The organism is Bacillus sp. NH11B, assembly GCF_001884205.1.
Lineage (GTDB): Bacteria > Bacillota > Bacilli > Bacillales > Bacillaceae_G > Bacillus_A > Bacillus_A proteolyticus.
Genome location: NZ_MAOG01000118.1, coordinates 1 through 57422, shown reverse-complemented (window position 1 = coordinate 57422; position 57422 = coordinate 1). Strand labels below are relative to the sequence as shown.

63 protein-coding genes, 4 pseudogenes and 1 riboswitch (1 of these 68 running past the window's edge) are annotated in these 57422 nt (G+C 34.9%); of the genes and pseudogenes, 48 read left to right on the top strand and 19 right to left on the bottom strand.

The annotated features are described in order from the left end of the window. Both BAU27_RS21895 and BAU27_RS21890 read left to right on the top strand, forming a co-directional pair. On the top strand, nt 1-1165 hold the 3' end of the coding sequence (locus BAU27_RS21895; protein ID WP_071771913.1) for a trifunctional glycoside hydrolase family 18/polysaccharide deacetylase/glycosyltransferase family 2 protein. 2186 nt of this gene lie to the left of the window's left edge; only the last 1165 of its 3351 coding nucleotides appear in the window; the start codon falls outside the window, past its left edge; the stop codon is at nt 1163-1165. A gap of 253 nt (nt 1166-1418) precedes the next feature. Then, nucleotides 1419-1694 (top strand): ArsR/SmtB family transcription factor, encoded by a 276-nt coding sequence (locus BAU27_RS21890; RefSeq protein WP_071747511.1) that lies wholly within the window; start codon nt 1419-1421, stop codon nt 1692-1694. Between the two features lie 260 nt (nt 1695-1954). Here the strand turns inward: BAU27_RS21890 and BAU27_RS21885 are convergent, their stop codons facing one another. Next, entirely contained in the window at nt 1955-2278 is a 324-nt protein-coding gene (locus BAU27_RS21885) for a winged helix-turn-helix transcriptional regulator (RefSeq protein ID WP_071747510.1), read from the bottom strand. Nucleotides 2279-2402: 124 nt separating this feature from the next. Here BAU27_RS21885 and BAU27_RS21880 point away from each other — a divergent pair, with 124 nt between their 5' ends. The 5 genes from BAU27_RS21880 (at nt 2403) to BAU27_RS21860 (ending at nt 6959) form a co-directional block, all read left to right on the top strand. After that, a complete protein-coding gene (locus tag BAU27_RS21880; protein WP_071747509.1) occupies nt 2403-2936 on the top strand; it encodes an NAD(P)H-dependent oxidoreductase in 534 nt (177 codons plus the stop codon). 134 nt (nt 2937-3070) lie between these two features. Next, the gene (locus tag BAU27_RS21875) at nt 3071-4573 is read left to right on the top strand and encodes a class I adenylate-forming enzyme family protein (protein ID WP_071771912.1); all 1503 of its coding nucleotides are present in this window, start codon (nt 3071-3073) and stop codon (nt 4571-4573) included. Between the two features lie 146 nt (nt 4574-4719). Next, nucleotides 4720-5283: a GNAT family N-acetyltransferase gene (locus BAU27_RS21870; RefSeq protein WP_071771911.1), complete on the top strand. Its 564-nt coding sequence runs from the start codon at nt 4720-4722 to the stop codon at nt 5281-5283. After that, on the top strand, nt 5280-5984 hold the full coding sequence (locus BAU27_RS21865; RefSeq protein WP_071771910.1) for an SDR family NAD(P)-dependent oxidoreductase: 705 nt from the start codon (nt 5280-5282) through the stop codon (nt 5982-5984). Before BAU27_RS21870 ends, BAU27_RS21865 begins: the two co-directional genes overlap by 4 nt. A 75-nt stretch (nt 5985-6059) precedes the next feature. Then, entirely contained in the window at nt 6060-6959 is a 900-nt protein-coding gene (locus BAU27_RS21860; protein ID WP_071771909.1) for a PhzF family phenazine biosynthesis isomerase, read from the top strand. A gap of 35 nt (nt 6960-6994) precedes the next feature. Here the strand turns inward: BAU27_RS21860 and BAU27_RS21855 are convergent, their stop codons facing one another. Further along, complete coding sequence (locus tag BAU27_RS21855; RefSeq protein WP_002121018.1) at nt 6995-7204, bottom strand: hypothetical protein; 210 nt, start codon at nt 7202-7204, stop codon at nt 6995-6997. An 84-nt stretch (nt 7205-7288) separates the two neighbouring features. Between BAU27_RS21855 and BAU27_RS21850 the strand changes: the two genes are divergently transcribed. The 6 genes and pseudogenes from BAU27_RS21850 (at nt 7289) to BAU27_RS21825 (ending at nt 11515) form a co-directional block, all read left to right on the top strand. After that, nucleotides 7289-8038 carry a Nif3-like dinuclear metal center hexameric protein gene (locus BAU27_RS21850; RefSeq protein WP_071771908.1) on the top strand — a complete coding sequence of 250 codons (750 nt, stop codon included), beginning with the start codon at nt 7289-7291 and terminating at the stop codon, nt 8036-8038. Nucleotides 8039-8043: 5 nt separating this feature from the next. Further along, nucleotides 8044-8535, top strand: coding sequence for an NUDIX hydrolase (locus tag BAU27_RS21845; protein WP_071747514.1), 492 nt, complete (start codon nt 8044-8046; stop codon nt 8533-8535). 109 nt (nt 8536-8644) lie between these two features. Further along, nucleotides 8645-9494: pseudogene (locus BAU27_RS21840) on the top strand (phosphotransferase). A gap of 27 nt (nt 9495-9521) precedes the next feature. After that, the gene (locus tag BAU27_RS21835; RefSeq protein WP_071771907.1) at nt 9522-10079 is read left to right on the top strand and encodes a DUF7010 family protein; all 558 of its coding nucleotides are present in this window, start codon (nt 9522-9524) and stop codon (nt 10077-10079) included. A gap of 28 nt (nt 10080-10107) precedes the next feature. Continuing rightward, on the top strand, nt 10108-10932 hold the full coding sequence (locus BAU27_RS21830; RefSeq protein ID WP_071747501.1) for an MBL fold metallo-hydrolase: 825 nt from the start codon (nt 10108-10110) through the stop codon (nt 10930-10932). A 16-nt stretch (nt 10933-10948) separates the two neighbouring features. Continuing rightward, on the top strand, nt 10949-11515 hold the full coding sequence (locus BAU27_RS21825) for an SGNH/GDSL hydrolase family protein (RefSeq protein ID WP_071747500.1): 567 nt from the start codon (nt 10949-10951) through the stop codon (nt 11513-11515). Nucleotides 11516-11564: 49 nt separating this feature from the next. Here the strand turns inward: BAU27_RS21825 and BAU27_RS21820 are convergent. Further along, nucleotides 11565-11968 (bottom strand): annotated as a pseudogene (locus BAU27_RS21820) (SRPBCC family protein). Nucleotides 11969-12046: 78 nt separating this feature from the next. Then, on the bottom strand, nt 12047-13057 hold the full coding sequence (locus BAU27_RS21815; protein ID WP_071747498.1) for an aldo/keto reductase: 1011 nt from the start codon (nt 13055-13057) through the stop codon (nt 12047-12049). A gap of 412 nt (nt 13058-13469) precedes the next feature. On the opposite strand from BAU27_RS21815, the gene BAU27_RS21810 reads away from it, so the two are divergent. The 4 genes from BAU27_RS21810 (at nt 13470) to BAU27_RS21795 (ending at nt 16411) form a co-directional block, all read left to right on the top strand. Next, on the top strand, nt 13470-13814 hold the full coding sequence (locus tag BAU27_RS21810) for a winged helix-turn-helix transcriptional regulator (RefSeq protein ID WP_071771906.1): 345 nt from the start codon (nt 13470-13472) through the stop codon (nt 13812-13814). 202 nt (nt 13815-14016) lie between these two features. Then, nucleotides 14017-14343 (top strand): winged helix-turn-helix transcriptional regulator, encoded by a 327-nt coding sequence (locus BAU27_RS21805; RefSeq protein ID WP_000816333.1) that lies wholly within the window; start codon nt 14017-14019, stop codon nt 14341-14343. Between the two features lie 237 nt (nt 14344-14580). After that, complete coding sequence (locus tag BAU27_RS21800; protein WP_071771905.1) at nt 14581-15642, top strand: oxidoreductase; 1062 nt, start codon at nt 14581-14583, stop codon at nt 15640-15642. Between the two features lie 31 nt (nt 15643-15673). Further along, entirely contained in the window at nt 15674-16411 is a 738-nt protein-coding gene (locus BAU27_RS21795; protein WP_071747494.1) for a GntR family transcriptional regulator, read from the top strand. 65 nt (nt 16412-16476) lie between these two features. Here the strand turns inward: BAU27_RS21795 and BAU27_RS21790 are convergent, their stop codons facing one another. Then, nucleotides 16477-16821, bottom strand: a complete 345-nt coding sequence (locus BAU27_RS21790) for a winged helix-turn-helix transcriptional regulator (protein WP_061131035.1) — start codon at nt 16819-16821, stop codon at nt 16477-16479. A 607-nt stretch (nt 16822-17428) separates the two neighbouring features. On the opposite strand from BAU27_RS21790, the gene spxA reads away from it, so the two are divergent. From spxA to BAU27_RS21765, 5 genes are all read left to right on the top strand, one after another. Beyond that, nucleotides 17429-17824 (top strand): transcriptional regulator SpxA, encoded by a 396-nt coding sequence (spxA, locus tag BAU27_RS21785; RefSeq protein ID WP_000261180.1) that lies wholly within the window; start codon nt 17429-17431, stop codon nt 17822-17824. 47 nt (nt 17825-17871) lie between these two features. After that, the gene (locus BAU27_RS21780; RefSeq protein ID WP_000573519.1) at nt 17872-18006 is read left to right on the top strand and encodes a BA3454 family stress response protein; all 135 of its coding nucleotides are present in this window, start codon (nt 17872-17874) and stop codon (nt 18004-18006) included. A gap of 102 nt (nt 18007-18108) precedes the next feature. Continuing rightward, nucleotides 18109-18243 (top strand): BA3454 family stress response protein, encoded by a 135-nt coding sequence (locus BAU27_RS21775; protein WP_071747492.1) that lies wholly within the window; start codon nt 18109-18111, stop codon nt 18241-18243. 193 nt (nt 18244-18436) lie between these two features. Continuing rightward, nucleotides 18437-18850 carry an Rrf2-family transcriptional regulator SaiR gene (gene saiR / locus BAU27_RS21770; RefSeq protein ID WP_071747491.1) on the top strand — a complete coding sequence of 138 codons (414 nt, stop codon included), beginning with the start codon at nt 18437-18439 and terminating at the stop codon, nt 18848-18850. A 125-nt stretch (nt 18851-18975) separates the two neighbouring features. After that, entirely contained in the window at nt 18976-19311 is a 336-nt protein-coding gene (locus BAU27_RS21765; RefSeq protein WP_071747490.1) for an IDEAL domain-containing protein, read from the top strand. A gap of 182 nt (nt 19312-19493) precedes the next feature. On the opposite strand, the gene BAU27_RS21760 is transcribed toward BAU27_RS21765, so the two are convergent. Continuing rightward, nucleotides 19494-19976 carry a VOC family protein gene (locus tag BAU27_RS21760; protein WP_071747489.1) on the bottom strand — a complete coding sequence of 161 codons (483 nt, stop codon included), beginning with the start codon at nt 19974-19976 and terminating at the stop codon, nt 19494-19496. A gap of 512 nt (nt 19977-20488) precedes the next feature. On the opposite strand from BAU27_RS21760, the gene BAU27_RS21755 reads away from it, so the two are divergent. The 5 genes and pseudogenes from BAU27_RS21755 (at nt 20489) to BAU27_RS21735 (ending at nt 25105) form a co-directional block, all read left to right on the top strand. Continuing rightward, on the top strand, nt 20489-21004 hold the full coding sequence (locus BAU27_RS21755; RefSeq protein ID WP_139254674.1) for a heme-degrading domain-containing protein: 516 nt from the start codon (nt 20489-20491) through the stop codon (nt 21002-21004). Nucleotides 21005-21046: 42 nt separating this feature from the next. Beyond that, entirely contained in the window at nt 21047-21520 is a 474-nt protein-coding gene (locus BAU27_RS21750) for a tautomerase family protein (protein WP_071771902.1), read from the top strand. Between the two features lie 450 nt (nt 21521-21970). Then, a pseudogene (locus BAU27_RS21745) lies at nt 21971-22645 on the top strand (aldo/keto reductase); the annotation flags it as partial. Between the two features lie 400 nt (nt 22646-23045). After that, nucleotides 23046-24119, top strand: a complete 1074-nt coding sequence (locus BAU27_RS21740; RefSeq protein ID WP_071771901.1) for a WD40/YVTN/BNR-like repeat-containing protein — start codon at nt 23046-23048, stop codon at nt 24117-24119. 386 nt (nt 24120-24505) lie between these two features. Further along, complete coding sequence (locus BAU27_RS21735; RefSeq protein ID WP_071771900.1) at nt 24506-25105, top strand: nitroreductase family protein; 600 nt, start codon at nt 24506-24508, stop codon at nt 25103-25105. A gap of 220 nt (nt 25106-25325) precedes the next feature. Here the strand turns inward: BAU27_RS21735 and BAU27_RS21730 are convergent. After that, a pseudogene (locus tag BAU27_RS21730) lies at nt 25326-26321 on the bottom strand (zinc-dependent alcohol dehydrogenase family protein). Nucleotides 26322-26918: 597 nt separating this feature from the next. On the opposite strand from BAU27_RS21730, the gene BAU27_RS21725 reads away from it, so the two are divergent. The 8 genes from BAU27_RS21725 to BAU27_RS21690 all read left to right on the top strand — a co-directional run bounded on the left by BAU27_RS21725 (nt 26919) and on the right by BAU27_RS21690 (nt 37225). Then, nucleotides 26919-27872 carry an LLM class oxidoreductase gene (locus BAU27_RS21725; RefSeq protein ID WP_071771899.1) on the top strand — a complete coding sequence of 318 codons (954 nt, stop codon included), beginning with the start codon at nt 26919-26921 and terminating at the stop codon, nt 27870-27872. An 81-nt stretch (nt 27873-27953) separates the two neighbouring features. Continuing rightward, nucleotides 27954-28502, top strand: coding sequence for a glucose-6-phosphate dehydrogenase (locus BAU27_RS21720; RefSeq protein WP_071747480.1), 549 nt, complete (start codon nt 27954-27956; stop codon nt 28500-28502). 364 nt (nt 28503-28866) lie between these two features. Continuing rightward, on the top strand, nt 28867-30351 hold the full coding sequence (zwf, locus tag BAU27_RS21715) for a glucose-6-phosphate dehydrogenase (RefSeq protein WP_071771898.1): 1485 nt from the start codon (nt 28867-28869) through the stop codon (nt 30349-30351). Between the two features lie 39 nt (nt 30352-30390). Further along, entirely contained in the window at nt 30391-32385 is a 1995-nt protein-coding gene (gene tkt / locus BAU27_RS21710) for a transketolase (protein WP_071747478.1), read from the top strand. Nucleotides 32386-32512: 127 nt separating this feature from the next. Next, nucleotides 32513-33406 carry a phosphogluconate dehydrogenase (NAD(+)-dependent, decarboxylating) gene (gnd, locus tag BAU27_RS21705; RefSeq protein WP_071771897.1) on the top strand — a complete coding sequence of 298 codons (894 nt, stop codon included), beginning with the start codon at nt 32513-32515 and terminating at the stop codon, nt 33404-33406. A 108-nt stretch (nt 33407-33514) separates the two neighbouring features. After that, entirely contained in the window at nt 33515-34183 is a 669-nt protein-coding gene (gene fsa / locus BAU27_RS21700) for a fructose-6-phosphate aldolase (RefSeq protein WP_000667692.1), read from the top strand. Between the two features lie 311 nt (nt 34184-34494). Next, a complete protein-coding gene (gene gntK, locus BAU27_RS21695; RefSeq protein WP_071771896.1) occupies nt 34495-36036 on the top strand; it encodes a gluconokinase in 1542 nt (513 codons plus the stop codon). 121 nt (nt 36037-36157) lie between these two features. Then, nucleotides 36158-37225, top strand: coding sequence for a lactonase family protein (locus BAU27_RS21690; protein WP_083596114.1), 1068 nt, complete (start codon nt 36158-36160; stop codon nt 37223-37225). A 73-nt stretch (nt 37226-37298) separates the two neighbouring features. Here the strand turns inward: BAU27_RS21690 and BAU27_RS21685 are convergent, their stop codons facing one another. Next, nucleotides 37299-37475 (bottom strand): DUF1272 domain-containing protein, encoded by a 177-nt coding sequence (locus BAU27_RS21685; RefSeq protein WP_071771895.1) that lies wholly within the window; start codon nt 37473-37475, stop codon nt 37299-37301. Between the two features lie 195 nt (nt 37476-37670). On the opposite strand from BAU27_RS21685, the gene BAU27_RS21680 reads away from it, so the two are divergent. Together BAU27_RS21680 and BAU27_RS21675 are read left to right on the top strand one after the other, a co-directional pair. Then, nucleotides 37671-38492 carry a pentapeptide repeat-containing protein gene (locus BAU27_RS21680; protein ID WP_071747474.1) on the top strand — a complete coding sequence of 274 codons (822 nt, stop codon included), beginning with the start codon at nt 37671-37673 and terminating at the stop codon, nt 38490-38492. A 19-nt stretch (nt 38493-38511) separates the two neighbouring features. Next, nucleotides 38512-39048, top strand: coding sequence for a hypothetical protein (locus BAU27_RS21675; protein ID WP_071771894.1), 537 nt, complete (start codon nt 38512-38514; stop codon nt 39046-39048). A 20-nt stretch (nt 39049-39068) separates the two neighbouring features. Here BAU27_RS21675 and BAU27_RS21670 read toward each other — a convergent pair whose 3' ends face one another. After that, the gene (locus tag BAU27_RS21670) at nt 39069-39956 is read right to left on the bottom strand and encodes a DMT family transporter (protein ID WP_071771893.1); all 888 of its coding nucleotides are present in this window, start codon (nt 39954-39956) and stop codon (nt 39069-39071) included. 344 nt (nt 39957-40300) lie between these two features. Between BAU27_RS21670 and BAU27_RS21665 the strand changes: the two genes are divergently transcribed. Next, nucleotides 40301-41086, top strand: coding sequence for a glycosyltransferase family 2 protein (locus BAU27_RS21665; protein WP_071771892.1), 786 nt, complete (start codon nt 40301-40303; stop codon nt 41084-41086). On the opposite strand, the gene BAU27_RS21660 is transcribed toward BAU27_RS21665, so the two are convergent. The 5 genes from BAU27_RS21660 to BAU27_RS21640 all read right to left on the bottom strand — a co-directional run bounded on the left by BAU27_RS21660 (nt 41055) and on the right by BAU27_RS21640 (nt 45865). After that, nucleotides 41055-41978 carry an NAD-dependent epimerase/dehydratase family protein gene (locus tag BAU27_RS21660; protein WP_071771891.1) on the bottom strand — a complete coding sequence of 308 codons (924 nt, stop codon included), beginning with the start codon at nt 41976-41978 and terminating at the stop codon, nt 41055-41057. The two genes, BAU27_RS21665 and BAU27_RS21660, sit on opposite strands and share 32 nt — an antisense overlap. Continuing rightward, complete coding sequence (locus BAU27_RS21655; protein ID WP_071771890.1) at nt 41975-43198, bottom strand: class I SAM-dependent methyltransferase; 1224 nt, start codon at nt 43196-43198, stop codon at nt 41975-41977. Before BAU27_RS21655 ends, BAU27_RS21660 begins: the two co-directional genes overlap by 4 nt. Nucleotides 43199-43210: 12 nt before the next feature. Beyond that, on the bottom strand, nt 43211-44266 hold the full coding sequence (gene rfbG / locus BAU27_RS21650) for a CDP-glucose 4,6-dehydratase (RefSeq protein WP_071771889.1): 1056 nt from the start codon (nt 44264-44266) through the stop codon (nt 43211-43213). Nucleotide 44267: 1 nt separating this feature from the next. After that, a complete protein-coding gene (gene rfbF, locus BAU27_RS21645; protein ID WP_071771888.1) occupies nt 44268-45035 on the bottom strand; it encodes a glucose-1-phosphate cytidylyltransferase in 768 nt (255 codons plus the stop codon). A 116-nt stretch (nt 45036-45151) separates the two neighbouring features. Further along, nucleotides 45152-45865, bottom strand: a complete 714-nt coding sequence (locus tag BAU27_RS21640) for a glycosyltransferase family 2 protein (protein ID WP_254797982.1) — start codon at nt 45863-45865, stop codon at nt 45152-45154. 350 nt (nt 45866-46215) lie between these two features. On the opposite strand from BAU27_RS21640, the gene BAU27_RS21635 reads away from it, so the two are divergent. The 4 genes from BAU27_RS21635 (at nt 46216) to BAU27_RS21620 (ending at nt 49315) form a co-directional block, all read left to right on the top strand. Next, the gene (locus BAU27_RS21635; protein ID WP_071747471.1) at nt 46216-46623 is read left to right on the top strand and encodes a MerR family transcriptional regulator; all 408 of its coding nucleotides are present in this window, start codon (nt 46216-46218) and stop codon (nt 46621-46623) included. Between the two features lie 120 nt (nt 46624-46743). Next, the gene (locus BAU27_RS21630) at nt 46744-48066 is read left to right on the top strand and encodes a hemolysin family protein (protein WP_071747470.1); all 1323 of its coding nucleotides are present in this window, start codon (nt 46744-46746) and stop codon (nt 48064-48066) included. Between the two features lie 53 nt (nt 48067-48119). After that, complete coding sequence (locus BAU27_RS21625; RefSeq protein ID WP_071771886.1) at nt 48120-48533, top strand: ATP synthase subunit I; 414 nt, start codon at nt 48120-48122, stop codon at nt 48531-48533. A gap of 233 nt (nt 48534-48766) precedes the next feature. Then, nucleotides 48767-49315, top strand: coding sequence for a DUF2179 domain-containing protein (locus tag BAU27_RS21620; protein WP_000938435.1), 549 nt, complete (start codon nt 48767-48769; stop codon nt 49313-49315). A gap of 96 nt (nt 49316-49411) precedes the next feature. On the opposite strand, the gene BAU27_RS21615 is transcribed toward BAU27_RS21620, so the two are convergent. After that, a complete protein-coding gene (locus BAU27_RS21615) occupies nt 49412-49639 on the bottom strand; it encodes a DUF3923 family protein (RefSeq protein WP_071771885.1) in 228 nt (75 codons plus the stop codon). Between the two features lie 76 nt (nt 49640-49715). Beyond that, nucleotides 49716-50111: a hypothetical protein gene (locus tag BAU27_RS21610; protein ID WP_083596113.1), complete on the bottom strand. Its 396-nt coding sequence runs from the start codon at nt 50109-50111 to the stop codon at nt 49716-49718. Between the two features lie 279 nt (nt 50112-50390). Between BAU27_RS21610 and BAU27_RS21605 the strand changes: the two genes are divergently transcribed. Continuing rightward, nucleotides 50391-51305, top strand: coding sequence for a tetratricopeptide repeat protein (locus tag BAU27_RS21605; RefSeq protein ID WP_071771883.1), 915 nt, complete (start codon nt 50391-50393; stop codon nt 51303-51305). 82 nt (nt 51306-51387) lie between these two features. Here BAU27_RS21605 and BAU27_RS21600 read toward each other — a convergent pair whose 3' ends face one another. Continuing rightward, nucleotides 51388-52584, bottom strand: coding sequence for an MDR family MFS transporter (locus tag BAU27_RS21600; protein WP_071771882.1), 1197 nt, complete (start codon nt 52582-52584; stop codon nt 51388-51390). A gap of 112 nt (nt 52585-52696) precedes the next feature. Here BAU27_RS21600 and BAU27_RS21595 point away from each other — a divergent pair, with 112 nt between their 5' ends. Genes BAU27_RS21595 through tsaA form a run of 3 tightly spaced genes read left to right on the top strand, consistent with a single transcriptional unit; the run spans nt 52697 to nt 54522 of the window. Further along, nucleotides 52697-53239 (top strand): CGNR zinc finger domain-containing protein, encoded by a 543-nt coding sequence (locus BAU27_RS21595; RefSeq protein ID WP_071771881.1) that lies wholly within the window; start codon nt 52697-52699, stop codon nt 53237-53239. Between the two features lie 41 nt (nt 53240-53280). Beyond that, entirely contained in the window at nt 53281-54036 is a 756-nt protein-coding gene (locus BAU27_RS21590) for a class I SAM-dependent methyltransferase (RefSeq protein WP_071771880.1), read from the top strand. Nucleotides 54037-54063: 27 nt separating this feature from the next. Next, on the top strand, nt 54064-54522 hold the full coding sequence (gene tsaA / locus BAU27_RS21585) for a tRNA (N6-threonylcarbamoyladenosine(37)-N6)-methyltransferase TrmO (RefSeq protein WP_071771923.1): 459 nt from the start codon (nt 54064-54066) through the stop codon (nt 54520-54522). Nucleotides 54523-54593: 71 nt separating this feature from the next. On the opposite strand, the gene BAU27_RS32410 is transcribed toward tsaA, so the two are convergent. Together BAU27_RS32410 and BAU27_RS21575 are read right to left on the bottom strand one after the other, a co-directional pair. Further along, entirely contained in the window at nt 54594-54737 is a 144-nt protein-coding gene (locus tag BAU27_RS32410) for a hypothetical protein (protein ID WP_071771879.1), read from the bottom strand. Nucleotides 54738-54834: 97 nt separating this feature from the next. Further along, nucleotides 54835-54977: riboswitch (cyclic di-AMP (ydaO/yuaA leader) on the bottom strand. A 43-nt stretch (nt 54978-55020) separates the two neighbouring features. Next, nucleotides 55021-55521, bottom strand: coding sequence for a GNAT family N-acetyltransferase (locus tag BAU27_RS21575; RefSeq protein WP_412676976.1), 501 nt, complete (start codon nt 55519-55521; stop codon nt 55021-55023). Nucleotides 55522-55685: 164 nt separating this feature from the next. On the opposite strand from BAU27_RS21575, the gene BAU27_RS21570 reads away from it, so the two are divergent. Beyond that, nucleotides 55686-55934, top strand: a complete 249-nt coding sequence (locus tag BAU27_RS21570) for a GlsB/YeaQ/YmgE family stress response membrane protein (RefSeq protein WP_071771877.1) — start codon at nt 55686-55688, stop codon at nt 55932-55934. 66 nt (nt 55935-56000) lie between these two features. After that, on the top strand, nt 56001-57122 hold the full coding sequence (locus BAU27_RS21565; protein ID WP_071771876.1) for an AI-2E family transporter: 1122 nt from the start codon (nt 56001-56003) through the stop codon (nt 57120-57122). Nucleotides 57123-57422: the final 300 nt, after the last annotated feature.

Sequence of the window (57422 nt, the reverse complement as noted above, 5' to 3'; positions counted from 1 at the left end):
CCTATTTTTAATATATTTTGCATTCAAGCAGAAAAGAAAAACAAAATCTCGTTTATTTGCTAATTCGTCTTATCAACCTTTTGTTAGTGTTGTGATAGCGGCATATAATGAAGAGAAGGTTATAGCTAAGACTATTCACTCAATTTTGGATAGTAATTATAGAGAGTTTGAAGTTATTGTTGTTGATGACGGATCGAAAGATGGTACGTCAAAAGTAATTCAGGAAACATTCTATAAGCATCCTAAAGTGCGTTTAATTCAGAAAGAAAACGGCGGGAAATCATCGGCAATGAACTTAGGGTTTCAACAATCACGAGGAGAAATCATTGTCACTTTAGATGCGGATACTATTATTGCGCAAGATGCTATTTCTCTAATGATTAGACACTTTGAAGATCATAATGTAGCGGCAGTTTCAGGGAATGTTAAAGTCGGAAATAGACGGAATTTATTGACTACTTGGCAACATGTTGAGTATATTACAGGATTTAATTTAGAGCGCAGAGCTTTTGATGAGTTAAATTGTATTACAGTAGTTCCTGGAGCTATTGGAGCATGGCGTAAAAAGAATGTAGTTGAATCTGGGTATTTAAGCGAAGATACATTAGCAGAAGATACGGATCTTACTATAACGTTTTTACGTCAAGGGCATAGAATTGTATATGAAGAAAAAGCATATGCTTTTACGGAGTCACCTGAAGATGTGAAAAGTCTCATTAAACAGCGATATCGTTGGTCATATGGTACACTCCAATGTCTTTGGAAACATCGAAAAGCGTTGTTTAATCCAAAACATAAAACTTTAGGGTTTATTGCATTGCCCAATATGTGGTTATTCCAATATGTTTTGCAATTCATTGCTCCTTTAGCAGATATATTAATGATTATGGGGTTATTTGGTAGCAATCCACTAAAAGTTTTGGGATTCTATCTTGTATTCTTTTTAATGGATCTTCTCGCTTCTCTGTTTGCATTTAAATTAGAGAGGGAGAACCCTAAACCATTAGTATGGTTAATTTTACAACGCTTTATTTATCGTCAATTTATGACTTATGTAGTAATTAAATCTATATTCTCGTCAATTCGAGGAGTAGCAGTAGGGTGGAATAAACTAAAGAGAATGGGAAGTGTTGAGCATTCCCCTGAACATAAGGAGGCGTCATAAGAGAGCAGAGAATCTGCTCTCTTTTTTATTGATTTTAGTTGGTTGAAGCTAGAGTAGATGTAACATAAAACCTTCTGCGTCCATAACGAAATTTCTATTCATTACTGATAGTGAGACGTTATGTTAAGACACTCCTTTGTTTTCGGAATAAAGTTTTTTTTTATTTTTTTAAAATGACGGACACAAAAACGTATATGCTTTCGAATTATATATATGGATATCATTAATATTTATATAAAAGGGGAGAAAAAATATGAAAAAAACAAAAGAAATGTATGAAGAAATCGCTGAAGTATTAAAGGTATTGGCGCATCCTGTCCGTTTATCTTTAGTAAAAATAATGCTTGCAAAAGGCGCTACGAATGTAACAACAATGTATGGGGATTTACAAATGCCCCAAAGTACAATTAGTCAACATTTATCCAAACTAAAGGCTGCTAAAATCGTAACTGGTACTCGAAAAGGATTAGAAATTTATTATGAGGTAACGGACAATCGTACAAAAGCGATATTGGCAAGTTTAGTTTAAATGCTGACTTTCTAGACTTCGAAATTAAGAAGAGGATAGGAAAGTAATTCTGTGGCTATAATTTTTTAGAAATTTATATAAGAGCTATATTTATAAGAATATGTAATTTTCCTTCGCTACAGTTAATTCCTTTGAGAAATAAGCTTTTTTCATTTTAGGGGTATTTTTTGTTAGCTTAATAGTGATATGGCGATACCCCTATTATAAAATTTCAGAAGAATTCTTGACATAGAAGATGTAACAAAGTTGATAGGGTTCTTTTAGTCATTTAATCTTTTTATTTGATGGTCTTTTCCCCATTCAAATAGTTCATCCATAATTTGCATTAAAGATTTTCCATGTGCGCTTATTGTGTACTCAACCTTTGGTGGTACTTCTTGATATACAGTACGATGGATAATTCCATCAGCTTCAAGTTGCCGAAGTTGTTGTGTAAGAACCTTTTGCGTAATGTTTGGAATTTCTCGTTTTATTTCATTCGTTCGCATTTTTCCATCCATCAAAATACATAATATATGAACTTTCCATTTTCCACCGATTACTTCGAGTGTCGTTGCGATTGGGCAATCATCATTTTGATTCATTTAATACCTCCAAAGGTACCTCAAGGTTCCTATAGCACTTGAAAGTACGTACTTTTCAATTATATGTGACTCATTCATACTAATACTAAAGCGTTTGAATTATTTATAAGGGGGAAGAAAATATATGAAAACACTTGTAATTGTAGCACATCCTGATATTGAAAAGTCTCGAATTAATAAAAGATGGGTAGAAGAACTTGAGAAATATTCAGATGAAATTACAGTGCATGAATTATATAAAGCGGCACCGAATTGGGAGTTTAATGTTGAAGAGGAACAAAAGCTGTTAGTAGAACATGACCGATATATATTTCAATTTCCACTCTACTGGTATAGCTCACCACCGTTGTTAAAAAAATGGTTCGATGATGTATTAACATATGGATTTGCTTACGGATCTAAAGGGGATAAAGTGCAGGGGAAAGAGTTTGGTGTAGCTATTTCTATAGGTGGATTAGAAAAAGACTATGAAAATAGCGGTATCACAATGGCTGAGTTAACAAAACCTTTTCAAGCAACATGCTTATACACGGGAATGGAGTTTATTCCTTCCTTCTATTTATATGGTGCAGAATATGAAATCAGTGATGAAGAGATTGAAAAAAGTGCACCTGAATATGTGAAATATGTTATGAACAAGAAGTATTCTAATATATAAGGAAAAATAGCCATTTACTTGCTAAGTAGATGGCTATTTTATATTTGTTTTATATTCACTAAGTGTAATCTTTAGCAAATTAATAGTTAATCTAGTAAAATAAAAAACCTAATATATATAAAGGGGAGTTTTACTTGAGAACGATGCGACAATTATTACAAAAGAGAGCAATGCAATCACTGAATATGGAAGCACTTGTCGGGGGAGAGAAAAGGTATTCGTTTCAACAATATAATGAACGAGTAAACCAGCTTGCACATTACTTGTTACATTGCGGTGTGCAAAGAGGAGATCGCATAGGGATCTTATGCAAAAATAATCATCCGTTTCCAAGCGTTATGATGGCAAGCTTAAAAATTGGAGCGGTATTTATTCCACTTAATCATCAGCTTACTGCTTATGAATTAGAAACGATTGTAAAAGAAGCAAAATTAAAAGTATTAGTTATTGATGATGAATTTAGTGAAGCTTTATTAAAAATTGAAGCAGTCAAAGAAATTCCTTATGTAATTGAGACGACAAAAGAAGGCTTTGGCTCATTTGAATTAAAATTAAAGGAACAGCCAATAACAGAACCGAACGTGGAAGTTCATGAAGAAGATGATGCGATTTACTTATTTACTTCAGGAACGACTGGACAGGCAAAAGCATGCGTAATTGGTCATAAAAACTTACATCATTATTTTACTGAGATTGCAGGGCAAAGAGAAATTCCAGCAGGTGAACGCTTTTTATCAGTGCACCCATTGTTTCATATGAGTGGCGTGCTTTCTATTTTAAATTGTATTTATCATGGCGTTACGATGATTTTCTTAGCTGATTCGAATCCTACTCTTATTTGGGATAAGATTGAAGAAGAAAAGATTACTACGATGCTTGCATTCCCAGCTGTTTATAGTTATATGCTTGATGAACTAAATAAACAAGAGCGTAACATTTCGACTTTGAAAGTAGCACAAAGCGGTGGTACAAAAGTACCGGAAACGCTCATTCAAAAATATATGGAAAAAGGAATATACATGGTGCAAGGGTATGGTAGTACAGAAGGTTGGGTAGTAACTTCTTGGCATCCAAATATGGGAAAAGAAAAAATGTCTTCTGTAGGGAAAACACTTAAGCATGTAGAATTGAAAATTGTTCATCCAGAAACAGGGGATGAACTAACAACAAATGAAGTTGGAGAGATTCATGTAAGAAGTCCATACATGTTTAAAGGATATTGGAATAATGAAAAGGCGACAAAGAAGGTAGTAAAAGATAATTGGTTTAACATGGGCGATGCAGGTATGATAGATGATGATGGATTCCTACATATTATGGGAAGATATAAAGATGTTATCGTACACGGTGGTGACAACGTATATCCAGATCAAGTAGAAGATGTAATTCATGAAATAAATGGAGTTTTAGAAGTTGCAGTAGTTGGGATTCCAAATGATTTTTGGGGAGAGATTCCGACAGCTTACATTGTAAAAGACATTCAAACATCTTTAACAGAAGAAGAAATTATTCAGCATTGTAAAGAAAAACTAGCAAGCTATAAAATACCAGAAGTTGTATTTATGGACGAATTACCGAAAAACGCTTTAGGGAAAGTGTTGAAGAGGGAATTAAGGGATGTTTTTCTTGTAAAATAAAAAAGGTTATCAAATAATGAAGAATCCAGTTATGTATAAAGCATAACTGGATTTTTGTTTATAAAAAACATAATAATTTACTAGATTTTGTATTTTGTGTAAGATAATAAAGAATATTCAATTAATAATTCAGAGGATGAGATGTAATGAAGCTGCCACTATTACAAGTAGAGACAGAGAGACTGATTATCCGTCCATTTCAAAAAGAGGATTATGAAAGTTGGTTAGATGGCTTCAATAAGAGGTTACCATCTCAATATAAATACGATGATGGCTATCATGATATGTCATCTTCAACACAAGAATGGTTTACGGAATGGATAAGAGGATTTGATGAGGCGGCACGACGGGATGAAATGTACGTTCTAGGTATTTTTCAGAAAGAAGATGGCGCCAATATTGGAAAGCTAGAACTTATAAAGATTTTACGTATGGACTATCAATGGGCGATGATGGGCTACTCTATTCATAATCAATATTGGAAAAATGGATACGGGGTAGAAAGTATAATAGCTGTGCTGCCGTTATTTTTTTATAGTCTTCAATTTCATAGAATCGAATTACATATACATGTTGATAATGAGCCATCCGTTCGTCTTGCAGAAAGAGCAGGTTTTTCATTTGAATGTAAGAGAGAAGCATTTTCTCAGGAGAATGGTAAGTGGGCAGATTTTCTCATTTATTATAAAAATAAGGAGCTAGATATATGAGGGTACTTATTACAGGTGGAAATCGAGGATTAGGGTTACAGTTAGTAAAGGTATTTCATGAAAATGGACATATCGTTTATCCGCTAGTTAGAAGTGAGGAAGCAATAGGACAATTGAATAAGGTCTTTACTTCGAGATGTTTTCCTATATTAGCAGACTTGTCAGATGATGAGAGTACTGAGCGTATTAAGGAGCAAATTGGAGAGTACACAGAGCATATTGATCTAGTTATTAATAACGCTGGAATTACTGGAAAGGAAACTGAGATTTTACGTACAAATTCAGAAGAGTTAATGGAACTATTTAACGTTCATTGTTTAGGTGTTATTCGAGCTGTAAAAGGTACATATGTGGCTTTAACTAAGTCGAATCAACCGAGAATAATAAATGTATCCTCTCGTTTAGGTTCATTACATAAAATGGCCGGAAAAGAATTTCCACAAGGGCAGTTCTCATATTCATACCGGATCGCAAAAGCTGCACAAAATATGTTAACGCTCTGTTTACAACAAGAGTTTGCTGATAAAGGAATTCGTGTAACCGCAATTCACCCTGGAAAATTAAAGACTGACATTGGTGCTTTTGATGCGAATATGACTCCTGCTGAAGGAGCTCAAAATATATATGATTGGGTAATGGATTCAAATGAGGATGTTTCGGGTAAGTTTATTGAGCCAGGTGTAGGGGAGTTGAAGTGGTAATGTACGATCTTACAACCAATCAAAATATATTTGGACCTTCAAAAAAATTTTAAAAGAGGATTAGGGGATATGAGAATGAAAAAAGTAAACGTAGTCCATTATGATGCATTTAGTAATAAACCGAACATGGGAAATCCAGCAGGTATTGTATTAGAAGGAGATGGATTAGCGGAAGAGGAAATGCAACTCATTGCTGAAAAGGTCGGATTTAACGAAACAGCTTTTGTTCTTTCTTCAGAAGTAGCAGATGTAAGAATTCGCTATTTTACGCCTGGTCATGAAAATGATTTATGTGGTCATGCGACAGTAGGGACTATATATGCACTTCATGAAAGAGGATTATTAGAAGGGAAACACAATTTAACAATTGAAACGAAGGCAGGGATTTTGCCGATACATATAGGTGCGAATAAAAGTGGGGAAACTTTTATTAAAATGAGACAAGCAACACCGCGGTTTCAAAATTTTACAGGTTCCAAAGAGGCATTAGCTCACAGTATTGGTCTAGAAGTGAATGATTTAGATGAAAATTTACCGATTGTATATGGAAGTACTGGTATTTGGACTTTAATTGTACCTATTAAAAAAATTGATGCATGTGAAAGAATGAAACCTAATAATAATGAATTTCCATCGGTGCTAAAAGAAATGCCAAAGGTTGCGATCCATCCACTTTGCTTGGAAACGTATGATGCAGAAGCAAAAATGCACGGTCGTCATTTCTCATCACCTTATTCTGGAACAATAGAAGATCCAGTGACAGGAACAGCTTCAGGTGTAATGGGAGCGTATTATGCGACGTATCTGGAGAAAGATTTTGATCATGAATGGGAGTTAATCATTGAGCAAGGACAGGAAATAAATAAAGATGGTCGTGTGAAGGTTTATGTAACGAAAGATGTAGAAAATGAGAAGTTACAAATAGATATCGCGGGAACAGCGGTGTATGTGAAGGAGTTTGAAATTTCAATATAAAAGAATAAAGCCCAGCACATAGCTGGGACTTCTCTCTATCTGTTCAATACTTCAATATATGAAGCATCTCCAGCTGTTCTAATAGTAGAGCGGAAATTATTATGTTCTAAAGTTTCAGCAACTTGTTTTAATTGCTGTGCATCATCATGATGAATAAGTAAGCTGTCGGAACCACTTTCTTCTATATGAATATGCTCAACATTTCCAATCGCTTCATGTATAGCTTTTAAAAATTCAGGTTTCATATTGTCCTCCTATATGTATGTAATGTCGTTAAATAGTATTTCCTTATTTTTGAAATATAAAAGTAAATGAAAGGAGAAATGAAAATGAATATAACGCAGTTTAAAGAACATATTACATCACTTTTTGAAGAGCATCTTAATAAATACGGTGATGACGAGTATGGCTTCACTTATATTATTAAAGAGGAATTTCACAAAATAGGTTACACAACAAATTTGACGCTAGAAACAATTGAAGAAGCATATCGAAATGGGGTTGATATGATACTTACACATCATGCACCGTGGAGTTTTTTATTCGGTATGGAAGAGGCTTGTATTGAGAAATTAAAAGAATATGAAATGAATCATTTTTGGATTCATTTGCCGTTAGATTTTGTAAAGTTTGGCACGTGTACGTCATTATTTAACGAAATTGAGATAGATACAATACTGGAATATTCTACGTATGAGGAAGAAGAGCTACCGGGAATAGGAGAATATAAAGAAGCGATTCCCTTTTCGAACTTAGTTGAAAAACTTGAAGAGAGAATGGAAGAGAAAGTGAAGAGTTGGGAAAATCATGACAGACCAGTGAAACGGATTGCGATATTAACAGGTGCAGGAAACAATACAAATCTTATTGAGCGTGCACTAGAAAAAGGTTGTGATACGTACATAACAGGAGAAAAAACATTATATACAGTACAACATGCGAAATTTAAAGGCATTAACCTAATTGTAGGTAGTCACACGTTTACAGAAGTGTTTGGTGTAGAAAGTTTGGCTCGTAAATTAAAAGAAGTAGATCCTGCAATAGAAATTACTAGATTAAATGAAGAGCATTTGGAGTGATGCAAATGGTAACGATATATGCAAATTATGGGGAATCAAAGGTGAAGTTAACGTGGAAAAAAGATTGTACACTGCCAGAATACAAAAGAATCACGAGTGTTCACGGTTTTTGTTTTCATAGTAAAAAGGTTTTACTAATAGACCATGAGCAGCGTGGTTGGGACTTTCCTGGTGGGCATATAGAAGAAGGAGAGCTACCAGAAGAATGTTTTAAAAGAGAAGCGTGGGAAGAAGGTTATGTAAAAGGAGAATGTACTTTATTTGGATATATTATCGTTGACCATAGTGATAATCCAAATTGGAATGAAAATAGTCCGTATCCAAAAGTAGGGTATCAGCCGTTCTACCGGATGGAAATTAATGAAGTGCATAAGTTTGACGGTGAGTATGAATCCGATAAAAGGATGTTTGTTAGAGTAGAAGAGAGTGCAGCCTATCATTATAAATGGAATGAATTATATGATGAAATATTGAAGGAAGCCGTTGCAGTAAAATAAAATTATTTTTGTTATATTAAGGTGTTGGGAGGATTTCCCTTGTGTTTGTCAAATGATAGTAAAGTTGTCTTTTGAATTAAGGGAATATTCAGGGTATAAGGGTGAGGGAATGGACATTTCAGTAATCGCTGAACAACTAGTTAATGAGAAGGTTATTTCACATTATCCGAAAAGCATGAAAGTGTTGAACGGAGGAACGACAAGTACAGTATATTTGTTGGACGCGAAATACGTTGTAAAGCTGAATGAATCAGAAGTGATACGTGAAGAAGCTGATTTTCTTTCTTTTTATGAAGGGAATACTTTATTTTCAAAGCTTTTGTATAAGGAACCTGTAAATAGATATATTGTGTATTCATTCCTCGAAGGGAGTACTTCGTGCGAACGTGGATATAAACGAATTACGCTTAGTATACTTGTAAAAGAAGCTATTAATAAGTATGAAATAGTTTCAGATATAGATGGGTGGGGATGGAAAGAAAGTCCGGTTCAATCTTGGAATGAATTTTTAACAACAAATGTGATAGAAGCTTATGAAAACCTAAAACCATATATAAGTGAGGAAGAGTATAGAACAGTTCTTAAGTTAGCAAATAATCCAAGTAGGGGGACTGGAATAAATCAGCCATTTTTATTGCATGGTGATCTTGGATTCCATAATTTTATATTTCAAGGAAATAAGCTGCATGGTGTAATTGATCCCTTACCAGTGTTAGGAGGATCCTATATACGATTTAATCTATGCGTTCTGTTCAACCCCGGAAGATTTAACAAAAGAAACGATTAATTATGCGATAGAACAGTGTGTATTTCATAAAAAAGACCGTGATTTATATGAAGAAATAGTCATAGGACTATATTTGCGTATAGATACATGTTTAAGGCACCACCCGAAAGATTTAGAAGATTATTTAGCAGCTTGGCGTTATTGGATGGCCGAAATTGAGCCGACTGTATAGTAGAAATATTTTGGGGGAGATAGTGAGATGAATGTTGCAGAAGCGAAAAAGGATTTAGCAATAAAAACGAAGAGAGGCTTACCAATTATATTAGCCGGCGTTTTATTTTGGATAGTTATGAGTATAACGGGCTTTGTTCTTTCGGAAAAACAAGTGGTGTGGGTATATTTAATCGGTATGGGATGTGTGTTTCCTTTCGGCTTAATGATAGCTGCTATATTGAAAATTGATATGTTTGCGAAAGGAAATCCGTTAGGGATTTTAGCAGGATTAATTGGTGGGATAAATGTATTAAATATTCCGCTTGTATTACTTGCCTATTTTCAATTTCCAGAATGGTTACCTTTTGTAGTAGCAATGTTAATAGGTGTGCATTTTATTCCGTACGTATGGATTTATGAAAGTAAAAGTTATGGTTTATTGTCAGTAGGGACTGTATTCGTAACGTCAGTTTGCGGGATTCTTTTTGCAGAAAAAGGATTTACTGTAATTCCATTATCGGTTACAGCTGTCTATTTACTTACTTTTATAAGTTTATTAATTGAAAATAAAAACGCAGATCATTATCAACAAAAATCAGCTTAATAAAAATATAGGGATAGGGGAAATGATTATGAAAAATTACGTTTGTACAACGTGTGGCGTGCAGTATGCAGCGAGTGTAGAAGAACCAGTGAGTTGTCATATTTGTGATGAAGAAAGGCAATATGTTAATCCGAAAGGGCAGTCTTGGACGACTTTAGAAAACTTGCAAACGAGTGATACATATAAAAATGAAATAATCGAAGAAGAAAATGGGCTTTATAGTATTACGACAAAACCAGGGTTTGCGATCGGTCAAACGGCATTTGTAGTGAAAACAGAATCATATCGTTTACTATGGGACTGCATTACTTATTTAGATGAAATGACAATTACGAAAATAAAAGAGCTTGGCGGATTAGATGCAATTGCATTGTCTCATCCTCATTATTATTCAACACAAGTAGAATGGGCAGAGACATTTGATGTACCAATTTATATACACGAAGATGATAAAGAGTGGGTGATGCGTCCGAGTAGTCGTATTATTTATTGGTCTGGTGAATCTTTACAATTAGCTGATGGCTTGACCATTCATCGTTTAGGAGGTCATTTTAAAGGTGGTTCTGTCTTACATTGGGAAGAAGGTAATGATGGAAAAGGAATTTTGTTAACAGGTGATATTATTCAAGTTGTAGCAGATGAGCGATGGGTAAGCTTTATGTATAGCTATCCAAACTTAATTCCATTACCAGCGAGAAAAGTGGAAGAAATGGTGAATCGAGTGAAGCCGTTACAGTTTAATCGTTTATATAATGCTTTTCACCGAGTAGTAAAAGAAAATGCAAATGAGGCAGTTGAACGTTCTGCTGAAAGATATATGAAAGCGATAGAAGGAAAGTTGTTTCATACATAAAAGGAGAGTTAGCTTTATGAAAACGTTAGTATGCTTTGGAGATAGTATTACAGCTGATGAAACGTTTTTCAATGGAACGCCGAGGTTAACACCACGTTTGCAAGAGATGTTTCCGAATTGGGAAGTAGTGAATGCAGGTGTTCCAGGTGATAATACGTTCGACGCGTTACATAGAATTGAAGAAGATGTATTATCACATGAACCAGACTTTGTAACAGTTTTTCTTGGTACGAATGATGCAGTTTCTTTTGCTCAAGTCCCATTACAAGCATATAAAGAAAACTTAGAGAGAATTGTAAGCGCGATTTCACCAGAAAAAGTATTACTTATTAGTCCGGCGCCAGTTGATGAAGAAAGACAACGTAATAGAACAAATGAAATACTCGGCCAGTATGCAGAAGTTGTAGAGGAAGTAGCGAAGCAAACCGGGAGCCATTTTCTAAATTTGTATGCTGAGATGATTCAGGAAGAAAATTATAAAATATTCGTAGAAGATGAAGAAAAAGATGGTTTGCATTTTGGACTAGAAGGCTATGAGTATGTAGCGAAGTTAATTGGTGAAAAGTTAAAAGGGATTTTATAAAAAAGCAAAGCGATATCGCTTTGCTTTTCATCGTTTTTTTAAAGGTGGATCAATCTAGAAATGCTTGTTGCAATGCTTTCAGTCCATCGCTGTAGATGCCATGAAACCTTTATCACTAACCCCTACAGGAGTGAAAGTACCAGACCACTCTACTAACGAAGTGTTACTTTCAGTACCTTCTTTAACATGGATTGTAGAAAGGTAATTAGTGACTGGGAATGGTGCATTCATGATTGAATATGTGTAGTAGCGTTCCTTATCATTGAATACTTCTAATCGTTCTATAATCGTATCACCATCTGGATTAGCTAGGTGACGTACACGACCGCCTTCAGTTAATTTACTGCTAGGTATATAAGGTAACCAGTCTGGAAGGGAGTTGAATCCTCCGATTAATTGCCATACTTGTTCAGGTGAAGCGAAAATTGTCATAGATGTAGTAGTATGTGCCATATTTATTAGACTCCTTTTAATTCCGCTATTTGCAGGGAAATAATCAGTGGGGGATGGCCCACTGATTAAAGTTTCACTTTATTTTACGTTGATTGGTAGTGGTGCATTAGGTGCTACTAGTTTTTGTTCGCGCATTTCTTCCCAGAATGCTGCTGGAATTACTGTGTTTAAGGCATTTTGGTCTTCTACAATTCGTTCCGGTTTACTTGCACCAGGAACAACGGCAGCAACTGCTGGGTTAGCTAGTGAAAATTGTAATGCAGCAGCTTTAATGCTAATTTCGTGACGATCTGCAAGAGCTTTGATTTTCTCAACTTTTGCAATGATTTCTGGTGATGCTTTTTGATATTCGAAGTGAGCACCTCCAGCAAGAATACCTGAGCTATATGGGCCACCAACAACAATATCCATATTATGCTTTACAGCTGCCGGCATTACTCGTTGCAAGGCACGCTCGTGGTCTAATAATGAATAACGGCCAGCTAACAAGGATATATTTGGCTGCGCTTCTTCTAAATCTAGCATAAGTTCAATTGATTCTACTTTGTTTACTCCAAGTCCCCAACCTTTAATGACTCCTTCTTCGCGTAAACGTGTTAGCGCACGGAATGCTCCTGTACGAGCCGTTTCAAATTGTGAAATCCACTCGTCGCCATAAAAGTCTTGTGCTAAATCATGAATGAAAACAAAGTCTAGACGATCTGTTTTTAAACGTTTCAAACTTTGCTCGATAGAACGAAGAGTTGCATCTGCGCTATAATCATTGATCATTTTATTTTTACGACCAAATTCGAAAAGTCCGCCTTTTTCACCTAAATCACGTGCAGATGGATCTTCTAGTTCATCTGAAATAGTTCGACCGACTTTTGTGCTTAAAAAGTAATCATCACGATTTCTTTTTGAAAGTGCTTCCCCAAGACGAATCTCCGCTAAACCAGAACCATAAAGTGGAGCTGTATCAAAGTAACGAACGCCATTCTCCCAAGCAGCATCTACTGTAGCGATTGCTTCTTCTTCTGGGATATTACGGTACATATTACCTAGTGGTGCTGTACCAAAACCGATTTTTTCTTTTAGTAAATTACTCATTAAAGATATCCTCCTAAAATGTATTTGAAAATTAATTAATCATTGTGAATAGATGTGAAAATCAATACATGTCATTTCATCGTCTGACAAAATGCATGATAAAAATACTCACTTTAAAGTACGGGTACTAAAATGTAATTTCTAATACTACATGACTCACGCAACTCTTACAAATGCTATTATGAAATGTATTTTACATAATGAAAAGTACGTACTTTAAAGTGATATAGATACTAAAAAGTAATACAGGTACTTTTTGGTGCCGTACTACTCATCTGCTGTTTATGTATGCTATTATGAAACATGTTTAATACAATAAAAAGTACGTACTTTAAGGTGCTATAGATACTTAAAAGTAATATTTAAATCTTTAGCTTAATTGCCTTATAACATTATTAAAGGAGATTTTTATATGAAAACATACAATATTCCTGTAGAGGCGACTTTAGAGGTTATCGGTGGAAAGTGGAAAGTAGTTATCCTTTGTCATTTAAAGAAAGACAAAAAGAGAACGTGCGAATTAAAACAATTAATGTCTGGTATTACACAAAAGATGTTAACACAACAATTACGTGAATTAGAAGAAGACGGTGTAATCGAGAGAAAAGTGTATAACCAAGTGCCGCCAAAAGTAGAGTATTCTTTAACGGATTACGGTCATTCTTTAGATGCTATACTCGATTCTCTTTGTAACTGGGGAGAAAATCATCTTGAAAAGAATGGCAACACGTCTATGCTTATAACAGCAGCTGAATAAAGAAAGAAAAAACGAGCGATAATACGCTCGTTTTTTCTTTTGATTTGTCATGTATATAGAGGGGAGTTTTTTAAGCGGCATAATTACTTTTTGGTAATATAGGTACTTTTTTGTGCTGTAGGAACTAAAATGTGCCGTATAGAAAATTATCTGTTTTTACGCAACAATAGAGAAGAAATTTAGAAAAAGGAGGGGAAATCGCGTGAAACAATATAATATACCGATAGAAGCAACTTTAGAAATTATCGGGGGAAAGTGGAAGGTCGTCATTTTATGTCACTTAACGAAAGGAACGAAGCGAACGAGTGAGTTACAGCGTCTAATTCCTGAAATTTCTGTTAGAATGTTGACGCAACAACTACGTGAGCTGGAAGATGATGGTGTGATTACACGTGAAATCTATAAAGAAATTCCACCCCGAGTAGAATACTCCTTAACTGATTATGGGTGGTCTTTGCAAAATGTATTAAATCAATTGACTGTATGGGGAGAACGATGTATAGATAGAAAAAATAGTAAAGTTAAGTGAAATCTCTATATGTAATATTGAAAACACCACCTAATGACGAGGTGGTGTTTTTCAGTATACAACTTTAGAAAGTTACAATGGTGAAAAGTAAGAATCTATACCATATTAATAGCTGGTTTAGCAATGATGAATTTTTTATTTAATATATAATTTAAAAATCAAAACTATATACTTTTAATAATAAAAATATATAATAAATGTAGAAACGAAAATTTATGAGCAAGGAAGTTGAAGAACATGACATTGACAATGGGCTTTATTGGATTTGGAAAATCAGCTAACCGTTATCACCTACCTTATGTAAAAATACGTGAAAATATAAAAGTAAAAACGATTTTTTCCCGCAATATTAATGAAGAATTAGCAGCTCCATATCAGAAAAAAGGTGTTTACTTCACCACTGATTTGGACGAATTGTTGAATGACAAAGAAATTCAAGTAGTGACGATCTGCACGCCAGCGCACACGCACTACGAATTGGCGAAAAAAGTTATACTTGCTGGAAAATCAGTTATCGTTGAAAAACCATTTTGCGATACAGTTGAACATGCTAAAGAATTATTAGCTTTAGGCCGGGAAAAAGGTGTAGTAGTTATGCCTTACCAAAACCGCCGTTTTGATGGTGATTTCTTAGCTGTGAAGCAAGTTGTTGAACAAGGATTCCTTGGTGATATTGTTGAGGTTGAATCGCACATTGATTACTTCCGTCCAGGCTCAATCACTCACGAAGGTCCAAAAGAAGAAGGTTCATTCTACAGTTTAGGTATTCATACGATGGACCGCATGATTTCACTATTTGGCCGTCCGAATACGGTGACATACGATATTCGTAATAATGAAGTGGAAGGTGCGGTTGATAACTATTTCGATGTTGATCTACATTACGGAAATCAGCTGAAAATTAAACTGAAAACCAACCATGTTGTAGCGAAAGATTATCCACGCTTTATTGTTCATGGAACAAACGGATCATTTATTAAATACGGTGAAGATCAGCAGGAAAATGATCTGAAAGCGGGTGTTATGCCTGAGAGTGCGGGCTTTGGTGAAGATTCCCCGATGTACTATGGAGTTGCTAAATATCGCAACGCAAACGGTGACTGGATTGAAAAACAAATTAAAACGCCGCTTGGTGATTACGGTCGTTTCTATGATGCAGCGTATGAAACAATCGTAAATGGTGCACCAAAACTTGTGAAAGACGAAGAAGCAGTAACGAATATTGAAATTTTGGAAAACGGATTTGCTGCATTATCACCTTCAGTTTACAAACTTGAAGCTTTAAATTGGAACGAATAGAAGGTAGTTAAGCATAAAAGGAGGTAGGGAAGTGGCAAGTGGATCAACGCAAGTAAAATACCTCGGCATTTATCAAAAAATTAAACAGCAAATTTTAGACGCTGAATATAAAATTAACGAAAAAATCCCGAGTAGCCCTGTCCTTGCTGAAGAATTTGGCGTTTCAGTTCTTACTATTAAAAAGGCGCTGGACTTGCTAGTTAGAGACGGCTACATCATTCGCCGGCGCGGAAGTGGAACGGTGGTTCAAGATTGGCGTCAGCAGGAAAAGGCCCGAATGATTCAAACTTTAACAGGTACGAAAGCAGTTTACGGTAGTGAGGTAGAAAGTAAAGTTATCGAGTTTATGATTGTAGGTGCCGATGAAATAGTTGCTGAAAAATTGGGGGTTTCCGTTGGTGATTTTGTCTATAAAATCATTCGCCTCCGCATCATTCACAGCATTCCGACGATTATGGAGCATACATGGATGCCCATTTCGGTCATCCCAGGTGTTGAAGCTTCAGTTTTAGAGGAGTCGATATACTCGCACATTCAAAATAAACTAGGCCTTGAAGTAGGGACATCCGTTGTCAGGGTCAAAGGAATTCGCCCAGATGATAAAGAAAAGCAATTTATGAACTTAACAAATCAAGATTTTCTAATGAGAGTTGAACAAGTGGCCTACTTAACGGATGGACGCACTTTTGAGTACTCTTACGCCGATCATTTGCCGGAAACCTTTGAATTCGAAACAGTCATTACCGCAAAAAGTTATAAAGAGGCATAAAAAATAGGTTGGGGCAAGTATTGCTTCAACCTATTTTTATATCTTCAATATAGTAGGAACGATTATTATTCATCAGCTGTAATAAGCATGGACGTGTTCCCGTTTTTTTCAAGGTGAACTTCTCCCCAACTGCAGAGGGAATCGAGTATCGCTCCTAAAGACGAACCGTAATCGGTTAAAGAATACTCTACTTTCGGTGGCACTTGGTCATATACTTTTCTTTGAATTACATCATCTTCTTCTAATTCACGTAATTGTTGTGTTAACATTTTTTGAGTAATACCAGGCATTAAACGTTTTAATTCGCTCGTTCTTTTTGTTCCTTTCTTTAAATGGCAAAGGATAACGACTTTCCACTTTCCACCAATAACTTCTAAAGTTGCTTCGACAGGAATATTATATGTCTTCATAAAAAACTCCTTTGATAAATTTAGATTACATTTTTGGATTCACATACTAAAATTATTTCTTTTTAGTGCTTATAATATTTTAAAGTGCGTACTATTTATTGTGCTAAATATCGTTCATAATAACCGATGTAAGAGAGAAATAAGCAGAACGGCACTTGAAAATGCATACGTTACTTTTTAGTACCTATAATACTTTAAAGTGCGTACTTTTTATTTTGCTAAATATATTTCATAATAGCACATGTAAGTAAGAAATGAATAAAATGTATTTTGAAGTGCATTGGAAATTGGTTCGCCATAACGCTATGGGGAAATTCACACAAAAAATGATTAATTACTCCAAGACTTAACAGTTGATTAATCTTACTGTAATGTATAAAATTACAGTAAGATTTTTAAAAGTGAGTGGTCATCGTCTGTAAAATGTAGTTTCAATAATTTTATAAAAGAAGCATGAAAAGAAACGAATAGTAGAAATAAACGAAACATTGCCGAATAAATAAGATTACGTGTATTTGTTTCTGAACTGTAATCTTTTTTAATACATTTCAATAACAGATATTTAAAATGTACGTTTCATAAAGAAAATTAAAGGAGTGAGTGAAATATGGTGGTTTTATATACAACAGCAAGCTGTGGTTCATGTCGAAAAGCGAAAGCATGGCTTGAAGAGAATCAAATTGATTATACTGAAAAAAATATCGTTTCCAATTCTATGACAGTGGATGAACTTAAATCCATTCTTCGTTTAACTGAAGAGGGTGCTACTGAAATTATTTCAACTAGATCCAAAACTTTTCAAGACTTAAATATAAATATAGATGAGCTTTCGCTGAATGAATTTTATAAATTAATAATTGAGCATCCGCTAATGTTGCGTCGCCCAATTATGCTGGACGAGAAAAGATTACAGATTGGTTTTAATGACGAAGAAATTCGTAAATTTTTACCACGTAGCGTTCGAACATTCTTAAATATTGAACTGCAAAAGTTGGCTAATTAATAAGTAATAGTATGAAAGAGAAATTTTTTGAAAGGAGGAAACAGAAGGTGATAGAAGTATGCGTTACAGTTAATTATAAAGATAGAAACTATCAAACAAATGTTATTGTAAGCAAAGATACGGTGTGGACAAAAATTAAACAATTGGCAGAAGAACAAGTCAAAAAACAGTGGGATTTTTAAATTTGATTATTTAAAAAATGAAGTTGTAGGTTAGAGATTATAACTAAATCCAAGACTTTTCAGCAATTAAATATAAAAAAATTTGAAAGGAGGAAACAGAAAATGATAGAAGTATGCGTAACAGTTAATTATAACGATAGAAATTATCAAACAAATGTTATTGTAAGCAAAAATACGATATGGACAAAAATTAAACAGTTGGCAGAAGAACAAGTGAAGAAACAATGGAGCCTTTAAATGTATTTTTAACTTAAAAAGCTAAATGAAGTTATGGAATATAGGCGAGTTCGGATAGAATATAAAGGAATTTATTTTTTATGGTAAGAATTATTTATATATATTTTAACGTTTGACCAACCTATCTGTAATATTTATGGCTACAGTATGTTAATATACGAGAAACAACATTTTTGATCATAGGAGGAAAACAATGAACAGCGACTTTACCTTGGCCATTCACAGTTTAACTTATTTAGCTTTACAGCCAGACCGGATGTCAACAAGTAGTGCTATTTCAGAAAGTGCAGGTGTTCATCCAGTACGCATTCGCAAAGTGCTAAGTTTGTTAAAAAAACATAAGTTCATACAATCAAAAGAGGGAACTGGTGGAGGTTTTATTTTCGCTCGTGATTTAAGTGAAGTTAATCTCTGGCATATTTATCAAATAACCTCTGAAGGTGCATTGCAGCCGAAGTGTCCGGAATCGAATGATCAGTGTGTTGTAGGATCGAACATGCGAAAAGTTCTTTTTGCCATTTTCTTAGGCGCGGAAGAGCATCTAGGTGAATACTTAAAGAATTATACAATGAAAGAAGTTGTTGATCTTATTAATCAAGAACGTTAAGCGGCTTAAAGATTATATAGCCGTGAGTTCTTAATACTTAAATGTAATGAAAAATATTACAGTTCGATTTCGTTTTTATATCTTTTATATCGTCACAAAAAATATTTATAAGAAGGTGAAAAATTATGATGTCAAATAATAATCAAGTTTTAAAAGTAGGAGATTGGGTTCGTGGAATATCAAATGAGGGTGAATTCATAGTTGGTTACATTGTATCCCTTGATAAAGTGGAAGATGTAGTTACAGTTAGCATTGTGAAACGTGACGACAAGTACACAATAAACGAAGCGATTTTACTCTTTAGTAAACACGTTAACAAACTCCCTGAATCAAAGGTAATCAATAAGGAGCAAATTCTTTATCTTATAGATCTAGCATTATTAACAGGGGATGAAGAATGGTTTATTGAGCTTTCTTCAAAATTAAACTCGATAAAAGAGCTAGTTAATGGGGGAGTTTAAAAATTATAATAAATATGATATCTATTTGTATTTTTAAGTTTCTGTAAAATCAATCCTTTGGTTTTAAATAGTTCCATTCATCAAATATTATCTATCATCAATAGCTTAGATATGTAAAGTCATTTCACTGCCAATAACGATAATTATGTAAATAAGCTGTCCAAATGGGCAGCTTATTGTAATTAGTCACGTCTAAATGGACCTTTTGGAGCAATTAGCTCTAAATTAGTACCATCTGGATCACGGAAGTAGGCAACACCTGTACCAAATCCAGATTTCAAGCCATCATCTTCTTGGAAGACAATAGGTTCTCCATCTGGTTCTATTCCAATTGCTTTTAGACGTTCTACAGCGGCATCGATATCTTCTACTTCAAAACAAAGATGCATCGCACTAATTTGATCATTTGAGTAAGAGGCTTTATCTGATTTAGGGACAACGTATTCTAGAATGTCGATATTCAAATTGTCTAAGTGTAGGTTGGCATATTTAATACGAGTATCTTCAAGTCCTTGGGTTTGCGCCATTCTCTTTCCGCCAATTTCATCGATGTTTGATATTTTCTTACCTGTTAATGCTTCATAAAAAACGATAGATTTTTCTAAATTACTTACTGTAATTCCGACGTGATTTACTTGTGAGAATCCTGCTGTTTTTTCACTCATTTTTGTTGCCTCCTATTTTTAGGTGGTGTAGTGTATTTGTTTCACCAATCTTTTACTGTAATTAAAATGAGCCTTTAGTAGGAGTTCTATTCTAAGTCGTTTGTAACAACACACGAGAAATATAAGAGTGTTTTTTGATCGGAAAAGAATCTAGTATCGGCTAGGTTCTTTTTATTTTTCATTTGTCTTGATACAAAAATTTGATGAATTTGAATTACAGCCATTAAGCAAAAAAGTTTGATATGAAAAATATTATTCTTTAGTACATACATTTTTAAGATGTTAAATATATTTCATAATAGTCTCTGTAAGATAGGGATAAGTAGAATAGTACTTTAAAGTACCTATAGCACTTTAAAGTGCGTACTTTTTATAACTTTGAATATCATTCATAATAGCACCAGTAAGAAGAAAACAAGCTTTACGGTACTAGTTACCAACAATGTTACAGCATTTTATTCAGAATCAGATTGATTGAAAGGTTGTACTATATGGCCTAATAATTTCAAAAAATGCCGCAGTGGCATAAAACAATTATGGAGGTTAAAGATATGGGTACTTCAAATTTGAATGAAATAAGTAAACAAATTTTAAAAGAGGAGGAAACACTTCAATTTTCCTCTTTTACAAATGAAGATGCCTTGCAACTAGGTTTATTTATCGTTGAAACAGCAAAGCGAGAGGGGAAATTGATTGCTGTTGATATAACGAAAAATGGTGTGCAATTATTTCATTTCAAGATGACAGGGACAAATGAGGAAAATACGAAATGGATTGAGCGTAAAAAACGAGTCGTTTCCCTGCATGATCGTAGCTCGTATTATATGCAGATACAAAGTGAAATAACTGGAATTTCATATAATGAAAAATATCTTTTAGATACTTCGGAATATGCTGCGTTTGGTGGATGCTTTCCTATCAGAATAAAAAACGTAGGGGTTATTGGAATGATAACAGTTTCAGGATTACCGCCAGAAGTAGATCACGAATTGGTAGTAAGAGCAGTTAAAAATCATTTGAACCAATAGTTGTAGTTAGTGAATAAATAATTAACTTTAGGGGGCAATACTATGCCATTAATTGAACTAAATACTTGGCCAACCATGTCAACAGAAGAAAAGCAGGAATTCATTTATAATGTAACGGAACTTACAATAAACCTATTAAAAATTGTCCCTGACAAAATTCAAGTGTTGATAACGGAACTTGAGAAAGAAAATTGGGGGAAAGCTGGGGCTGTAGCAAGTGATGCTACCTTTGCCGAGAAAAGTAGGGTGTCCAATTGGGAGACAAAAGAGTCTTACGATACACCGGGTCGTAACGTTGATGGGATGGCTATTATTAAGATTGATATATGGAATACATTTGATCAAGATACAAAGGATAAGTGGGTAAACGAACTTACACAATTAACATCTAAATATACTCATGCACCTTTGGATAAAGTCCTTATTCTTATCCGTGAAATGATTCCAGGAAACTGGGGGCAAAGTGGTGTAACGGGAGCCAATGAAGATTTTCTTTCCAAAAGTCGTACATTTTAATGATTAAATAAAAAGGCAAAAATGAACATATTTCTGTTCGTTTTTGCCTTTTTTGATATTTGTCTGCGGTAATGAATATGATTCTTTACATTTTTAAGCAATATCCTCTAAAGTCGCATCTACCGAAAAAATGTATTTCTTCACATGAAAGCCTTCTTCGTGGAATGTAGATTTCAATTTTGAGCAAAATAAGCTAGGTTATGTAAATGTTACTTTTTAGTACCTATAGTACTTTAAAGTACGTACTTTTTATTATGTTAAATATCATTCATAATAGCACATGTGAGAGGGAAACAAGATTTATCCCGTAAAAGCCCGATTGGTGAGGGCTAATAATCAGTGGGGGATGAACAAAACCCCCACTGATTAAAGTTTCACTTTATAGTACTAGTAATTAACTATGTTACTTTTTAGTATCTACAGCACTTTAAAGTACGTACTATTCATTATGAAACAGCTGTAGGTGAAGGAATCCGTGCTGGTATTGAAGCGACTGGAATTTCAAGAGAAGAATTATTTATCACTTCAAAAGTATGGAACGCAGATCAAGGATATGAAGAAACAATTGCTGCATATGAAGAGAGCTTAAAAAAATTAAAACTAGATTATTTAGATTTATATCTTGTTCACTGGCCTGTAGAAGGAAAATATAAAGATACGTGGAGAGCGTTAGAAACACTTTATAAAGAAAAGCGCGTACGTGCAATTGGTGTAAGTAACTTCCAAATCCATCACTTGCAAGATGTAATAAAAGATGCTGAAATTAAGCCAATGATTAACCAAGTGGAATACCATCCACGTTTAACGCAAAAAGAATTACAAGCTTTCTGTAAAGAACAAGGTATTCAAATGGAAGCATGGTCACCGCTAATGCAAGGTCAATTATTAGATAATGAAACATTACAAGCAATTGCTGATAAACACGGTAAAACAACAGCGCAAGTTATCCTACGTTGGGACTTACAAAATGGAGTTATTACAATTCCAAAATCAACGAAAGAACACCGTATTATTGCAAACGCTGATGTATTTAACTTTGAATTAACGAAGGAAGATATGGAAAAAATCGATGCGTTAAATCAAAATCACCGCGTCGGTCCAGATCCTGATAACTTTGATTTCTAATAGAAATGAGTAAAAAGAGTGCAAAAAGTTGCACTCTTTTTTTATAGTTTCTATTCAATAAAGTGTTTCTGTTTATGACTTTTGAATTGTTTTAGGCTATGTGGAAAACTGATTTTAAAATAGTATAAAGTTTGACATAAAATAATGCATTCTATAATATGTATGCTATAGCATGTATATTATAAGTTGTTTGGAGGTGGCATATGGGCTTATATGATTTAACAGGATATCTTGTTCATCGTACTGATGTGAAGTTAACAAATTATATAATGTAAGTTATTAATCGCATATTAAAATTCATCATTTATATGCTACGGCATATAAATATCATTTCTTAACTTGTAATGTTCAAAATTTAAATAATATAGTAGGGAATTTATGAAACGAGGAGATTTTAGTTATGGAAAAATTCATATTAGCGTTTGATAGAGAACTTGTAATTGCAGAAAAAAAAGACTCAACATGGAGCGTCCAATCACAGTTTGTAGGTGCTAATCCAGTTGCGTTAGCTTTAGATCCATACGACCAAGAAAGAATGTATTGTGGTACTTTTGATAGGGGATTATGGAGAAGCAAAGATGGAGGAAGTTCATGGGAAGCGATTGGTACGTTACCTTCTTTTGGTGAAGTGTTCCCAGCCAATGCTATTCATATGAGAGCTATTACAGCAGTTTCTGTATCTCCAGAGAAGGGTGATGACGGTAACGGGATCGTATATGTAGGAACTGAACCGAGCGCCATGTTTGTATCCAAAAATGGAGGAGACAGTTTTGAATTGCTAACGGATTATCGACAAATGCCATCGTATTCATCATGGTTCTTTCCTCAAAGAACATATACGCACCACGTAAAACATATTGAAATTGATGCTAATAATCCAGAAACTATTTATACAACGATTGAGGTTGGGGGATTAATTAAAAGTGTAGATGGCGGTATGACGTGGACTGAGGAAAAAGAGGGGAACTATCCTCAAGATATTCATATTCTTAAATCGCATCGCAATGCTCCAAATCGTTTATACGGGGTGTTAGGTGATTCATTCTTGAAAGAACCAGGTCAAGAATATGCGGAGAGTAATGATGGAGGTAAGACTTGGAACTATATGTGTAGTGGGTTAAAGCATCATTACGCATATCAAATGGCAGTTAACCCAAATGATCCAGAAAATATTATTATCGCAACATCTTCAAATCCACATGTAGCGCATGATTACAATAATGGAAATTGTGAATCATTTATTTATAAGAAAGAAAAAGATCAACCTTGGGCAGAAATGAATGCAGGTTTACCAACTCCTAAAGGCACAATCATACCAGTATTAAAGGCAACAAGTGATGGAACGTTTTATCTGTTTAGCAATAAAGGAGTGTATCAGTCAGTAGACGGTGGTTCAAATTGGACATCATTAGAGATTCCTTGGGAGAATAGATTTATGGAACAACATCCTTATGAGATGTTAATTATTAAATAAGCAATGAGTATAGTTTTTACTACTATTCATTAAGAATGGTTAGTTGAATTTAAATTGAAAATGTAAAAAGCCAGGTAATGGGTTATTCATGCCACCTGGCTTTTTTGCTGGTTAAAGTTATATTTGTGTAAATATGAAACACGCAGGATATATTAATAGAGAATGGATAAAATAGTATCGAATGATCACTAGATTGTATCAATGATGTTATAAGACGTTTTTTAGGTGAACTGAAGTGGTTTAAATGAAGCGGTTTAGTTAGATTCAGTATGAATGGCAAATTGGTGTTATGGAGTTCAATGATTCAAAAATGAACTCATTTAAACGCATATTATCTTCGAAATGTATCATTTTGAAGGATATTAGAACTCAGGAGGAAATGAATCATGACAAAAGATTTCTATACTGCACTGAAAGAAAGACGTACTTACTATGGAATTAATAAAGAGGTACAAGTATCAGATGAAAAAATTAAAGAAATCGTGGAGTTTGCTGTGAAACATACTCCATCAGCTTTCAATTCTCAAACTGCGCGATTAGTTGTATTATTTGGTGAAGCTCATAATAAATTATGGGATATTACAACTGAAACATTAAGAAAAGTAGTTGGAGATGGAGATTTTTCAGGAACGCAACAAAAAATGGATTCCTTTAAAGCTGGTTATGGAACCGTACTATACTTTGAAGATGAAGCTGTAGTTAAATCGCTTCAAGAAAAATTTGCTGCATATGCTGAAAACTTCCCAATTTGGTCACACCAAGCATCAGGTATGCATCAATTAGTCGTGTGGACAGGTTTAGAAGCAGAGGGATTAGGGGCATCTTTACAACATTATAATCCATTAATTGATGATGAGGTAAAACAAGAATGGAATGTTCCTGCTAATTGGAAACTAATTGCACAAATGCCATTTGGTAATCCAACAGCTGCACCAGGAGAAAAAGAATTCCAACCGCTTGAAGAGCGTGTGAAATTTCATAAGTAATATTCAAATGTAATAATACGGTCTAGTTATAGTAGAGTTATTCGCTCTATTTAGGGATAGGGACATGCTATTGGTGAAATCCGAAAAAACACTATTATATTTTTAAAAAGAACAAGGCGATCATTTTTGATCGCCTTGTTTAACATTTGTACAATTAATCTACGCATTAAGCTTAATAAGCTAAACAGCATGAATCATTATTTATATTATCGAGTTATAGTTACCAAACGTTATTCAACACTATTTTACCTATTGCTTTATTCGACTCCAAATGATCATGTGCTTGTGCAACTTCATCAAACGTAAATGATTTAGAATTTAGCAGTGGGCGAAGTTTTCCTTCTTCTACTATTTGCGTTAGTTTAGTTAAAATTTCCCCGCAAGCGTCACGTTTATCTGTATGTAATATTTTTAACGCCATAAAAGTAACGTGCAGAGTAAGTCCTTTTGCGTGTAAAGGAGAGAGGTCATGGGTTGAACGAGCTGCAATTGTTACGACAGTTCCATTGACTGCGGCAGCTTCAAAAGAATGATCAAGATTTTTGCCACCTACCGTATCAAATATAACTTCAAATCCGTTGCCATTCGTATGTTTTTGAACATATTCTTGAACAGATTCTTCTTTATAATTAATAGCTATGTCGGCTCCTAGACGATGGGCTATTTCAATTTTGTTCTACTGAGAAGCTGTTGTAAAAACTTTAGCACCTGCCCATTTAGCTAGTTGAATGGCAACGTGTCCCACGCCACCAGTAGCTCCATGAATGAGAACATTTTGACCAGGTTTAATATTTGCACGATCAAATAAAGATTCCCAAGCTGTAATTGCAACTAATGGCAAGACAGCTGCTTCTTCCATTGTTAAATTGTTAGGTTTGTGAGCAATCAGTCGTGCATCAGCAAGCATAAATTCTGCAAGTGCCCCACCAGTTTCTTTAAAACCTCCGGCACAACCGTATACTTCATCCCCAGATTTGAATTTTGAAACACCTTCTCCTACTTCAATAACAATACCAGCTACATCTCCGTGTAATATAGCTGGAAACTCAGGAGCGACTGCTGAAACGGTACCACTACGCATTTTAGTATCGATTGGATTTACACTTGTTGCCTTTACATGGATTAGAACATGACCTGGTAAAAGTTTCGGTTTTGAAACTTCCTCTAATTGAAATACAGATGAATCCCCAAAAGAATGGATAATTTGTGCTTTCATTGTTTATTACCTCCTGTTCGTGGTTATAGCATAGCAAAGCACAAAAAATAAGTATAATATTTTGAATTTGGCTAGTGAGAATCTTATATAAAGAAGAGGAAAGTGTGTGAAATGATGTAACGCACTTGCAAAAGCGACTGTAAAGCTTTTTGAAGAAAGGATAGATGTTATTTTTTACAGCATGATTTATTAATTACGTTTATCCCGCTATTCGCCGGGCAGTAAGACCCCCACCTCAAAATTCAGTGGAAGCAAAGAAGTTATGTGGGGGTCAGGCCGCCCGTAAAAGCCCGATTGGTTCAACTAATAATCAGTGGGGGGATGAACAAAACTCCCACTGATTAAAGTTTCACTTTATTATTACTCACTTAGTATAGGTACTTAAAAGTGCCTACATCACTTTAAAGTACGTACTGTTATTCATGTTATGACCGATTTATAATAACACTCGTAGCACAAAGTTATAACGATTATGTTTGGGGTAATACGATTACCATCGGCAACAAGGTGTACAGTATTGTTTGTGAATTTTGGAAAAAATACCGAAAGTAAAGAAAATTATAGATTTATATGAATGAAGGAAAGTGAGTGAAACACATGGAAAAGTTTGCGAATCATTTTGGATATAATCGTATGTTTGCGAAAAATCAACTTACGTTAGGAGTTCACATTCCGATTGAAAATTATCAGTTTCATGCACCAACAATGGAAAAACAAGTAGAACTGGTACAAAAAGCGGAACAATATGGTTTTACAGGCGTATGGCTTCGAGATGTTTTGCTGCAAGACCCTGACTTTGGCGATCCTGCAACAGGTCAAATTTACGATATGATGATTTATTTGACGTATTTAGCAAGCAAAACAGAGAAAATCGCATTTGGAACGTCGGCAACTGTATTATCACTTCGTCATCCATTGCGTGTGGCGAAAGAAATTGCGACATTGGATCAACTATTTCCAGAAAGAATTATGCTCGGCGTTTCATCCGGTGACCGACGTGCCGATTTTAAAGCGTTAGGTGTTAGTCATGAAACAAGAGGTGAAAAGTTTAGAGAAGCGTTTGCTTACTTGGAAGAGATTTTGTATAAAAACTTCCCATCTATCCAGTCGACACTAGGAGAAGTGTATGGTGCAAATTTAGTTCCAAAACCGTCTAAGCATGTTCCAACCTTTATTACAGGTTTTAGTCAGCAAAATATGGAATGGTTCGCTGAACATGGAGATGGATGGATGTATTATCCACGTAGTCCGGTACATCAGGCGGCAGCAATTGGACAATGGAGAGAACTAGTAGAAGATTATCATCCAGATGTATTCAAACCATTTATACAGCCGATGCATTTAGACTTATCTGAAAATCCAAATGAACGCCCTACACCAATCCGTTTAGGTTACCGTACAGGACGTAAGGCACTAATTGAATTGCTTGATATATACCGAAGTATTGGTGTGAATCACTTATTCCTTGCTCTATTTGATGGTAAACGCCCGGCTGACGAAGTATTGGATGAGCTAGGAGAAGAAGTACTACCTCATTTCCCTGCATTGTAAAGGAGTGGAAAGAATGAAAGCAATAGGACTTATGCAATATGGAGATAAAAATGTATTACAAGAGATGGAAATGAACAAGTAATGGATTCAATGACATTTCTTTTATTCGGAGCGACGGGGGATTTAGCGAAACGAAAAATTTACCCTGCTTTATACAAACTATTTAGTAATCAAAATATACCGCAATCTATTTCTATTATCGGTATTGGCAGAAGGGTAATGTCAGATGTGGAATTTCAAACAAAGGTAGAACAATCTCTTGCTACATTTTCTAGAGTATCTACTGATGACGAATCAGGAGTAGAAGAATTTATTAGCACATTTCGTTATTGTCAATTAGATAAAGCGAATATAGAGGACTATCAAGATTTGTTGAGTCTTGTAAAGAGGCGTGAAACAGAATTAAACATTCCTAAAAACCGCATGTTTTACCTATCTGTTGTACCAGAAGTATTTGATGTAATTGCTTTAAATATTAAGGAAAGTGGATTGTGGGCCACAAAAGGATTGAACCGTCTTATTATAGAGAAGCCTTTTGGTCATAGTTTAAAATCTGTTCGCGAGTTAAATACAAAGTTAATTAAAGATTTTGATGAAACTGATATTTATTGTATTGATCATTATCTTTGAACATGAATGGTAACTAGGAATACACAAAAAAAGTATTACGAAATAAAAAATCTTTAATTCAAGACATATTTATTGACGGTCATAATTTATGTAGTTAATATACTAGACATAAGGTTATCTAATTACTAAAAGTAATTAGATAAATATTTTTTTGTTGGATCTAATAAATAAGTAAAATGCAGTAGAAATGCTTTGAATTGCCACTATTAATATTGGGGACAATGAGAGAGCGAAAGGTATAAAAAGAATTGGAATTAGATAACTCTTTGTTTTTTATAAAAACAGGAAGTATAAGAGTATGAGCTTTTGTACAATTCATTTTTAGTATATTGACCAGGATTATACAACAAGAGGGGGACTAAAATTGGAATCAATGACCTTTGTTTTATTTGGAGCGACAGGGGACTTAGCGAAACGAAAAATTTACCCCGCGCTATATAACTTATATAGAGATCAAAAGCTTCCAAAGCAAATATCCGTTATCGGGCTTGGAAGACGCCAAGTATCTCATGAAGATTTTCAAGAAAGAATAAAAGAATCAATAGAGACGTTTTCTCGTCAGAGGGAAGAAGGTACTCCGGAACTCGAAGGTTTTTTAGATAATTTTCGCTATTGTCCATTAGATGTGAGTAAGCCGGAAGACTATGAGAGATTATTACAAGTCGTTCGTGAAAGGGAAGAAGAACTACATATAAAAGGTAATAGAATGTTCTATCTTTCCGTTGCACCTGAATTTTTCGAGACAATTGCTTTAAATATTAAGGAAAGCGGACTTGATAAAACGGATGGATGGAAACGCCTAATGATTGAGAAACCGTTTGGGCACGACCTTAAATCTGCTCGTGAGCTTAATGATAAACTTAGTCGCACGTTTGAAGAAGACGAGATATACCGTATTGATCATTATTTAGGTAAGCCGATGATTCAAAACCTTGAAGCATTAGAATTTGCAAATCCTGTTCTCCAATCGATTTGGAATAAAGAACATATAGCGAATGTACAAATCACAGCGAGTGAAACAGTTGGGGTTGAAGAAAGAGCAGGATATTATGATCATGCAGGAGCTATTCGTGATATGGTTCAAAATCATATGTTACAAATATTAATGATGACTGCTATGAATCTGCCGGAAAAAATTAACGCATGTGAAATTCGAGAGGAAAAACGAAAGGTAATGGAGACGCTTCGTAAAGTGAAAAAAGAAGACGTTCAGAACCATATTATTCGTGGACAATACTCTTCAGGAGAGATAAAAGGCGGGCAAGTTGTAGCATATAAAGAGGAGCCGGGAGTAAATCCTTCTTCTAATATAGACACATTTGTTGCTGCTCGCTTATGGATCGATAATCCATTTTGGACTGGCGTTCCATTTTATATACGAACAGGCAAACGAATGAAAGAAAAGTCTACTCGTATTGTAATCGAATTTAAAAATACGTTAAAACAGCAATATCAAGATAATAATCCAAATGCAGAACCTAACTTATTAATAATTGAAATTAGCCCAGGTGAGAATGTTTCATTACAGTTAAATAGTAAAAATCCATTGAAAAATGGAGAAATTGAACCAATCCGTATTAACTTTACTTGTGAGCAAGCGGATGTGGGAGTACCTGAAGCGTATGAAAGACTCATTCATGATGCTGTGAGTGGAGACGCTACATTCTTTGCACATTGGAGAGAAGTTGAATTGTCATGGGAATGGGTACAACCAATTCTTGAAGCATTCGAGGAAAACTTATTGCCACTTCATGAATATGAGTCGGGTTCATATGGTCCAGATGCGTCTAATGAACTATTGCAAGAAAGTGGATTTAAATGGTGGTTAGATCAAGAAACGGAAAAATAAGTACTTTCTTTAATGAAAGCATTTAGGGGGACGATTACTATGACACAAAACATAAATCAATTAGCAGTGAATACACTTCGTACGTTATCAATTGATGCAATTAATGCGGCAAATTCAGGTCATCCAGGTCTTCCGATGGGAGCAGCACCGATGGCTTATGCATTATGGGCGAATCATTTAAATCATAATCCTAATCATCCAAAATGGTTTAACCGTGATCGATTCGTTTTATCGGCGGGACATGGATCGAGCCTACTATATAGCTTACTTCATTTAGCTGGATATGACGTTTCAATTGATGACTTGAAAAGCTTCAGAAAGTTAAATAGTAAAACTCCAGGACATCCTGAGTTTGGGCACACTTCTGGAGTTGAAGCGACTACAGGACCGTTAGGACAAGGGATTGCAAATGCTGTCGGAATGGCAATGGCAGAAGCGCATTTAGCAGCGAAGTTTAATAAGGATGGTCACTCTATTATAGATCACAATACGTACGCTTTAGTTGGAGACGGTGATTTAATGGAGGGTGTCGCTTATGAAGCGATGTCAATGGCAGGGCATATGAAACTTGGTAAGTTAATTGTACTGTATGATTCAAATGAAATTTCACTTGATGGGGAATTAAACATTGCTTTCTCTGAAGATATTCAGAAAAGGGTAGAATCTGCACATTGGCAATATGTAAGAGTTGAGGATGGAAACGATGTCGATGCTATTACAAAGGCTATTCAATTAGCGAAAGACAATACGGACCAACCTACTCTTATAGAAATTAGAACGATTATAGGTTATGGAAGTCCAAAAGTTGCTGGAACGAACAAAGCACATGGTAACCCGCTGGGGGTAGAAGAAGCGACAGCGACAAAACAAGTGTATGGTTGGCATTATGAAGAAGACTTCTTTGTGCCTGAAGAAGTAACAGCTCATTTTAATGATTTGAAACAAAAAGGTATTGAAAAAGAGGACGAATGGAATGAGCAGTTCAACGTATATAGAGAATCAAACCCTGCACTAGCAGATGAATTAGAAAAAGCGATTACAGGTGAGGTTTTAATCGAAGCGAAAGACATTCTATCCTTTGATACTGAAAAAACGATTTCCACTCGTGTTGCAAGTGGGGAAGCTATTAATCATTATGTGAAATCGATTCCTTCTATTTTCGGTGGAAGTGCGGATCTTTCTCATTCTACGATGACAGATATAAAAGGTGAAGCTGTGTACGCGGTAGAATCGTATGCTGGCCGAAATATATACTTCGGTGTACGTGAACATGCAATGGGAGCGGCAGCGAATGGACTGGCTCTTCATGGAGGAGTAAAACCGTTCGTAAGTACATTCTTTGTATTTAACGATTATCTTCGTCCATCTATTCGACTTGCTGCATTGCAAAAGTTACCTGTTACGTACGTATTTACACATGATTCGATTGCTGTAGGAGAAGATGGTCCAACGCATGAACCAATTGAACAATTAGCAGCTCTTCGGGCAATTCCAGGTTTAACAGTTATCCGCCCGTCAGATGCAAATGAAACAGCGAGTGCGTGGGCTTATGCATTACAGCAAACGGATAGTCCAGTCGTTTTAGTACTTAGCCGTCAAAATTTACCGGTATTTAATGAAACGAAAGCGAACATAGAGAATCTTTCTAAAGGAGCTTATGTATTAACGCAAACAAATGAAAATCCGGATGTGATTTTAATTGCGACAGGTTCTGAAGTTTCTTTAGCTGCTAGTGCGAAAGCAAAATTAGAAGAAGATCATGTTTCAGTCCGCATCGTTGCAATGCCAAGCTGGGAGTTATTCGATCGCCAATCGAAAGAATATAAAGAATCCGTTCTTCCGTCTTCTGTAACGAAACGAGTATCTCTTGAGATGGGTGTATCTCTTGGATGGGAGCGTTATGTAGGACAAGAAGGAAAAGTACTATCAATTGAAACATTTGGAGCTTCAGGAACTGGAGCTGAAGTCATGAATCTATTTGGATTTACGACAGAAAATGTTGTTCAAATTACAAAAAATGTATTGAATTCTTAAGCTATGACTGTGAATACCTTTCCGGACATATCAACTTATAAGTGCTGAAAATGATATGTCAAAAAGGTATTCAAGATTGTAGTGATATGAATTTTTAATAAAAGATGATTTGCGGAGGAATTATATTATGCGAGTAGGATTAATTGGTTTAGGTAAAATGGGATTAAATTTAGGGAAAAATTTAATGGATCATAAACATGAAGTAGCAGCATTCGATTTAAATACGAGTGCAGTGGAAGAAATGAAAGAGTATGGGGCTACAGGTGTATCTAGTTTAAATGAACTTGTTCAGTCATTACAATCACCAAGAATTCTTTGGGTTATGGTACCGCACGCTGTTGTTGATTCTGTTATTGATGAGGTTACACCATTGCTTTCAAAAGGAGATATTTTAATTGAAGCGGGTAATTCACATTATAAAGAGTCAATTCGCCGATATGAGCAACTAAAGAAAGATGGCATTCACTTTATGGATGCAGGAACTTCTGGCGGAATGGAAGGCGCTCGTAATGGTGCTTGTTACATGATTGGAGGAGATCAAGAAGCTTGGGACATCATTGAACCTATCTTCCGTGATACTGCTGTAGAAAATGGATACTTATATGCTGGAAAAGCTGGTAGTGGTCACTTCTTAAAAATGGTTCATAACGGAATTGAATACGGTATGATGGCTGCTATTGGTGAAGGATTTGAAATTCTAGAGAAAAGTGAATTTGATTACGATTATGAAAAAGTATCAAGAGTATGGAATAACGGTTCAGTCATTCGCTCTTGGTTAATGGAATTAACAGAAAATGCGTTTTCTAAAGATGCAAAACTTGATGAAATTAAGGGCGTTATGCATTCTTCTGGCGAAGGGAAATGGACAGTAGAAACAGCATTAGACCTTCAAACAGCAACTCCTGTTATCGCAATGTCTCTATTAATGCGCTATCGCTCATTAGACAATGATACATTTACAGGAAAAGTTGTAGCAGCTCTGCGTAATGAATTTGGCGGACATGCAGTAGAAAAGAAATAAAGTGCAACTTTAATCAGTGGGGCTTGATCCCACACCAATCGGCCTTTTACGGGATAAGCATATTAAACATGTAACTCATCAACGTTTAAAAACTGGAGGGAATTGATCATGAAATTTTTTATTGATACTGCAAATCTTGAGGACATAAAAAAAGCATATAAACTTGGAGTTTTAGCTGGTGTTACAACGAATCCTTCTTTAGTAGCAAAAGAGGGCGTTAAGTTTGAAGACCGTATCGCAGAAATTTGTCAGGCAGTACCTAAAGTTGAGTCTGTTTCGGCAGAAGTAACGCCAGATGCTGTTACAGCTGAAGAGATGATTGCTCAAGCAGAAGAATTAATTAAAATTAACGGTGGCGATAAAAACGTCACGATAAAACTTCCGATGACGCTAGCAGGATTAGAAGCTTGTCGCTATCTTACTGAAAAAGGTGTGAAAACGAACGTTACCCTTATTTTCACTGTAAACCAAGCTCTTTTAGCTGCTCGAGCAGGTGCAACGTACGTTTCTCCATTTTTAGGACGCTTAGATGATATTTCTGAAGATGGTGTACTATTAGTTGCGAAAATTGCTGAATTATTCGATGTTCATCAATTAGATACACAAATTATTGCGGCTTCTGTCAGACACCCAGATCATGTAACTCGTGTAGCGATGGCAGGTGCTCACATTGCAACAATTCCTTATAAAGTAATTGAACAACTTGCTATGCACCCATTAACAGACCAAGGTATTGAGAAGTTTGCTGCGGATTGGGCGAAAGCTCCTAAATTATAATGAAGTGAAGTTTTCGCTAGTTGCTTTTTCAAGAGAGGGCCACGCTCTATGTAATTTCATCCTGTAAACTTAATCTTGAGTTTGGCATCTTATTACGTGAAAACGGCAATATAATAAAGAAACGATTCATTTTCAAAATAGCACAATAGATATGAAAAGGACCCCCTTATGAGAGTAAAGTTAGTTAGCATATAATTCTCATAAGGGAGAGTCTTTTTTCTTATAAAACATGGTGTTCTCAAGTATATATTTAATCGAGAAAGATTTTGGAGAGTGTTCTTTTGTTATAGGAATATTTTGAAAGGGGTTACATGGTGGGTTCGAAATATATGATTGGTGTAGATATTGGGACAACTAGTACAAAATCAGTTTTATTTTCAATTGATGGATCTGTTATCGCAAGCCATGGGATTGAATACCCTTTATATTCTCCCGCGCCAGAAATAGCAGAACAAGATCCAGAAGAGATTTTTCAAGCAGTGATACATACGATTAAAGAAACGGTGCAATCAAGTAAAGTACAGCCAATTGATATTCTTTGTGTTTCTTTTAGCTCGGCAATGCATAGTGTCATTGCTGTAGACGAAGAGGGGAATCCATTAACGAAATGTATTACTTGGGCGGATAATAGAAGCGCAAGCTGGGCAGAGAAAATAAAGAATGATATGAATGGTTATGAAATTTATCTTCGTACGGGAACGCCAATTCATCCTATGTCACCACTTTCGAAATTAGTTTGGCTACAGAATGAGCAGGCGGAATTGTTCGCAAAAAGTTATAAATTCATTTCTATTAAAGAATATGTTTTTTACAAGTTATATAAAGAATATGTAATTGATTATTCTATAGCATCAGCAACAGGAATGTTCAATTTGAAATCTTTAAATTGGGATGAGGAAGCTCTTCGTGTTGCAGGAATTTCAAATGAAAAGCTTTCTAAACTTGTTCCAACGACGCACAGTTTAATAGGATTAGATGAAGAACTTGCAAATGAGATGAATTTACTTGTTTCTACTCCTTTTATAGTAGGAGCGAGTGACGGAGTACTATCCAATTTAGGTGTAAATGCAATAGATCCTGGCGTTGTGGCTGTTACAATTGGTACAAGCGGTGCGATACGTGCTGTAACAAATGGTCCTGTAACAGATCCAAAAGGTAGAATTTTTTGTTATGCCTTAACTGAAGACCATTGGGTAATCGGTGGACCAGTTAATAACGGTGGTATGATTTTCAGGTGGGCTCGTGATCAATTAGGCACTTCAGAGATTGAGCTTGCGAAGCGTTTAGGAAAAGATCCATATGAAGTGCTTACTGAAATAGCAGCAAAAGTTAATCCGGGATCTGACGGTTTATTATTTCATCCTTATTTAGCGGGGGAAAGAGCTCCTTTATGGAATGCAAATGCGCGAGGATCTTTCTTTGGACTTGGATTGCATCATAAGAAAGAACATCTTATCCGTGCTGTTTTAGAAGGGGTAATTTATAATTTATATACAGTTCTTCTCGCTTTAAAAGAACTAATTGGCGAACCGAAAAAAATTCAAGCGACAGGCGGTTTTGCAAGGTCGGAACTTTGGAGACAGATGATGGCGGATATTTTTCATCAAGACGTATATGTTCCTGAAAGTTTCGAAAGCTCTTGCTTAGGGGCTGCAATCCTCGGTTTATATAGTATAGGTGAAGTAGATACGTTGCATGTAGTTTCTGAAATGGTAGGTGCGAGTTTCCACCATGAACCCAACATGGAAAGTGTGGAAAAATATAAAGATTTAACACCAATATATATTCGTCTGTCCCGTCAATTGGAAGAAGAATATGAAAGTATAGCAGCGTACCAAAAAAAGTGGGTTTAAAGCCTATTTAACAGGAAAATATGGTAACGTATAAAGAGGTACTCCAATTTTTTTAGGGTACTCATTCAACATAAAATATTTTAAGAAGTATGATGAATGAAAAATATAGGGAGAGAGGGTTATGAAAATGAAGGATAACAAAGAGTTTATTGGATATGTTGGAACTTACACGAAAGAAAATAGCGAAGGAATATACAAGTTTACTTTAGATACGGAAGCAAAGAAAATTAGTAATGTAACACTTGCGGCCAAGCTGGATAACCCTACATATGTAACGATTAACCGAAATAATGAATATCTCTATTCCGTTGTTAAGGAAGGCGAATCTGGCGGTGTAGCTGCTTATTCTATTGATAGTCATACTGGAGAACTAAAAGCGAACAATAGACAAGTAGTAGAAGGTGCTTCTCCTTGTCATATTAGTGTTGATAGTGGAAACCATACAGTAGTTACAGCGAATTACCATAAAGGAACGATTGAGTCTTTTGAAGTAACTGAAGAAAATGGAACTGTAAATCCTGCCTCATCTATTATGGCGCATGAAGGTTCAGGTCCAAATAAAGAAAGACAAGAAAAACCACATGCACATTACGCAGGATATACTCCTGATGAAAAATATGTGGTCGGTGTTGATTTAGGAATTGATAAGTTAATTACGTATGAAATAAAAGATAGTACATTAATAGAAGTAAATAGCTTGTCTGTGAAACCAGGAAGTGGTCCAAGACATATTACTTTTCATCCAAATGGAAAGTACGCCTATGTGATGACGGAGCTGAGTTCAGAGGTCATTGTGTTAACGTATCATTCGGAAGAAGGATCCTTTACAGAATTACAGTATATTTCTACCGTTCCCGAAGAAGTTGATGGAAATAGTCAAGGTAGTGCTATTCATATTTCTTCTGACGGCAATTTTGTATATGCAGGTAATCGTGGTCATAATAGTATCGCTGTTTTCAGTGTGGATCAAAACTCAGGTCAGCTTACATTTGTTGAACATACATCTACAGAAGGAAATTGGCCGAGGGACTTTGTATTAGATCCGACTGAAAAATTTCTTGTTGCTACAAATGAAAAGTCACATAATCTTGTGCTATTTTCAAGAAATGAATCTACAGGAAAGTTAACACTCTTACAATCTGATGTTGTTGTGCCAGAGCCTGTTTGTGTTAAGTTTTTAAATGTGTAGCTCATGTTCGACATAATTTCATCTATCCCAAAAAATAGAGTATAGAAAAAGCAAAGCGATATCGCTTTGCTTTTTACTGTTTCTTTTTCGGTCTACGTACTAACTCGCCGCCGCAGTTTGGACAAACGTTTTGTCTTTCTTCTGTACATGGTGCACAAAATGTACATTCATACACGCAAATGTATGCTTTAGAATCTTGCCCCAGTGATTGATCGCAAATTAGACAGTTTGTTTTCATTGCTAGTGCCATAGTAATTCTCCTTTTAATTTGAAAATTTATAATTTAATTATAATTCATTAGGTAGAAACTGTCTTTTTCAATTGAAAGGAAATTGAATGATAAAGTTATGAATTGAAACGAAAGATGTTGGTTTATTTTAAAATTGATTATTTATTACAGTTGGAATATTATGAAATAGTCAAAAGACAACAGGGGGTATAGATTTTGACTAATCATAACGATCATTTAAAAGCAAACTGCGAAAAATGCTTCGGTCTATGTTGCGTTGCATTACCGTTCGCAGCATCGGTAGATTTTGCAGTGAATAAAGATGGTGGTAAACCATGTTCCAATTTACAATCAGATTATAAATGTAGTATACATAAAAATCTTAGAGGAAATGGCTATAAAGGCTGTACAGTATTTGAATGTTTCGGTGCTGGGCAAAAGATTTCTCAAGTTACATTTAACGGGGTTGATTGGCGGAAAGATGCTAAGCATGCGAGAAAAATGTACGATGCTTTTCCGGTTATGCATCAACTTCATGAAATGCTTTGGTATTTAAATGAGGCTATTCTTTTAAAGGCGACACAATCGATTCATAAAGAATTAAGTAAAGCGATTGAAGAGACTGAGCGTCTATCAAATTTAAGTTCAGATGAGTTAATGAAAATAAATGTTCCATTACACAGAGCGGAAGTGAACATTCTCCTTTTAGAAACGAGTGAATTAGTATGGAAAGAAATGAATGCTGCGCGTAAGAAACGAATCATTCACCGAGGCGCAGACCTTATGGGAGCAAATCTGAAAAAGAAAAATTTACAAGGGGCCAATTTAAGAGGAGCATATTTAATTGCGGCTAACTTAAATGGTGCGGATTTAAGAGGAGCAGATCTCATCGGAGCAGACTTGCGAGATGCAGATATTCGCGGGGCCGATTTTACAAATAGTATTTTTCTGACGCAAGTTCAAGTTAATGCGGCGAGAGGGGACAAACATACGAAATTACCGAAATTATTGTCCCGTCCATCGCATTGGAGTGCGTAAAGAGTGAGGAGTATTTAGTGTGGATATATTTCAGTATTTAGAAGAGATGCAAGAGGATGTTTTTTCGTTAGCAGTAGAACAAATAGAAGCGAAGTATTATGATATTTGTTGCATATTAGCACCAAGTGCGCATGCCGAGCGAATTAAATCGATTCCTTTAGATTCATATGAAAAGAGTATGAGGATAGGTTTGAGAGAAACATTAGAAGTTGCTGAAAGTGAAGAAGCAAAGGCAATTTACTTTGAGTATGATCTTGATAATGAATGGGATAGTCAGTTTTATATTTGTGAGGAATATGCTCCACTTGAAGAAGAGGATGATGATTGGGCTTCTGAATGGACGTATGATATTGAGGGACCAAGGTCTGTAGAATTAGCGGATCTGTATGCTGAAAATGGCTTTGATACAAGTGAAAAAGCTGTTGGTATAACTTTGTATTTAATTGCTAAAACGCTGTGTAGTTTTATAAGTGTATGTAGTGAAGTGCAAAGTAATATACCGATTTGTATTGGTTTTCACGACCAAGATCCAATTATGCGAACAGGCAGAGACTAAGTCTCTGCCTGTTTTCTATACTACGTTCTCTTTTCAAAAGTAGTAATTAGAACACTACATATAATAAGGATACCACCAATGAAAAAGTTACTGCTTAACGTCTCATTTAATAAAATCCAGCCGAGTAGGGAACCAACGATCGGTTGGAAGAAGAAAAATAAGGAACCGATGCTAGCATCCATTAATTCTAGTCCTTTATTCCAAAGGAAAAATGCACCTGCCGTTGAGACGATTCCTAAATAAAGTACGCCTAATACTACATACATGTTCATATGTTCAATTGGGTTTGATTGGAATTCCCATATCATAAAAGGTGTAATGAAAAAGAGTGAAAAGAATATTGCATACGTTGTAATAACTAAAGATGAAAATTGTGCTGAAGCAATCTTCACATAAATGGATAGTAAAGCCCATGTGATAGCGGCTCCAACTAAAATAATTGTACCGATAAAATAGGATCCAATTTCAATATCCCATCCGATTACTATAATGACACCGATTGTCGCTATTATAGTTGATAAAAGTCTACGAGTAGTTAGTTTCTCTTTTAAAATGAGCGTTGCAAATATAACCATAAATGCAGGTGTAGCTGATGTCACTAAGGAACCTGTATGAGCATCGGATAATTTCGTTCCGATAAATTGACATGTGATTGAAATGAAATACCCGATGAATCCAATCCAAGCAAATAATAGCCAATCTTTTTTGTGCATGGGTATTTCTTTCTTTTGCTTTTTTTCAGTTATTTTCAAAATCACATATAAAACAACAAAAGCGATAATAAAACGTAGCCAAACAAGTGTAAGTGGCGGGATAAAGTCGAGTACGTATTTACTAACAACGTACATACCGCCCCATATACTTGCTGCTAGAGATAAACATATAGCTCCTAAAATTGTTTGTTTCATTTGAATGACCTCCGTCTATTTTTAGGGTTATGATTTATTCCCTAAGACGAGGCATAGTGCACTTGTTATATGAATGCCCGTCTTAGATTATAGACGGACTACAGGTTGATCGTTTTCGAATGAAGTGTTGTAGTACATGAGCGTATTCCTCCTTCATACTTTTATAATGATATTATAACTTAATTTTCAGTTTATTGGGATATTAATTGTACGGAGTTGATTCTTTAGAAAATGATGGTTGTCGAAAAAAGCATAGTATATGGTAGAAAAACATATTTTTAAAATAAAAGAAACCAATTACATAACTGATAAGTATATTAAGAGTAGGATGAAAAAGTAGATTAATAGAGAAAGAGGAGGAGATTATTATAACTACAACCGTTATTTCTCATTTTTACAATGAAGAGTATTTATTACCGTGGTGGCTTATGCATCATACGAAACTGTTTGATCATGGTATTTTAATTAATAAAGGTTCTACAGATCGTTCAGTCAGAATTTGCAAAAAATTCGCACCGCATTGGGAAGTGCGAGATTCTACAAATCCAGAGTTTGATGCATTAGCGACAGATCATGAAGTTATGAGGGTAGAACAAGAAGTACAAGGATGGAAAATGATTTTAAATACGACCGAGTTTCTTTGTGTGCAAGATAAAAATAAGTTTTGGAAATCACTAAATGAATTGGGAGGGAAGATGTATTGGCTAGAAGGGCTTATTATGGTTGATGATCCTAACTACAATTATCCGGACCTTAACTTTGGACTACCTTTAATGAAACAGCGATTTCACGGTTATTTACCAGAAGATTGGCCGTTGTGGAGAAGAGGTAGATTTATTCATAATCATGAACACGGAAGTTATACGGTTGGAAGACATTTATCCGCGCATGAATCTATGATTTATCCCCCTCTTGCTTGTATATTATGGTTTGGATTTAGTCCGTGGAACGATGCGATGAGAAAGAGAAAGTTACAAATTGGTCCGACTCTTTCTGAAGCTAGTAAGCATGGGGGAATGGGTACGCATCATATTATTACGCCCGAAAGATTAGAAGAATGGTATAAGGAATTAGCGAGAGGAGCGAAGGATTTACGTTTTAGGGATGCATATCGTTATGTTTTTGTATAAATGATTCCCACCATAAAATTGTTTCTTCGATTCCTGTATTTAGATCGTATGTTGGTTTCCAGTTTACTTCAGTTTTTAAACGTTCTACATTAACCCCGACAAATAAAGGTTCATCTTTAGAGAAAGGGATTGCACCTAGTTTAATTAAATGTTCTTTTCCTATCTTTTTGGCGATGATAGAAGCTAACTCTTTAATTTGTACAGATTGACCAGAAGCGATATTGATTGTGCCTGTAACGTCGAGTTCTAATACTGTTACGAGAGCATCAGCCGCGTCGCTCACATGGAGGAAATCTCTTGATTGTTTTCCATGTGTACATAGTGCTTCCTCATTTTTTAATAAGGAAGTGATAATGTTAGAAACGAGCCGATTCCCTTGTTCGTGAGGGCCATACATATGAAAAATGCGACCCCAACACATGCTGAGACCGTTTTGCTCGGCGTATGTTTGTAGCCAGGAGTGAAGTGCGTTTTTACATAATGAATACGGGGTTTTATAGGAAAGAAGCGGTGAATTTTCAAATAATACGCCGTTAAACCATTCATATTCTGCGCCAGTACCTGCAACGACGACCCGCTTTCCACCGCATGTTGTGAAGTGTTGGATCAATGAGATACTGGATGTAAGCCAATAGTAATTATTAATTGATACGTAGCATGCTGGCGGCACTGCTTCCCAAGCTAAATGAATGAGATGACTAGGTTGCATGTCGTAAATGAGTTTTTTTATTTCTTCATCGCAAAGTAAGTTTACTTTATGCCAATGGCAAGAAAGGTGAGAAGGCTTATGTGTATTGTAAGTGGCGTGTACTTCATAGCCCTTTTGAATCAGAGAATGTACAACATATTTACCAATCCATCCACTACCGCCTGTTACAAGGATTTTTTTCATGGCTCAATTACCTCAACTTCTGGTATCGTTACTAAAAATTTGCCGCCCCATTCACGAATGAAAGAGCATTCTTTCATAATTTCATTTTTCAAATTCCAAGGGAGTATGAGAATGTAATCAGGTTTTGTACGTTTAATTTCTTCTGGAGATTGTATTGGAATGCGGGTTCCTGGTAGAAGGAGATTTTGTTTGTGAGGGTTTTTATCTACTGTATAAGCTAGAAATTCTTTTCCTATCCCGCAATAATTTAAAAGGGTGTTCCCTTTAGCTGGGGCACCGTAACCGATAATTTGTTTGTTTAAAGCTTTTGCTTCGATAAAAAACTTTAAAATATTTATTTTCAATTGTTCTATGCGTTTAGAAAAAAGGAGATAGCAATCTAATGTATCTAGCCCGTGATCTACTTCTTTTTGGATTAAGTTTGTAACATTGGAATGGATAGTGGATGAGTCACTATGATGGTTTATAAAAATACGCAATGAACCACCGTGCGTTGAAAGTTCTTCTACATCACCAATTTGTAAATGATGATGAGCTAAAACTTTTTGAAGACTTATAAGTGAGAAATAGGAGAAATGCTCATGGTAGATTGTATCAAACTGTTTAAAGGATATGAGATTTAATAAGTGCGGGAATTCAATTGTTATCGTGCCATCTTGTTTTAATAACGTTTTTAAACCGGCGACAAAATCATGTAAGTTCGGAACGTGTGCTAATACGTTATTTGCGATGATTAAATCTGCTTGTGGTAATTTTTTTGCTAAGTCATTGTTGAAAAAATTCACTTCAGTAGGGATTCCTTTTTGGATCGCGATTGCTGCTACATTTTTTGCTGGTTCAATTCCTAACGTTTCGATATGTTCTTTTTGAAAGTATTGTAATAAATACCCGTCGTTACTCGCAATTTCAATCACTTTTGAATGGTTTGTTAAGTTAAAACGCTTAATTGCCATTTCTACGTATTGCTTAGCGTGTAGTAGCCAGCTTGATGAGTAAGAACTGAAGTATAAATAGTCATGAAAAATATTGTGCGGAGATTCAAATTCATCTAATTGTACAAGCAAGCAAGAGTTACAAACAAATGTGTGCAGCGGATAAAATGGTTCCATTTTATATGAGTTTTCAGGAGCTACAAATGAGTTAGCGAGAGGGGAAACTCCTAAATCTAAAAAAGTATTTGTTAGTAATGAGTGGCAAAAACGGCATTTTTTCTGTTCCATTTTATAGCCCCCTTATAAATTTTTGAATGCATCGATTTGTTGTCGCGTGAAAGATTCTATATTTTCACCGGATGCATATTTTTTGTACCAATCAATAGTCCAAGCGATAGAATGATCTGTTGATAACTTAGGTGTCCAACCGAGTTTATTTACTGCTTTTGTACTGTCGAGTGTTAAAATAGGTGATTCATAAGGAGTGTTTGTATGAGGTGAAAGGATTGTTAGTGGTTTATTCCATAATTTTATTATAGATTGAATGACATCATGGACTGTTCTGTTAGGTTCGTTCATCGGGCCGAAATTCCACGCTTCTGCATATTCAGCATCTGTCCAAAGTTTTTCAGCTAAAAGGATATAGCCATGTAAAGGATCTAATACGTGTTGCCACGGACGAATAGCGTGTTTGTTTCTAATAGTTAATGTGCCATCTTGTAAATGTGCACGAATGACATCTGGGAATAATCGGTCTTCTGCCCAATCACCACCGCCGATGACGTTACCTGCTCTTACTGAGGCAAGTTTCTGTGTATTAGTGCGGAAGAATGATTTTTGATAGGATGTTGCAACTAGTTCAGCACAGGCTTTACTAGCACTATAAGGGTCGAAACCTCCTAGCCGGTCAGTTTCCACGAATGCCTGGTTACCGCTCCCGTCATTTTCATAGCATTTATCACTTGTAACATTAATGACGCCACGTATACTTTCTATATGTTTTGCCGCTTCTAATACGTGAACAGTACCTAAAACATTCGTTTTAAATGTTTCGATAGGATTTTTGTATGAAATGGTGACAATCGGCTGGGCTGCTAAATGAAATATTATGTCAGGGTTATGTTGTTTCAGGGCACGGAATAATGAATTGTAATCTGTAATATCGCCATTAATTGATGTGCACTCTTTTGCTACGTTAACTTGTTCAAAAAGGTTAGGGATGGATGGAGGATGAGAAGAGTAGCCGATTACTTCTGCACCTAATGAAGTTAAAAAAAGGGTAAGCCATGAGCCTTTAAAGCCGGTATGTCCTGTAATAAATACTTTTTTCTTATTCCAAAAAGATGATGAAGCCATATTACCAAACCTTCCACGGAGCATTATTATTTTCCCATAGCTCGACTAATTTATTTTTATCGCGCAATGTATCCATTGGATGCCAAAAACCAGTATGCTGAAAGGCAGCCAGTTCGTTGTTCTTTACTAACTGCACTAAAGTGTCTGTTTCAAAAACAGACTTATCTCCGCTAATATAATTGAAAACATCAGGATTTAAAACGAAAAATCCACCGTTAACCCATCCGCCATCACCTAATGGTTTCTCTTGAAAAGACGTGACAGATTGTTTATCTAAAACAAGAGATCCAAATCTGCCCGGAGGTTGTACGGCAGTAACAGTAGCCATTTTTCCGTGTTTTTTATGAAATGTAATAAGGTCTTTTATATTTACATCGCTTAACCCATCACCATAAGTGAGGAAGAAAGGTTCGTCCCCGACGTAATTTTGTATTTTTTTAACCCGTCCACCTGTTTCAGTATTTAGACCGGTGTCAATTAGTGTAACTTTCCATGGTTCAATACGATGAGAATGGCTAGTAATTGTATTGTCGCTTAAATGTATTGTGAAATCTGACATGTGTAAGTTGTAATTTAGAAAGAACTCTTTAATTGCATATCCTTTGTAGCCTAAGCAAATAATAAACTCAGTAATGCCGTAATGACTATACAAACTCATAATGTGCCATAAAATAGGCTTTGTGCCAATTTCAATCATAGGTTTTGGTTTTAAATGCGTTTCTTCCCCAATCCGAGTCCCGTATCCACCAGCAAGAATAACAGCTTTCATTTTATCCTCCTAAAAAAAGTTATAGTATATACTACAGTATTCATATTTTATGCGAATGGTATTATTTTTGATCAAGAAGGGAAAAAGTGTGTGTGGAGATGCCAGTGCATATAATATTAAGGTTTGAACTTTGGAAATAACTCTTGATATTCAGGATTATTACGGAGGTCTTGTGTTACGTTACTAAGCTCTAAAAAACGGGTTTCAAGTTGTTCAGGAGATTGACCGTAATGTGTTTGGAGCCCCATTTGAACACCCATTTTTGAAAGGGTAGGTGTGATTTGTAATTTTCTTGCCTTTGACTGTTCATTCCAAGGGCTGAAATAAAATTTTAAAATAAATGAAGGATAGTCATAAATTATATTCCCGTGCCGCGAATAATGTCTACCGGGTAAATATGCTCCATCTAGGTGATTGTGAATAAATCTCCAGGCACATCCGAGTTTTGGGTTATAAGGGAAGACACCGTGGTGTCGTTGTTCCACTAAAGGGATAGAATATCTTGGCTTTGAATAATTGTAAGTATGGCTATCAATCATTAAAATCATTCTAATTGCATACATATTTTGCCCTAGTGTATGAAGAGATGAGAAAAACTCTTCTGCATTATTACAACAAAAGAATTCCGTAGTATTTAAAACGATTTTCCAACCTGAAACTTCTCTTTCAATTCCCATTACTTCAATGTCAGTATTTGTTGGATCAAACTCAATAAATTTTGAATTTCTTACTTCCCAATGGGGTGCGAATAATTTGCAAATCTCAACGGAACGATCAGTGGAGCCTCTATTAATTAATATACCGTGATCGAATATTTTTGTATGATGCATAAGCCACCAAGGAAGCAAATATTCTTCGTTATAAAAATGAGAAATAATAGTCGTGGTAATTTCAATCTCCTCCTATAGAATAAATAAGAATTTTATATCGATATTATTATGATATGTTCTAAAGTAAGAAAGGTTGAAAGAACGGGATATTCAATGGCTATATTTCGGGAGTGGTGGGTTTCTAAATTTTATTATACAGTTAAATTAATAGGTTATATGTGTATGGATAACATAAGATGAGACGTGAAATTGTGTATAAATTGTGAATAACAAACCGTCACGTTTGACTGTACAGTTTATGTATTGTATGATTATAGTAATATAAACAAGGGGGGAAGATCGTTGGGAAGGTGTATCGAATCGGACAGTTGGCTCTCATGGCTCACGTGTCGAAACGAACGATTGATTATTATACGAATCTAGGTATCTTAAAAGCGGAGCGATCTCAATCTAATTATCGCTATTACGACGAAACAGCATTTGAGACATTACAATTTATTGAGAAGTGCAAAGAAATGCATATGCCGCTTTGTGAGATTAAAGAGAAAATCGAGGAGAAGAAAAAGCTGCTCGGTATCAATGAACACGTTTCGAAACATGTGAATGAAGTGACAGACCATATTCATAGATTAGAAGCTGAGTTAACGGAGTTAAAGCCTCTTTTAGATGAATTGACTGATTCACAACGTGAAAAAATATCGAAATCTTTATCAGGTCAAACGACAGCTTTAATACAGACACTTGCTCTATTATTATAGAATAAGTGAAATCCGACCTCTTTAATTTTTGTATCGGGCTATGTTTTCTAACGAACAAATAAGAAAACATTATAGTATACAGGAGGTGGACACCTTAGTTTTTTTAACTAAGGGGATTCATTGGAAATATTTAATTTAGTCATGGTTGCGATTTTAATCGCATTTACTGGATTTTTCGTAGCAGCAGAGTTTGCGATTGTAAAAATACGTTCAAGTCGCATTGATCAGCTTGTTGCGGAAGGGAAACGCGGCGCATTAGCAGCGAAAAAAGTAACAACAAATTTAGACGAATATTTATCTGCTTGTCAATTAGGTATTACAGTTACAGCGATGGGACTTGGTTGGTTAGGTGAACCGACGATAGAAAAATTATTACACCCGTTATTTGAGAAATGGAATTTAAATCCGTCTATCTCATCAGTATTAACATTTGGTCTTGCATTTATGACGATGACGTATTTGCACGTTGTAGTCGGGGAATTAGCTCCAAAAACGATGGCAATTCAAAAAGCTGAAAAAGTGACATTGTTATTAGCAGGTCCGTTAATGATATTCTATAAAGCTATGTATCCGTTTATTTGGGTATTGAATGGTTCTGCTCGTGTTGTAACTGGTTTATTCGGTTTGAAGCCAGCTTCTGAACATGAAGTAGCTCATACAGAAGAAGAGTTACGTCTTATTCTTTCAGAGAGCTACGAAAGTGGAGAAATTAATCAAGCTGAATACAAGTATGTAAATAATATCTTTGAATTTGATAATCGCATTGCGAAAGAAATCATGGTACCGCGTACGGAAATCGTTGGTTTCTATCTTGAAGATTCAGTAGAAGAACACATGAAAGTAATCCAAAATGAACGATACACACGTTATCCGATTTTTGGAGAAGATAAAGATGATATTATCGGTATGGTCAATGTAAAAGATTTCTTTATTCGATATATGAACAACGATAAAGAAGATTTATCATCGATTCGCACGTATATGCGTCCGATTATTGAAGTTATGGAAACTACTCCAATTCATGATTTATTACTGCAAATGCAGAAGAAGCGAATTCCAATGGCTGTTTTATATGATGAGTACGGAGGAACAGCTGGAATTGTAACGCTTGAAGATATATTGGAGGAAATCGTCGGCGAAATTCGTGATGAATATGATGAAGATGAAGCACCACCAATTCAACATGTGAACGAATACCATAAAATTGTTGATGGAAAAGTGCTTATCTCAGAAGTAAAAGATTTGTTTGGATTACACATTGAAGAAGATGATGTGGATACAATCGGTGGATGGATTATGATGCAAAATCATGAAATTGAAGAAGGACAATACGTTGAAGCAGAAGGTTATGAATTTAAAGTGTTAGAAAAAGATGCTTATCAAATTAAACGTGTTGAAATTCAAAGAATGGAACAAGAACAAGAGAAAGCAGCAACTGTGTAAGTTGCTGCTTTTCTTCTAGCGTATAATAAAATGTGAAATTAGGAGCGGATATTTTGATTCAAGTAGCCTTACGTGTATATCGATTACAATTGTATGCGATCTTTAGTGGTTTACTACTTATGTGGACGATTACTCCGTTTGGAAAACAAGTGACAGGGTTCGGTATTGGATTAGCTGTAAGTGCATACTGTCTTTGGTTATTAGCTCGTAGAGTGGAGAAACTAGGAAGAAGTATCGTACTGAAAGAAAAGGCTCCTGGATTAGGGGTTTTAAACCGATTTGCAGCTGCAATATTAGGGGCTATCATTATGTATGAAATTGAGCATGAAATGGAAATGTGGGCATTTGGTACTGGAATATTAGGTGGTCACTTTTTAATGATTGCGAATTTAGCCTATGCAAATATGCAGTTAGTAAAGGAAGAAGAGAAGCAAAGAGAACAAGTTTCGAAAAACATAGAGTTATAATGAGAGGAACCTAACTGGGTTCCTTTTTTGTGTTTGAGAATAAATTGTGCAATAGTTAATATACTATGAGCAATTTAATAATGACAATCGAATTAACGACCAAATATAATACGCTCCTTTTTTAGGTTTTTCAATAGTGTAGAAAAAATTTCGAGAAAATTTAAAAACCCATCGATTTCTAAAGCTTAAGTATGTTATCATGACAAAAGAATTTGTGAAAGAGGTGGATACCAATGTTACAAGCGCTACTTATTTTTGTGCTTCAAATTATTTACGTTCCCATTTTAACGATCCGTACGATTTTGCTTGTAAAGAATCAAACAAGATCCGCTGCTGCTGTTGGATTGTTAGAGGGAGCGATTTACATTGTCAGTTTAGGTATTGTGTTTCAAGATTTATCAAATTGGATGAACATTGTTGCCTATGTCATTGGCTTTAGTGCGGGACTATTATTAGGCGGTTATATAGAGAATAAATTGGCAATTGGTTATATTACGTATCAAGTTAGTTTACTAGACCGTTGTAATGAATTAGTAGATGAATTACGTCACTCTGGATTTGGTGTTACAGTATTCGAAGGTGAAGGTATTAATTCTATACGTTATCGGTTAGATATCGTTGCAAAGCGTTCTAGAGAAAAAGAACTGTTAGAAATTATTAATGAAATTGCACCGAAAGCATTTATGTCTTCTTATGAAATCCGTTCGTTTAAAGGTGGATACTTAACGAAAGCGATGAAGAAGAGAGCGTTAATGAAGAAGAAAGATCATCATGTATCGTAAAGAAAAGGGAGTAGTGCAGCTTTAAAAGCACGGCATAATTCCCATATAAAAAAGAGAGGAATCTATTTTAAAAAAGATTCCTCTCTTTTTTATATGTTATTTTTTTCTGCTCTTTCTCAAATTAACAATCAACCATACAACTTGAATAAGTATCGGTAATATAAAAGCAATTAATAAAACGATAAATGCCACTAATTTAAGCTCAGGTGTTTGAGTAACACCAGCACCATCAACATCTCGTAGCCAAATAATAGCTGCCCAGATTCCAAAAACGATAATCCAAAATATGTTACCAATCCACCAAGAAATCCATCGTTTTTTCATGTTAGCACCCCTTACATTTACCCACTGTTGAAATTATATTTTCGTTCGTTACATTTATAATGAAACAACTTTAAAATTAGTTTTTAACTGTATATCTCACTTGTTTGAAGGTTACTATTTCTCCATCATTATTATCATCTTTCGTTTGCAAAAGTTGAACTCTTGGTTTGTAATCTGTCCTATGTGCGTGCTCGATATCTTTAATGTTAAGTTTGTAAGATTCGCCATTATTAATTTTTTGTTCCAATACTTTTTTATTGGCAACATAAATAAAAGTCACTTTATTTTCATCAATGCCCTCGGTCTTAATTTCTAATTCGTTATCTTTTGTAGTAATCGTTGGTGTTAATAATTCCATATTGCCGCTCCCGGTTTCTAAAGAATTTTCTGCTATAGTGGAACATCCTGATAATATGATTCCAATGAATAGAAGAACAATTAATTTCTGTTTCATAATATCCCCCAATTCTATGTGATTTTTGATTTTGGCATTGTTAGACTGCTAGTGTGGAGCTTAAATGTTTAGCTAGTACTCTTTTTAATTGTACCATAATATGTAAATTAAAACAGACTGCATATCCAATTTAAGGGAGATTGAAATGTATACTTATTGTTGTGAATTCGTGTGTTTTAGCTTCTGTTTCAAGCGAAATGTAGACAGGATAAAGAAATTTTTTATGGAAATTACAATTTTTACATTTTAAAATAATGATAAAGAATAGATGAATTCATTCACTTCGGAGGTAGTTATTTGAACATTAACGAGAAGGCAATTGAAATGTTTGAACAAAATAAATATGAGGAAGCAATGGAACTGTTTCAACAAGCAGTACATGAATCTAGAGGTGTACAATCTCTCAATAATCTTGCTTGGATGTACTTTTATGAGGAAGAGAATGATGATATGGCTCTGGAATTAATAAAAGAAGTTGTTAAGTTGAATCCTTCCTCATACTTTCCCTATAACATCTTAGGGGAAATTTACATAAGACAAAAAAAGTGGGAAGAAGCGAAAGAAGTATTACAAAAATCTATTTCGATTCAACCATCGGATGAAGCATATCACAATGTAGCTGTAGCACATTATAATCTTGGAGAGCTGGAAAAAGCTTCGGAATTTTTCTTACGAGTTGCAGGGGATTCGGACTATATAATGTATAACTATGTAAAATGTTTAATTGATTTAGAACGAACGACAGAAGCGAAAGAGAAGTTAGATGCTTTTAACAGGGAATCTGATATTTTTTTAGGGGAAATTAATGTAGCAGATTTATATGTTGAGTTGAATTGCTATAAAGAAGCAATTGAATGGTTCGAAAAGGGATACAAAGAATATTGGAAAAGCCCCAATTGGATTGGTAGATTTGTTTATGCTCTATATAAAGTTAATAATTTCTCCCGTATAAATGAAGTTATACGGGAGTCTATCGAAGCGAAAACAGCAGAAATAGAAGATGTTCAGAATGAAGAAGTAGAAGAAAACTGGACAGAAAACGATAAGAAAGAGTTAATTGAGGAATATACAGAAGAGAATAATTGTTATAAAAAAATGATAGAACGTATCAAATCTGGATACGTTCCAGGATTAGAATTTGAAACTGATTATATAGGGGCTTGCTATTTATTTGGTTGTAAAAGACATAATCATCTTGAATATGAAAAATAAAAAGATTCGACTGTCACATATGATGGTCGAATCTTTTTATTATAGGTCGGTTGTCTAAAGGTACCATCTCAATTGTAATTTGTTAAAGGTGTTTCGTATCATTACATAGGTATATATCCTCCTTAGGTAATCCTTTTTTAACATTTAAAATATGTAGGGAAATAAAACCAATAAGTCCTATTCCACCGAAAATAAGCCGTGGTGTATACATTCCGTTTAAGTTGGATGTAAAAGATGTACCGGTATAATTACCGATGATAAAACCAAATGCGAGTGATAGTTGATAAAATCCGAAGTAAGTAGCTGTATATGATTCGCTACTGTAATTTGCAATAGCGATATCAGCGTTAGGTAATACGAGTGTTTCACCGATTGTAAATAAAATTACACAAATAAATAGCCAATATGGGTGTTGAAATAAAGGAATGAGTAAAAAGGAAATACTCATTAATAAAACACCGTATTTAATAATCGAAAGTGTGTTGTATTTGTGAAATAGTTTTCGGAATAGCACCATAAATATGACGCCTGTTATTGCATTTATCGTAATAACTAATGTAGCGAGTTGGTTGCTATTACTAATGTTTTTCATATGAAGTGGAAGTGCGACAGTAAGCTGAGTAAACATAATATAGAAGAAAATCATGATAAATGAAAACAGAAGGAAAGACTTGTTTTGTAAGATGGCCTGTATTCCTAATGTAATAGACGTGTTTTCAGTAGTGACTTGGAAGTGATTTTTAAGTAAGTAAAAGATAAAAGCGAATAACAGCATAAGAGATCCTGTTAGGGAGAAAGCATAGATTGGATCGAGTAAGAGTAAAAAACCTCCTGCAATTGGTCCGATTATTGCACCGCAATTAAAACTAAGGTTTAAATATGTAAATAAATTTTTTCTCATATGAGCTGGTTGTGACCCGAATATGGCGCGAGCAGCAGGTTCGTAAAATGCAGTTCCAAAACCGATAAGTGCAGAAGAAATAGAAATTGTATGGAAATCAGAGCATATTCCTAAAGCGATAAATCCGATTCCTCTTAAAAATAATCCGGCTATCATCATAATGATATAGCCGATTTTGTCAGCAATTAATCCTGAAAATAATGGGATAACTCGTGATGTGATTGTCATAACCGTCAACACTGTTCCTACTTGAACAGCTGAAAAATGGAGAAAGGTTAATAGATAAATAGCTAAAAATGCGTATACTGCAAAATACCCAAAAGACATAAAAAATGAAGAAATAAGCATGAAACGTATCGGTATTGAGAGACTTTTCATAGAGCTCCTCCTAATTATGTAACCAGTAAAATTATTTGATGGTTAACTATTTTATATTATAATTATACAAAAAGTCAGAAAAAAGTAAATTTTGAGAAGAAGGTGGATGGAATTGAATCAAAATGCACCAAATGAACTAGAATATATTCGGGAATTTTTAAATACATGGAGAATACCAAACGATACGAGAGAGCCAATTGATTTGCTACAAACAGAAGAGGATATAAACTTTTTTATGAAAAAATATTTTCATAAAAAGGTTCCATTTCATACGATAGAGGAATTAAAAAGTTTTCGAGAAGATATTCGGGTGGCAATTGAAGGCGAAGGATCGTTGCAAAATTGGTTAGTGAAATACCCATTTCATGTACATGTAAAGGAAGATATGAAAGGTATTACATATAGGCCTGTGCACGAAGAGAATGTATATACAAAAGTATTAAGCATTGTGTTAATGTCAATTCAAGAAAATTTGTGGGGAAGGTTAAAAGCATGTCCAGATTGTCGCTGGGTATTTTATGATCATTCGCGAAATGGAAGCAAAAGATGGTGTGGTATGTATGCTGGAGAAGAAGGAGGAAGAGCGTGCGGAACGATCGCGAAAGTGAAAAATTACCGGGCAAAGAGAAAAGGAAGATCGGGCTATAATGTGTAATTTATAGAAGGGGAAGAAAATTGGATGGAGGAATGTAGGATATGGAAGATACACAAATGTTAGCTTTAAATAAAAAGTGCTGGGATACAGTTGCACCTTATTTCTTTCAAGTGGATTGTTTACCGAAATACGGCCCGTATACAGCGTCTGAAGATGAGATTCATTTGTTCGATTCAATCAGAAATAAGAAGGTTCTTGATATTGGATGTGGAAGTGGGCATTCATTGCAATATATGGCTGAACATGGGGCGGCAGAATTATGGGGTCTGGATCTTTCAAGTACACAAATCAATACAGCGAATGAAACGTTAAAGTGTTGGAATCCAAAGTTAATATGCGGAGCAATGGAAGAAGAAGGAGATATTCCGAAAGGGTATTTTGATATTGTATATTCCATTTATGCATTAGGTTGGACTTCGAATTTAAGAAAAACGTTGGAACTGATTTATTCATATGTAAAGCCAGGAGGAAGTTTTATTTTTAGTTGGGAGCACCCAGTATATTCAAATTTACAGTATGGTACAGAAGAAATTGCTATAAAGTCTTCTTATCATGAGGAAACGCCTATTACGTTTGAAACATTTAAAGGAGAAAATGTACAAGCGACATTATATAAGAGAAAAATAAGTACATACATAAATGAGTTAAATAGAGCCGGATTTACAATTGAGAGAATAGAAGAACCTGAACCATCTAGCATATTTGATGGAGAAATAGCTGAGCCTTCTACGAAGTATTATTCTTTATATAAAGCTAGGATGGTGCCGACGACGTTCATTATTAAGGTAAGGAAGTAAATAATGCTGCATAAAGAAGGGGAAAAAATGAGTCATATTAATATGGTGAAAATTGGTGAAGTGCAAAACCCTATAGATGAAAAAGTGTACAGTAATTGGGGAAGTGTTATTTCTAACATTAATATATATCCAGAGTATATTGGAGGATTAACTGGCCTTGAGGATTACTCTCATGCAATTGTTATTTTTTATATGAATGATTTCCAGGAAGAAAATAACGAGTCGTGGGCTAGAAAGCCAAGGGAACTAAGTGATTTAGATGAAAAGGGATGTTTTGCGCAACGGACAAAGTATCGTCCAAACCCCATTGGAATTACTACTGTCGAAATATTGTCCATTGCAAATAATGTTATGACTGTGCAAGGATTAGACGCTAATGATCAAACGGCTATTTTAGATATAAAACCATATATTGCTGCTTTTGATGCAAGGGAAAATGTTAGTGTTCCAGATTGGATGAATAAATTGATGCAAGATTATTTTTAATGCTAATACAAAAAGATTTGCAGTTCATAATTGCAAATCTTTTTGTGTTAAATATTGTATGCATGGTTTATTTATCTCTTCGGTTGAAAAATATGCTGAAAGAAGTATTTGTGATGTAAGCTATCTATAACTTTATTTGCTTGATATGTGCGGTGTTGTTCTAGTCGAAGTCTTTGCTCCATCATTTTTATTGCGTGATCTGATAAACGTAACATTATACATTTCTCCTTTTCTATAAATATAGGTTTCTAATTGATATCGTTCCCATATTTATAACTAAGGAGGCATACTGTGTAACATAGGCAAAAAGCACCTTCCTCTCCCATTACGCTTACGAGGTTAGCTGTCGGACTCGGGAAGTGAGAGTTTCCCTACTTAAAAAAGATTCGCCCCAAGTAGCATGGCTACAAAAATGGTTCCCCCGCTCCAAAATTTGGACTCAGCAAAAGGTTTTATAAAGTAAAAAATAACATAAAGAGATGAATAAGTCAAATTATTTTATGTTTTCTGTCTTCTTAATTGCGTAAGAATCATACCATCAGGAAGTATTGTATCTGATACTGTAATGAATCCGTGTTTTTTATATAATGTAATAGCAGGGGTATTCGCTTTACCTGTTTGTACAATGTACGTCATTGAAGAAGGGAACATGCTAAAAATATAAAGTAGCAGTTTCGTTGCGATTCCTTTTTTAAAAAAATCGGGCGATACAACGAGTCGGTGAATATCAATTAAATTTTCTTCTTGTATAAAAGAAATAAAGCCGACAAGTTTATTTGCAGAAAAATATCCATAGAATGTTTCATCGCAACTTTGAATATCGTTTACAGTATCATATAAACGGGGTATTGCGGTACTGTTTATATAAGCTGCTTCAACTGTGTAAGCTGGAATTTGAACTTGTAAAATAGATGTTGCTACTTCAAAAGAATCGGGAAGTAATTTATGAATCATAAATAATGAAGCCTCCTTTGAATATGGTATATTAATATAATTGATTCATGGGTAAGTTTGACAATATTTTTCTTTTTTGTATATAATATATGTATCTTTATACATGAAATGTTCTTACATTTATTTCTATAGTAAAATATGGTTAGCGTTGATAAATACGTATTTTTGTATTTAATCATAAAAACTATAATAGAAATGGAGGACTAAAGATGGGATGGATTATCACATTAATAGTTGGTGCTATTATAGGTATAATTGCTAGTTCTATAACGGGTAAAAATTTTCCAGCTGGTATATTTGGAAATATTATCGCAGGTTTATTAGGTGCTTGGATAGGTGGTAGGTTATTTGGATCTTTTGGGCCATCATTTGGTGGGATTCATGTAGTGCCAGCATTATTAGGAGCAATCGTGTTAATTCTTATTGTATCATTTGTAGTAAAAGCTGCAAGGAAATAGAAGGCTATTACTAATTACTTCATAAAGCCCTTTTTAGGGCTTTTCCTAATTAGAGAGGTGGTATACTTGGAGAAAATAAATATAAGAAAAAGAGATAAGTTGAAAAAGTTTTTTAGAGAACAAAATTATTTAGCGGTGTTACTTGGATTTGCATTATTGTTCATTAACATATTACTGCTAACGAAAATTTCATTTGTTTTTACACCGTTTATCGTCTTTTTAAAAACGATATTCTTCCCAGTATTATTAGCGGGAGTACTATTTTATATATTACACCCATTCGTTTCTCTTTTAGAAAGAAAAGGTGTTTCGAGAATTGTATCAATTGCCTCGATATATATACTCGTTCTTGGGTTATTTGTTTTTCTTGCGGTGACAGTTATTCCAATTATTAAAGATCAAGTAAATGCCTTAATAAATAACTTGCCATATTTCGGTCATGAAATCGAAAGGGCAGCACGTAAATTTGGAGAAAGTAATGTAATTGGTAGAATGCAAGAAAGCTTAAATATTGATGTTGCTAATATCGTGAAGGATTCTACAATGAACTTTACAAAATCATTATCATCAGTGACAGGAAACGTAACTGGATTTTTAAGTACAGTAACAGAAGTTGTTTTAACATTTGTAATGGTTCCCTTTATATTATTCTACCTTTTAAAGGACGGAGAACAGTTACCGAATCACTTTTTGAAGTTTATATCTGAGCAAAGGCAACCAGCTGCGAAGAGAATACTAGATGATATGCATTATGCGATTAGTTCGTATATTAGAGGGCAAATTATCGTTAGTTTATTTATCGGGATTATGCTATTCATTGGTTATCTTATAATCGGCATTAAATACGCGGTATTACTTGCTATTTTGGCAATGATTGTAAACGTTGTTCCATATGTAGGCCCTATTATTGCGATAACGCCAGCGTTAATTATCGCTTTTATTGATTCGCCAGCAATGATTTTAAAGGTAATTATCGTAATGATGGTTGTACAATTAGCAGAGGGGAAATTTATTTCACCACAAGTAATGGGGAAAAAGTTAGATATTCACCCGATTACTATTATATTTATCATTTTAACTGCAGGAAATTTATTTGGAATTATGGGGGTTATTTTAGCAATTCCAGGATATGCGATATTAAAAGTGTTAGTTACGCATAGTTATAGATTTGTTAAGTTGAATACGTAAAAAAGAGCTAAAACAGATAAAACTGTTTTAGCTCTTTTTTATTAATAATTGATTTGCATATTGGCGTGCCCATTAATCAGCTTCTAATAGCGTCTAGAGAAGTTTTTTTACTTTATAATGGGCATCAATTGTTTTTTTATATCGAAAAATGTAATTTCATTTGCTGCATTTAATAAGAAGTATGTTTAGGTTTTTGCTATATATATTAAAATGTATTTTCAAAGTTTGATAGCAATGTAGCGGTATCCCTATTAAAAATCAAGGTTATAGATAACTGGTATATCCATTCTAGGGAAACCG

Excerpts from the sequence above, each read along its gene's own strand:
- BAU27_RS21890 (WP_071747511.1), top strand. The coding sequence starts at position 1,419 with ATGAAAAAAACAAAAGAAATGTATGAAGAAATCGCTGAAGTATTAAAG.
- BAU27_RS21885 (WP_071747510.1), bottom strand. The coding sequence starts at position 2,278 with ATGAATCAAAATGATGATTGCCCAATCGCAACGACACTCGAAGTAATC.
- BAU27_RS21880 (WP_071747509.1), top strand. The coding sequence starts at position 2,403 with ATGAAAACACTTGTAATTGTAGCACATCCTGATATTGAAAAGTCTCGA.
- BAU27_RS21870 (WP_071771911.1), top strand. The coding sequence starts at position 4,720 with ATGAAGCTGCCACTATTACAAGTAGAGACAGAGAGACTGATTATCCGT.
- BAU27_RS21865 (WP_071771910.1), top strand. The coding sequence starts at position 5,280 with ATGAGGGTACTTATTACAGGTGGAAATCGAGGATTAGGGTTACAGTTA.
- BAU27_RS21860 (WP_071771909.1), top strand. The coding sequence starts at position 6,060 with ATGAAAAAAGTAAACGTAGTCCATTATGATGCATTTAGTAATAAACCG.
- BAU27_RS21855 (WP_002121018.1), bottom strand. The coding sequence starts at position 7,204 with ATGAAACCTGAATTTTTAAAAGCTATACATGAAGCGATTGGAAATGTT.
- BAU27_RS21850 (WP_071771908.1), top strand. The coding sequence starts at position 7,289 with ATGAATATAACGCAGTTTAAAGAACATATTACATCACTTTTTGAAGAG.
- BAU27_RS21845 (WP_071747514.1), top strand. The coding sequence starts at position 8,044 with ATGGTAACGATATATGCAAATTATGGGGAATCAAAGGTGAAGTTAACG.
- BAU27_RS21835 (WP_071771907.1), top strand. The coding sequence starts at position 9,522 with ATGAATGTTGCAGAAGCGAAAAAGGATTTAGCAATAAAAACGAAGAGA.
- BAU27_RS21830 (WP_071747501.1), top strand. The coding sequence starts at position 10,108 with ATGAAAAATTACGTTTGTACAACGTGTGGCGTGCAGTATGCAGCGAGT.
- BAU27_RS21825 (WP_071747500.1), top strand. The coding sequence starts at position 10,949 with ATGAAAACGTTAGTATGCTTTGGAGATAGTATTACAGCTGATGAAACG.
- BAU27_RS21815 (WP_071747498.1), bottom strand. The coding sequence starts at position 13,057 with ATGAGTAATTTACTAAAAGAAAAAATCGGTTTTGGTACAGCACCACTA.
- BAU27_RS21810 (WP_071771906.1), top strand. The coding sequence starts at position 13,470 with ATGAAAACATACAATATTCCTGTAGAGGCGACTTTAGAGGTTATCGGT.
- BAU27_RS21800 (WP_071771905.1), top strand. The coding sequence starts at position 14,581 with ATGACATTGACAATGGGCTTTATTGGATTTGGAAAATCAGCTAACCGT.
- BAU27_RS21790 (WP_061131035.1), bottom strand. The coding sequence starts at position 16,821 with ATGAAGACATATAATATTCCTGTCGAAGCAACTTTAGAAGTTATTGGT.
- spxA (WP_000261180.1), top strand. The coding sequence starts at position 17,429 with ATGGTGGTTTTATATACAACAGCAAGCTGTGGTTCATGTCGAAAAGCG.
- BAU27_RS21775 (WP_071747492.1), top strand. The coding sequence starts at position 18,109 with ATGATAGAAGTATGCGTAACAGTTAATTATAACGATAGAAATTATCAA.
- saiR (WP_071747491.1), top strand. The coding sequence starts at position 18,437 with ATGAACAGCGACTTTACCTTGGCCATTCACAGTTTAACTTATTTAGCT.
- BAU27_RS21765 (WP_071747490.1), top strand. The coding sequence starts at position 18,976 with ATGATGTCAAATAATAATCAAGTTTTAAAAGTAGGAGATTGGGTTCGT.
- BAU27_RS21760 (WP_071747489.1), bottom strand. The coding sequence starts at position 19,976 with ATGAGTGAAAAAACAGCAGGATTCTCACAAGTAAATCACGTCGGAATT.
- BAU27_RS21755 (WP_139254674.1), top strand. The coding sequence starts at position 20,489 with ATGCCGCAGTGGCATAAAACAATTATGGAGGTTAAAGATATGGGTACT.
- BAU27_RS21750 (WP_071771902.1), top strand. The coding sequence starts at position 21,047 with ATGCCATTAATTGAACTAAATACTTGGCCAACCATGTCAACAGAAGAA.
- BAU27_RS21740 (WP_071771901.1), top strand. The coding sequence starts at position 23,046 with ATGGAAAAATTCATATTAGCGTTTGATAGAGAACTTGTAATTGCAGAA.
- BAU27_RS21735 (WP_071771900.1), top strand. The coding sequence starts at position 24,506 with ATGACAAAAGATTTCTATACTGCACTGAAAGAAAGACGTACTTACTAT.
- BAU27_RS21725 (WP_071771899.1), top strand. The coding sequence starts at position 26,919 with ATGGAAAAGTTTGCGAATCATTTTGGATATAATCGTATGTTTGCGAAA.
- BAU27_RS21720 (WP_071747480.1), top strand. The coding sequence starts at position 27,954 with ATGGATTCAATGACATTTCTTTTATTCGGAGCGACGGGGGATTTAGCG.
- tkt (WP_071747478.1), top strand. The coding sequence starts at position 30,391 with ATGACACAAAACATAAATCAATTAGCAGTGAATACACTTCGTACGTTA.
- gnd (WP_071771897.1), top strand. The coding sequence starts at position 32,513 with ATGCGAGTAGGATTAATTGGTTTAGGTAAAATGGGATTAAATTTAGGG.
- fsa (WP_000667692.1), top strand. The coding sequence starts at position 33,515 with ATGAAATTTTTTATTGATACTGCAAATCTTGAGGACATAAAAAAAGCA.
- gntK (WP_071771896.1), top strand. The coding sequence starts at position 34,495 with ATGGTGGGTTCGAAATATATGATTGGTGTAGATATTGGGACAACTAGT.
- BAU27_RS21690 (WP_083596114.1), top strand. The coding sequence starts at position 36,158 with ATGAAAATGAAGGATAACAAAGAGTTTATTGGATATGTTGGAACTTAC.
- BAU27_RS21685 (WP_071771895.1), bottom strand. The coding sequence starts at position 37,475 with ATGGCACTAGCAATGAAAACAAACTGTCTAATTTGCGATCAATCACTG.
- BAU27_RS21670 (WP_071771893.1), bottom strand. The coding sequence starts at position 39,956 with ATGAAACAAACAATTTTAGGAGCTATATGTTTATCTCTAGCAGCAAGT.
- BAU27_RS21660 (WP_071771891.1), bottom strand. The coding sequence starts at position 41,978 with ATGAAAAAAATCCTTGTAACAGGCGGTAGTGGATGGATTGGTAAATAT.
- BAU27_RS21655 (WP_071771890.1), bottom strand. The coding sequence starts at position 43,198 with ATGGAACAGAAAAAATGCCGTTTTTGCCACTCATTACTAACAAATACT.
- rfbG (WP_071771889.1), bottom strand. The coding sequence starts at position 44,266 with ATGGCTTCATCATCTTTTTGGAATAAGAAAAAAGTATTTATTACAGGA.
- rfbF (WP_071771888.1), bottom strand. The coding sequence starts at position 45,035 with ATGAAAGCTGTTATTCTTGCTGGTGGATACGGGACTCGGATTGGGGAA.
- BAU27_RS21640 (WP_254797982.1), bottom strand. The coding sequence starts at position 45,865 with ATGCATCATACAAAAATATTCGATCACGGTATATTAATTAATAGAGGC.
- BAU27_RS21620 (WP_000938435.1), top strand. The coding sequence starts at position 48,767 with ATGTTACAAGCGCTACTTATTTTTGTGCTTCAAATTATTTACGTTCCC.
- BAU27_RS21615 (WP_071771885.1), bottom strand. The coding sequence starts at position 49,639 with ATGAAAAAACGATGGATTTCTTGGTGGATTGGTAACATATTTTGGATT.
- BAU27_RS21600 (WP_071771882.1), bottom strand. The coding sequence starts at position 52,584 with ATGAAAAGTCTCTCAATACCGATACGTTTCATGCTTATTTCTTCATTT.
- BAU27_RS21590 (WP_071771880.1), top strand. The coding sequence starts at position 53,281 with ATGGAAGATACACAAATGTTAGCTTTAAATAAAAAGTGCTGGGATACA.
- tsaA (WP_071771923.1), top strand. The coding sequence starts at position 54,064 with ATGAGTCATATTAATATGGTGAAAATTGGTGAAGTGCAAAACCCTATA.
- BAU27_RS32410 (WP_071771879.1), bottom strand. The coding sequence starts at position 54,737 with ATGTTACGTTTATCAGATCACGCAATAAAAATGATGGAGCAAAGACTT.
- BAU27_RS21570 (WP_071771877.1), top strand. The coding sequence starts at position 55,686 with ATGGGATGGATTATCACATTAATAGTTGGTGCTATTATAGGTATAATT.